The sequence below is a fragment of the Actinoplanes lutulentus genome (assembly GCF_003259845.1).
In the GTDB taxonomy this organism is placed as follows: Bacteria; Actinomycetota; Actinomycetes; order Mycobacteriales; family Micromonosporaceae; genus Actinoplanes; species Actinoplanes lutulentus.
This window is the reverse complement of sequence record NZ_QLMJ01000029.1, coordinates 1-55,147: the sequence shown is the minus strand read 5'-3', so window position 1 is coordinate 55,147 and position 55,147 is coordinate 1. Positions and strand designations below refer to the sequence as shown.

The 55,147-nt window shown below is 68.0% G+C and carries 58 protein-coding genes and 2 tRNA genes; 31 read left to right on the top strand and 29 right to left on the bottom strand.

Annotated features, from left to right (window positions below; all coding sequences use genetic code 11):
- Positions 1–39: 39 nt before the first annotated feature.
- Positions 40–2,466, bottom strand: coding sequence for a transglycosylase domain-containing protein (locus B0I29_RS42555; protein ID WP_111654866.1), 2,427 nt, complete (start codon positions 2,464–2,466; stop codon positions 40–42).
- 199 nt (positions 2,467–2,665) lie between these two features.
- Here B0I29_RS42555 and B0I29_RS42550 point away from each other — a divergent pair, with 199 nt between their 5' ends.
- Genes B0I29_RS42550 through B0I29_RS42540 form a run of 3 tightly spaced genes read left to right on the top strand, consistent with a single transcriptional unit; the run spans position 2,666 to position 5,664 of the window.
- The gene (locus tag B0I29_RS42550; RefSeq protein WP_111654865.1) at positions 2,666–3,385 is read left to right on the top strand and encodes a vWA domain-containing protein; all 720 of its coding nucleotides are present in this window, start codon (positions 2,666–2,668) and stop codon (positions 3,383–3,385) included.
- 27 nt (positions 3,386–3,412) lie between these two features.
- Entirely contained in the window at positions 3,413–4,540 is a 1,128-nt protein-coding gene (locus tag B0I29_RS42545) for a protein phosphatase 2C domain-containing protein (protein WP_111654864.1), read from the top strand.
- A complete protein-coding gene (locus B0I29_RS42540; protein ID WP_146617081.1) occupies positions 4,537–5,664 on the top strand; it encodes a protein kinase family protein in 1,128 nt (375 codons plus the stop codon). The genes B0I29_RS42545 and B0I29_RS42540 overlap by 4 nt, the downstream gene beginning before the upstream one ends.
- On the opposite strand, the gene B0I29_RS42535 is transcribed toward B0I29_RS42540, so the two are convergent.
- From B0I29_RS42535 to B0I29_RS42525, 3 genes are all read right to left on the bottom strand, one after another.
- Positions 5,645–7,153: a DUF4407 domain-containing protein gene (locus B0I29_RS42535; protein ID WP_111654862.1), complete on the bottom strand. Its 1,509-nt coding sequence runs from the start codon at positions 7,151–7,153 to the stop codon at positions 5,645–5,647. The genes B0I29_RS42540 and B0I29_RS42535 overlap by 20 nt on opposite strands.
- Positions 7,144–9,150 carry a hypothetical protein gene (locus B0I29_RS42530; RefSeq protein ID WP_146617080.1) on the bottom strand — a complete coding sequence of 669 codons (2,007 nt, stop codon included), beginning with the start codon at positions 9,148–9,150 and terminating at the stop codon, positions 7,144–7,146. The genes B0I29_RS42535 and B0I29_RS42530 overlap by 10 nt, the downstream gene beginning before the upstream one ends.
- A 335-nt stretch (positions 9,151–9,485) precedes the next feature.
- The gene (locus tag B0I29_RS42525) at positions 9,486–10,451 is read right to left on the bottom strand and encodes an NAD(P)-dependent alcohol dehydrogenase (protein ID WP_111654860.1); all 966 of its coding nucleotides are present in this window, start codon (positions 10,449–10,451) and stop codon (positions 9,486–9,488) included.
- Between the two features lie 79 nt (positions 10,452–10,530).
- On the opposite strand from B0I29_RS42525, the gene B0I29_RS42520 reads away from it, so the two are divergent.
- Both B0I29_RS42520 and B0I29_RS42515 read left to right on the top strand, forming a co-directional pair.
- Positions 10,531–11,166: a TetR/AcrR family transcriptional regulator gene (locus B0I29_RS42520; protein ID WP_111654859.1), complete on the top strand. Its 636-nt coding sequence runs from the start codon at positions 10,531–10,533 to the stop codon at positions 11,164–11,166.
- Positions 11,167–11,248: 82 nt separating this feature from the next.
- Positions 11,249–12,826 (top strand): methyl-accepting chemotaxis protein, encoded by a 1,578-nt coding sequence (locus tag B0I29_RS42515; RefSeq protein ID WP_245973182.1) that lies wholly within the window; start codon positions 11,249–11,251, stop codon positions 12,824–12,826.
- Positions 12,827–12,932: 106 nt separating this feature from the next.
- On the opposite strand, the gene B0I29_RS42510 is transcribed toward B0I29_RS42515, so the two are convergent.
- Positions 12,933–14,078, bottom strand: a complete 1,146-nt coding sequence (locus B0I29_RS42510) for an ROK family transcriptional regulator (protein ID WP_111654857.1) — start codon at positions 14,076–14,078, stop codon at positions 12,933–12,935.
- A gap of 56 nt (positions 14,079–14,134) precedes the next feature.
- Here B0I29_RS42510 and B0I29_RS42505 point away from each other — a divergent pair, with 56 nt between their 5' ends.
- The 6 genes from B0I29_RS42505 to B0I29_RS42480 all read left to right on the top strand — a co-directional run bounded on the left by B0I29_RS42505 (position 14,135) and on the right by B0I29_RS42480 (position 21,485).
- Positions 14,135–14,971: a LacI family DNA-binding transcriptional regulator gene (locus tag B0I29_RS42505; RefSeq protein ID WP_111654856.1), complete on the top strand. Its 837-nt coding sequence runs from the start codon at positions 14,135–14,137 to the stop codon at positions 14,969–14,971.
- Positions 14,972–15,105: 134 nt separating this feature from the next.
- On the top strand, positions 15,106–16,413 hold the full coding sequence (locus tag B0I29_RS42500) for an ABC transporter substrate-binding protein (protein WP_111654855.1): 1,308 nt from the start codon (positions 15,106–15,108) through the stop codon (positions 16,411–16,413).
- Positions 16,410–17,273, top strand: a complete 864-nt coding sequence (locus B0I29_RS42495) for a carbohydrate ABC transporter permease (protein ID WP_220091580.1) — start codon at positions 16,410–16,412, stop codon at positions 17,271–17,273. Before B0I29_RS42500 ends, B0I29_RS42495 begins: the two co-directional genes overlap by 4 nt.
- Positions 17,270–18,082 (top strand): carbohydrate ABC transporter permease, encoded by an 813-nt coding sequence (locus B0I29_RS42490; protein ID WP_111654854.1) that lies wholly within the window; start codon positions 17,270–17,272, stop codon positions 18,080–18,082. Before B0I29_RS42495 ends, B0I29_RS42490 begins: the two co-directional genes overlap by 4 nt.
- Positions 18,079–20,511, top strand: coding sequence for a glycoside hydrolase family 2 protein (locus B0I29_RS42485; protein WP_111654853.1), 2,433 nt, complete (start codon positions 18,079–18,081; stop codon positions 20,509–20,511). Before B0I29_RS42490 ends, B0I29_RS42485 begins: the two co-directional genes overlap by 4 nt.
- A complete protein-coding gene (locus B0I29_RS42480; RefSeq protein ID WP_245973181.1) occupies positions 20,508–21,485 on the top strand; it encodes a glycoside hydrolase family 26 protein in 978 nt (325 codons plus the stop codon). The genes B0I29_RS42485 and B0I29_RS42480 overlap by 4 nt, the downstream gene beginning before the upstream one ends.
- A gap of 49 nt (positions 21,486–21,534) precedes the next feature.
- On the opposite strand, the gene B0I29_RS42475 is transcribed toward B0I29_RS42480, so the two are convergent.
- Complete coding sequence (locus B0I29_RS42475) at positions 21,535–21,750, bottom strand: DUF397 domain-containing protein (protein ID WP_111654852.1); 216 nt, start codon at positions 21,748–21,750, stop codon at positions 21,535–21,537.
- Between the two features lie 13 nt (positions 21,751–21,763).
- Positions 21,764–22,627, bottom strand: coding sequence for a helix-turn-helix domain-containing protein (locus B0I29_RS42470; protein ID WP_111654851.1), 864 nt, complete (start codon positions 22,625–22,627; stop codon positions 21,764–21,766).
- A gap of 254 nt (positions 22,628–22,881) precedes the next feature.
- Between B0I29_RS42470 and B0I29_RS45475 the strand changes: the two genes are divergently transcribed.
- Positions 22,882–23,106, top strand: coding sequence for a hypothetical protein (locus B0I29_RS45475; protein ID WP_146617079.1), 225 nt, complete (start codon positions 22,882–22,884; stop codon positions 23,104–23,106).
- A gap of 48 nt (positions 23,107–23,154) precedes the next feature.
- Here B0I29_RS45475 and B0I29_RS42465 read toward each other — a convergent pair whose 3' ends face one another.
- From B0I29_RS42465 to map, 4 genes are all read right to left on the bottom strand, one after another.
- The gene (locus B0I29_RS42465; protein WP_111654850.1) at positions 23,155–23,997 is read right to left on the bottom strand and encodes a DUF5753 domain-containing protein; all 843 of its coding nucleotides are present in this window, start codon (positions 23,995–23,997) and stop codon (positions 23,155–23,157) included.
- Between the two features lie 282 nt (positions 23,998–24,279).
- The gene (locus tag B0I29_RS42460) at positions 24,280–24,699 is read right to left on the bottom strand and encodes a macro domain-containing protein (RefSeq protein WP_111654849.1); all 420 of its coding nucleotides are present in this window, start codon (positions 24,697–24,699) and stop codon (positions 24,280–24,282) included.
- Positions 24,700–24,768: 69 nt separating this feature from the next.
- On the bottom strand, positions 24,769–25,125 hold the full coding sequence (locus B0I29_RS42455) for a BON domain-containing protein (RefSeq protein ID WP_111654848.1): 357 nt from the start codon (positions 25,123–25,125) through the stop codon (positions 24,769–24,771).
- Between the two features lie 201 nt (positions 25,126–25,326).
- Complete coding sequence (map, locus tag B0I29_RS42450) at positions 25,327–26,139, bottom strand: type I methionyl aminopeptidase (protein ID WP_111654847.1); 813 nt, start codon at positions 26,137–26,139, stop codon at positions 25,327–25,329.
- Between the two features lie 64 nt (positions 26,140–26,203).
- On the opposite strand from map, the gene B0I29_RS42445 reads away from it, so the two are divergent.
- Genes B0I29_RS42445 through B0I29_RS42430 form a run of 4 tightly spaced genes read left to right on the top strand, consistent with a single transcriptional unit; the run spans position 26,204 to position 28,378 of the window.
- Positions 26,204–26,470 (top strand): helix-turn-helix domain-containing protein, encoded by a 267-nt coding sequence (locus B0I29_RS42445; protein ID WP_111654918.1) that lies wholly within the window; start codon positions 26,204–26,206, stop codon positions 26,468–26,470.
- Between the two features lies 1 nt (position 26,471).
- A complete protein-coding gene (locus B0I29_RS42440) occupies positions 26,472–27,074 on the top strand; it encodes a class I SAM-dependent methyltransferase (protein ID WP_111654846.1) in 603 nt (200 codons plus the stop codon).
- A gap of 54 nt (positions 27,075–27,128) precedes the next feature.
- Positions 27,129–27,641: an RNA polymerase sigma factor gene (locus B0I29_RS42435; RefSeq protein ID WP_111654845.1), complete on the top strand. Its 513-nt coding sequence runs from the start codon at positions 27,129–27,131 to the stop codon at positions 27,639–27,641.
- Entirely contained in the window at positions 27,638–28,378 is a 741-nt protein-coding gene (locus B0I29_RS42430) for a hypothetical protein (protein ID WP_111654844.1), read from the top strand. The genes B0I29_RS42435 and B0I29_RS42430 overlap by 4 nt, the downstream gene beginning before the upstream one ends.
- Here the strand turns inward: B0I29_RS42430 and B0I29_RS42425 are convergent.
- Positions 28,354–29,214 (bottom strand): alpha/beta fold hydrolase, encoded by an 861-nt coding sequence (locus tag B0I29_RS42425; RefSeq protein WP_111654843.1) that lies wholly within the window; start codon positions 29,212–29,214, stop codon positions 28,354–28,356. The genes B0I29_RS42430 and B0I29_RS42425 overlap by 25 nt on opposite strands.
- 97 nt (positions 29,215–29,311) lie before the next feature.
- Between B0I29_RS42425 and B0I29_RS42420 the strand changes: the two genes are divergently transcribed.
- Positions 29,312–29,788: a DUF1203 domain-containing protein gene (locus B0I29_RS42420; protein ID WP_111654842.1), complete on the top strand. Its 477-nt coding sequence runs from the start codon at positions 29,312–29,314 to the stop codon at positions 29,786–29,788.
- A gap of 71 nt (positions 29,789–29,859) precedes the next feature.
- The gene (locus B0I29_RS42415; RefSeq protein WP_111654841.1) at positions 29,860–30,876 is read left to right on the top strand and encodes a serine hydrolase domain-containing protein; all 1,017 of its coding nucleotides are present in this window, start codon (positions 29,860–29,862) and stop codon (positions 30,874–30,876) included.
- A 15-nt stretch (positions 30,877–30,891) separates the two neighbouring features.
- Here the strand turns inward: B0I29_RS42415 and B0I29_RS46200 are convergent, their stop codons facing one another.
- The 6 genes from B0I29_RS46200 to B0I29_RS42385 form a co-directional block, all read right to left on the bottom strand.
- Complete coding sequence (locus B0I29_RS46200) at positions 30,892–31,629, bottom strand: hypothetical protein (protein ID WP_181558260.1); 738 nt, start codon at positions 31,627–31,629, stop codon at positions 30,892–30,894.
- A gap of 22 nt (positions 31,630–31,651) precedes the next feature.
- Entirely contained in the window at positions 31,652–32,317 is a 666-nt protein-coding gene (locus tag B0I29_RS42405; RefSeq protein ID WP_146617078.1) for an NPCBM/NEW2 domain-containing protein, read from the bottom strand.
- 12 nt (positions 32,318–32,329) lie between these two features.
- The gene (locus B0I29_RS42400; RefSeq protein ID WP_111654839.1) at positions 32,330–32,728 is read right to left on the bottom strand and encodes an RDD family protein; all 399 of its coding nucleotides are present in this window, start codon (positions 32,726–32,728) and stop codon (positions 32,330–32,332) included.
- A gap of 474 nt (positions 32,729–33,202) precedes the next feature.
- Positions 33,203–34,549, bottom strand: a complete 1,347-nt coding sequence (locus B0I29_RS42395; RefSeq protein WP_111654917.1) for an SDR family NAD(P)-dependent oxidoreductase — start codon at positions 34,547–34,549, stop codon at positions 33,203–33,205.
- A gap of 27 nt (positions 34,550–34,576) precedes the next feature.
- A tRNA-Arg gene (locus B0I29_RS42390) sits at positions 34,577–34,649 on the bottom strand.
- Between the two features lie 13 nt (positions 34,650–34,662).
- A tRNA-Cys gene (locus B0I29_RS42385) sits at positions 34,663–34,735 on the bottom strand.
- 203 nt (positions 34,736–34,938) lie between these two features.
- Here B0I29_RS42385 and B0I29_RS42380 point away from each other — a divergent pair.
- Positions 34,939–35,847, top strand: a complete 909-nt coding sequence (locus tag B0I29_RS42380; RefSeq protein ID WP_245973180.1) for a DUF5995 family protein — start codon at positions 34,939–34,941, stop codon at positions 35,845–35,847.
- Here the strand turns inward: B0I29_RS42380 and B0I29_RS47645 are convergent.
- On the bottom strand, positions 35,844–37,406 hold the full coding sequence (locus B0I29_RS47645) for a methyl-accepting chemotaxis protein (protein ID WP_111654837.1): 1,563 nt from the start codon (positions 37,404–37,406) through the stop codon (positions 35,844–35,846). The two genes, B0I29_RS42380 and B0I29_RS47645, sit on opposite strands and share 4 nt — an antisense overlap.
- 2 nt (positions 37,407–37,408) lie before the next feature.
- A complete protein-coding gene (gene chvE, locus B0I29_RS42370; protein ID WP_220091579.1) occupies positions 37,409–38,464 on the bottom strand; it encodes a multiple monosaccharide ABC transporter substrate-binding protein in 1,056 nt (351 codons plus the stop codon).
- Positions 38,465–38,604: 140 nt separating this feature from the next.
- On the opposite strand from chvE, the gene B0I29_RS42365 reads away from it, so the two are divergent.
- Positions 38,605–39,858 (top strand): alkaline phosphatase, encoded by a 1,254-nt coding sequence (locus B0I29_RS42365; protein WP_111654836.1) that lies wholly within the window; start codon positions 38,605–38,607, stop codon positions 39,856–39,858.
- 68 nt (positions 39,859–39,926) lie between these two features.
- Positions 39,927–40,079, top strand: a complete 153-nt coding sequence (locus B0I29_RS46195; RefSeq protein WP_181558259.1) for a hypothetical protein — start codon at positions 39,927–39,929, stop codon at positions 40,077–40,079.
- On the opposite strand, the gene B0I29_RS42360 is transcribed toward B0I29_RS46195, so the two are convergent.
- Both B0I29_RS42360 and B0I29_RS42355 read right to left on the bottom strand, forming a co-directional pair.
- Complete coding sequence (locus B0I29_RS42360; RefSeq protein WP_111654835.1) at positions 40,066–40,812, bottom strand: AraC family transcriptional regulator; 747 nt, start codon at positions 40,810–40,812, stop codon at positions 40,066–40,068. The genes B0I29_RS46195 and B0I29_RS42360 overlap by 14 nt on opposite strands.
- Positions 40,809–41,105, bottom strand: coding sequence for a putative quinol monooxygenase (locus B0I29_RS42355; protein WP_111654834.1), 297 nt, complete (start codon positions 41,103–41,105; stop codon positions 40,809–40,811). The genes B0I29_RS42360 and B0I29_RS42355 overlap by 4 nt, the downstream gene beginning before the upstream one ends.
- A 151-nt stretch (positions 41,106–41,256) precedes the next feature.
- Between B0I29_RS42355 and B0I29_RS42350 the strand changes: the two genes are divergently transcribed.
- Positions 41,257–42,372, top strand: coding sequence for an erythromycin esterase family protein (locus tag B0I29_RS42350; RefSeq protein ID WP_111654833.1), 1,116 nt, complete (start codon positions 41,257–41,259; stop codon positions 42,370–42,372).
- On the opposite strand, the gene B0I29_RS42345 is transcribed toward B0I29_RS42350, so the two are convergent.
- Both B0I29_RS42345 and B0I29_RS42340 read right to left on the bottom strand, forming a co-directional pair.
- Positions 42,350–42,913 carry a VanZ family protein gene (locus B0I29_RS42345; RefSeq protein ID WP_111654915.1) on the bottom strand — a complete coding sequence of 188 codons (564 nt, stop codon included), beginning with the start codon at positions 42,911–42,913 and terminating at the stop codon, positions 42,350–42,352. The two genes, B0I29_RS42350 and B0I29_RS42345, sit on opposite strands and share 23 nt — an antisense overlap.
- Before the next feature lie 43 nt (positions 42,914–42,956).
- Positions 42,957–43,772: a hypothetical protein gene (locus tag B0I29_RS42340; protein WP_245973179.1), complete on the bottom strand. Its 816-nt coding sequence runs from the start codon at positions 43,770–43,772 to the stop codon at positions 42,957–42,959.
- A 19-nt stretch (positions 43,773–43,791) separates the two neighbouring features.
- On the opposite strand from B0I29_RS42340, the gene B0I29_RS42335 reads away from it, so the two are divergent.
- A complete protein-coding gene (locus B0I29_RS42335) occupies positions 43,792–44,148 on the top strand; it encodes a hypothetical protein (RefSeq protein ID WP_146617077.1) in 357 nt (118 codons plus the stop codon).
- Between the two features lie 6 nt (positions 44,149–44,154).
- On the opposite strand, the gene B0I29_RS42330 is transcribed toward B0I29_RS42335, so the two are convergent.
- Entirely contained in the window at positions 44,155–44,574 is a 420-nt protein-coding gene (locus B0I29_RS42330; RefSeq protein ID WP_111654830.1) for an SRPBCC family protein, read from the bottom strand.
- 10 nt (positions 44,575–44,584) lie between these two features.
- Complete coding sequence (locus B0I29_RS42325; RefSeq protein ID WP_111654829.1) at positions 44,585–45,397, bottom strand: SDR family NAD(P)-dependent oxidoreductase; 813 nt, start codon at positions 45,395–45,397, stop codon at positions 44,585–44,587.
- A gap of 102 nt (positions 45,398–45,499) precedes the next feature.
- Here B0I29_RS42325 and B0I29_RS42320 point away from each other — a divergent pair, with 102 nt between their 5' ends.
- Positions 45,500–46,327 (top strand): helix-turn-helix transcriptional regulator, encoded by an 828-nt coding sequence (locus tag B0I29_RS42320; protein WP_111654828.1) that lies wholly within the window; start codon positions 45,500–45,502, stop codon positions 46,325–46,327.
- On the opposite strand, the gene B0I29_RS42315 is transcribed toward B0I29_RS42320, so the two are convergent.
- Positions 46,295–47,056, bottom strand: coding sequence for a class I SAM-dependent methyltransferase (locus B0I29_RS42315; protein ID WP_111654827.1), 762 nt, complete (start codon positions 47,054–47,056; stop codon positions 46,295–46,297). The two genes, B0I29_RS42320 and B0I29_RS42315, sit on opposite strands and share 33 nt — an antisense overlap.
- Before the next feature lie 123 nt (positions 47,057–47,179).
- Between B0I29_RS42315 and sigK the strand changes: the two genes are divergently transcribed.
- The 5 genes from sigK to B0I29_RS42290 all read left to right on the top strand — a co-directional run bounded on the left by sigK (position 47,180) and on the right by B0I29_RS42290 (position 51,525).
- Positions 47,180–47,782 (top strand): ECF RNA polymerase sigma factor SigK, encoded by a 603-nt coding sequence (sigK, locus tag B0I29_RS42310; RefSeq protein WP_111654826.1) that lies wholly within the window; start codon positions 47,180–47,182, stop codon positions 47,780–47,782.
- Entirely contained in the window at positions 47,779–48,495 is a 717-nt protein-coding gene (locus tag B0I29_RS42305; protein WP_111654825.1) for an anti-sigma factor, read from the top strand. Before sigK ends, B0I29_RS42305 begins: the two co-directional genes overlap by 4 nt.
- A gap of 65 nt (positions 48,496–48,560) precedes the next feature.
- The gene (locus B0I29_RS42300) at positions 48,561–50,027 is read left to right on the top strand and encodes a serine/threonine-protein kinase (RefSeq protein ID WP_111654824.1); all 1,467 of its coding nucleotides are present in this window, start codon (positions 48,561–48,563) and stop codon (positions 50,025–50,027) included.
- An 11-nt stretch (positions 50,028–50,038) separates the two neighbouring features.
- Positions 50,039–50,833 carry a hypothetical protein gene (locus tag B0I29_RS42295; protein ID WP_111654823.1) on the top strand — a complete coding sequence of 265 codons (795 nt, stop codon included), beginning with the start codon at positions 50,039–50,041 and terminating at the stop codon, positions 50,831–50,833.
- Positions 50,830–51,525: a class F sortase gene (locus B0I29_RS42290; protein ID WP_111654822.1), complete on the top strand. Its 696-nt coding sequence runs from the start codon at positions 50,830–50,832 to the stop codon at positions 51,523–51,525. The genes B0I29_RS42295 and B0I29_RS42290 overlap by 4 nt, the downstream gene beginning before the upstream one ends.
- A gap of 4 nt (positions 51,526–51,529) precedes the next feature.
- Here the strand turns inward: B0I29_RS42290 and B0I29_RS42285 are convergent, their stop codons facing one another.
- Positions 51,530–52,054, bottom strand: coding sequence for a pyridoxamine 5'-phosphate oxidase family protein (locus B0I29_RS42285; protein WP_111654914.1), 525 nt, complete (start codon positions 52,052–52,054; stop codon positions 51,530–51,532).
- Between the two features lie 640 nt (positions 52,055–52,694).
- Here B0I29_RS42285 and B0I29_RS42280 point away from each other — a divergent pair.
- Positions 52,695–53,177 carry a hypothetical protein gene (locus tag B0I29_RS42280; RefSeq protein ID WP_111654821.1) on the top strand — a complete coding sequence of 161 codons (483 nt, stop codon included), beginning with the start codon at positions 52,695–52,697 and terminating at the stop codon, positions 53,175–53,177.
- Between the two features lie 138 nt (positions 53,178–53,315).
- Positions 53,316–53,963, top strand: a complete 648-nt coding sequence (locus B0I29_RS45470; RefSeq protein ID WP_146617076.1) for a hypothetical protein — start codon at positions 53,316–53,318, stop codon at positions 53,961–53,963.
- Between the two features lie 262 nt (positions 53,964–54,225).
- Here the strand turns inward: B0I29_RS45470 and B0I29_RS42270 are convergent, their stop codons facing one another.
- Positions 54,226–54,582, bottom strand: coding sequence for a hypothetical protein (locus tag B0I29_RS42270; RefSeq protein ID WP_111654819.1), 357 nt, complete (start codon positions 54,580–54,582; stop codon positions 54,226–54,228).
- Between the last annotated feature and the right edge of the window lie 565 nt (positions 54,583–55,147).

Here is a 55,147-nt window from a genome sequence, read left to right as displayed (position 1 = left end):
GAGGTCTGGAGCGACAAATGCCAGAGTACGCCTGGACGGTTACCGCGGCGGGTTCGGTGGTGCGCTCGACGGCGGTGTGCCGGGCGGGACCGGCACCTCCGGCTCGTCGCTCTTGCCGTTGCTGACCTCGATGGTCACCGCACCGTTCTTGACCGTACGCCCGCTCGGATCGGTGCCGGCGGCGGTTCCCTCCGGGCACTTCGAGTCGACCTCACGGCCGATGTCGACGCTGAATCCCGCCCGTTCCAGCCGGTTGCGGGCCCGGCTCAGCGGGTCGCACTCGACGTCGGGGATGTACCGCCGTTCGCCGTACGCGATCTTGCGGTTTTCCGGTCTTTTGAATTGGACCCTGGGTTTGCCGTCCATGTAGTCGCCGAGTGTCCGGTAGACGGCCGGGTTGACCTGGGCGTGCTGGAGCCGGTCCTTGTGGTTCTGATAGTCCGGATTGACCAGGTATCCGGCGACCACCAGCGAGGTCGTCCCGGCGACCAGGGACGCCGTCTTGTCCTTGTCGGTCGTGCCGGTCTTGCCGAACACCGGGTGGCCGACCACCCAGCGGGTATCCGGGGCGGTGCTGCCGCCGCAGTTGCCGAGCAGCGCCGAGTCACCCACCGGGCATCGGGCCGCGTCGACCGCGGCACGGGCGACGTCCGGGCTGGTCGCCTGGGTGCACAGCGATCGGCCCACGTCGAGTTTGTCGCCGTCACGGGTGACGATCTGTTCGATCGGGGTCGGCGGGCAGTACTTGCCGTCGGCCGCGAGGGTCGCGTACGCGTTCGCCATGTCGAGCGGGGTGGTCGCCGAGACACCCAGGGTGAAGGCCCCCCACTGATGGGAATAGCCCGGCGACGCGAACTCGGCGTCCTTGGCCGCCCGGAATTGAATGCCGAACCGTTTGGCGACGCCGACCACGTTCTCCGCGCCGACACGTTCCTCCAACGGTACGAAGTACGTGTTGATGGATCTGCCGAAGCCCGTCCACATGTTGTAGATGCCTTCGCCGCCACCGCCGGAGTTGCTCGGACACCAGAAATGGGTTCCGGGGCACGCCGACGGGTTGCTGCGGTTGATGATGTATTTCGACTCGTATCTCTTCTCCGCCTTGATTGTGTAGGCGAGAGGCAGTTTCTTCTCCAGCGCCGCGACCAGGGTGAAGATCTTCATGACCGAGCCGGCCTGATAACCGGTGATGTCCCCACCGCCGCTGAGCAGCGGGTTCGTGGTGTTCGGGTACGAACCGCGGATGCCCTTGCGCGCCTTCGCCGGATCGGAGGAGATCTTGTTCTTCGGGTCGGCCGGATCGTCCAGCTTGAACTTGCGGTTCGCGGCGAGCAGCCGGACCTTGCCGGTGCCGGGCTGGACCGCGGCCAGCAGCAGCGCGTTCTTGTTGCCCTCGGAGATCAGGTCGGCGATCCGGTCACGGGCGTTCTTCTGCGCCTTGACGTCCAGGGTCGTGGTGATCCGGTAACCGCCGCTCTTGAGCCGGCGCGCACGATCGTACGGAGTGGCTCCGAATTCTTCCCGGTCCATCCACCACCGGTAGAAATAGTCGCAGAAGAAGCCCCAGTTGTTCTTCGCCACCGAGACGCAGCCGTTGCTGACCGGGCGGACCTTGCGCGGGATCGGTTCCTTGATCGCCTTGTCGGCCTGGGCCTGGGTGATGAAACCCAGCTCCACCATGCCGGGGATGACGTAGTTGTCGCGGCGCTGCTTGATCTCCGCGTAACCGTCCGAGGTGGTCGGGTCGTAACCGGAGGGCGCCCGCACGATGCCGGCGAGCATGGCAGCCTCGCCGAGTGTCAGATCCTTGGGCGCCTTGTTGAAGTAGACGCGGCTCGCGGCGAAGATGCCGTAGGTCTGCTTGCCGAACGGCACGATGTTGAGGTAGCGCTCGAGGATCTGGTCCTTGGTGAGCTGTTTCTCCAGCTCCATCGCGTACCTGATCTCGGTGACCTTGCGTTTCGGGGTGTCCTTCGTGGCGTCGAGGACATCGTTCGGGCTGGTCGCCGAGTACGCCAGCGACATGCGCACCCACTGCATGGTGATCGTCGAAGCGCCCTGTTTCGCGCCGCCCTGGTTGTTGTTGACCAGGGCCCGCGCCACACCCTTGAGGTCGACGCCGTTGTGTTTGAAGAACTCACGGTCCTCGGCGGCGACCATGGCGTCGCGCATGAACTTCGACATGCCCTTGAGCGGGACGTCGCTGCGGAACTCGTCGTAGAACTGGGTGAGCTGGGTCTTGTTGTCGGCCGCGTAGACCCGGGAGATCTGCGGCGACTTGAACGCCTTGAGCTCGGAGGGAAGGCTCGCGAACGCTTCCTCGCCGGCCCGCAGAGTGAGGCCGGACATCGCGGCGAACGGGAATACGGCCGCTGCCACGACAAGCCCGGTGATCAGGCCACAGAGCAGGAAGACGAACGCGTTGACGAAGATGTTGTGATCTCGTCGGCGTATCCAGGAGCCCACCGCTGCACCACCCGTGTTCGGCGAAACGATCCGCGTCTATCACACCGCATCGTGTCAAGAGGGTGGGACGGTGTCAGCCGTCCGTGCGTAGGCCGGACGGCTGAGATCGACTCTGCGAACGGGCGGTGGTCAAGATCGAATTCATAGTGGAGGATTTCGTGGTGCCGCTTCGGGGGGAGGCGGCAGCTATGGAGGATTTGTGCCCGAGCCGACCCGCCAAGCCGATGACAAGGTTCTCGCGCTGGCGTTCTACCTGCTGGTTGACGTGTCGTACTCGATGGAGGGTGCTCCGCTGCGGGCGGTGAACCAGATCCTGCCCGAGGTCATCGACGCGATCGAGGAGAGTCCGACGCTGGGTGACGTGGTCCGGCTGGGCGCGCTCGACTTCGCCAACGACGCGCAGACCGTGCTGCAGCTCGGGGATCTGCGCAACGTGAAGAACATCCCGGTCTTTACGTGCCGCGGTGCCACGTCGTACGCGGCGGCGTTCCACAAGCTGCGCAAGGACATTGAGCGGGACATGGCGGAGATGAAGGCGGACGGTTTCAAGGTCTATCGGCCGGCCGTCTTCTTCATCACCGACGGCGCGCCGACCGACCAGCAGGCCGAGCTGGACACGGCGTTCGCCGAGCTCACCGACCCCGGTTTCAAGGCCCGGCCGAACATCATCCCGTTCGGCGTCACCCCGTCGCTGGAGAAGGCGGTGCTGGACCCCTGGGTCTATCCGAAGCCGTCGGACAGCGGCAAGTCGATGCGTAGCTACGTGTACAACGGCACCGGTGACGCGGCGACCGCGATCAAGCAGATCGCCGAGGTACTGATCACCAGCATCGTGGCGTCGGCCAATTCGGTGAGTGACGCCGGCACGGCCGGCGGTTTTGTGCCCCCGGCCGACGAAGACCTCGACGACTGGATTTGAGGGTCGCGGCGAGGACGAGGGGGCCACATGCGGTACGACGGCCGGAAACCGCCGGCGGAGCCGGTGGACGACGACGCGGACTGGCCGGCGCCGCTGGACGGAGATCCCGGCGAGCCGGACGCGGGGCGGGCGCCGGTCGTCGAACCCCGGCAACCGGATTCGCTGAACGAGCCACGCTGGCACCGCCACCTCGATGAACGGTGGGTGGTGGAGGACGAGGGGCGCCAGCCGCTGGTCCGCCCGATCGTCGCGGCGCGGGTGAAGTCGCCGCCGCCGGACGTCGTGGTCGACGGGGCGGATGCCGGCGCGATCACTTTCCGGGCGGCGAGTGTCCGTGGACTCAGTCATCAGGAGCGCGGTGAGCCGCGCCAGGACGCGTACGCGATCCGGTTCACCAGGGATCAGCGATGGCTGGTCGGTTGCATCGCGGATGGGGTGTCCGACGGGGCACGCTCGCACGAGGCGGCGGCCGAGATCGTGGACAGGCTGACCGGCACGCTGATCGACTTCCTGACCGGTCTCCCGAGGGAAGACCCGTGGACCGACTGGCAGAGCGTCGCGGACGCGATGCCGTGGGCGGAGGCGGTGGACGCGGCGAACCACGCCGTGACGAAGCGCGCCCGGGAACATCTGCGGCGGGCGTACGCGCGGCAGGGCGCTGAGGAGAAGCTGCGCGAGCTCGAGGAGTCGCTGCCCTTCGCGCACGTCCGGACGATCATGTCAGCCACGGCACTGGTCTTCGTGGTGGAGACCGTTGCGTCCGCTGACGGCACGCACCGCGCCCTGCTGGCGAACCTGGCCGGCGACTCCAGCGCCTTCCTGCTGCGCGACGACGAGTGGGTCCCGATGGTCGCGATCAAGAACGAGGGTGCCGAGATCATCTCCAGCACGGTGCGGCCGATGCCCGACCGGATCGAGCCCCACGTGGCCGCGTTCCTGCTGCGGGCCGGGGACTCCTTCGTGGTGATGACCGACGGCCTCGGTGATCCGCTCGGCAGCGCCCGCGGCACCGTCGGCGCGTTCCTGCGGGAGAAGTGGCGTACGCCGCCGGACGTGCTGGCGTTCGCCCAGCATCTCGCGTTCTACAAGAAGACCTTCACCGATGACCGGACCGCCGTGATGGTGTGGGCGAGCCCGCCGAGGCGACGACGATGAGCGCGAGTCCCGAGTTCGTGGTCGATCAGCTCGGCCGGATCACGCCGCTGGCCCGTGGTGGCACGGCGACCGTCCACCTGGTGCCGGACCTGACGAGCGTGGGCAATCAGCCCGGCCCGTACGTCTACAAGAAGTACAACGACAAGACGAAGCAGTCGGCCGGCCCGGCGCTGGGCCGGGGCCTGTCCAACTTCGTGCAGTTCCGGGACCGCCTTCCGGCCAATCAGCTCAAGGCCTGGGATGAGCGGATCATCTGGCCGGTCGCACTGGTCAGGGACGACACCGGTGCGGCCGACGGCATCCTGATGCGGATCATCCCGGACCGGTTCTTCCACCACTTCACGAAGCGCAACGGCGGATCGAACCACAAACCGCGCGAGATCGAGACGCTGTTCGGCGACACCGAGACCGCGATGCGCAAAGGGTTGCCCGACGTCTCGATCGTCACCCGGCTGCAGCTGATCGGGGCGATCGCCGCGGCGTACGGGATGATGCACAAGGAGGGAGTCGTGCTGGGCGACATCTCCGGCCGCAACATCATCTACGACCCGGATCCGCAGCGACCCGCCATCATGGTGGTCGACGTGGACAGCGCCCGGATCCGCGGCAACCGCGCCACGTTCGGCACCCAGCCGCACACGCCGAACTGGCAGCCGCCCGAGGCGTTGGCCGCGAGTCATGCTCTGGAGCGGGCGAAACGAAGTGTTCCCCCGGCACCCCGGGACGTTCAGGACCGGCTGCACAATACCTGGTCCATCCAGAGCGTGAAAACCGATGTGTACAAGTTCGGGTTGATGGTGGTGCGCATCCTCGACTTCGGCCGGGGCTGCGCGGTGAGCCGGGACCCGGGTAAGGCCCGTGCGATTCTCCGCGATCGGCTCGGTCCGGAGGCGCAGGCCTTACTCGACGCGAGCATGGCCGACGATCCGCGCGCCCGGCCCGTGATGCGCGACTGGTACCTGGCGTTGCAGGGCGGTTCCGCCGCCGCCCCGAAGCCGCGATCGAGGTCCGCGCCCACCCCAGCGCCGGAGGCGTCGTCGAGCCTGGCGAACGGTGCCCGGCGCGGCAACTGGGAGTGGGTCGAGGGGCGGGGCTGGAACCGGGTCACTCCGGGTCGTCGGTGACCTGAGGCCGGCCGTACAACGAGCGCCGTGGTGGAGGCATCGAGTCACCGGCAGCGGCCGTTCCGCGAATCACCCGCGGGGCGTCCGGGCCGTTGATCGGCCGGGTCGTCTCGTGGCCGTCCGGCGCCCAGTAGACGCTGTCGTGGCCGGGCGACGGATAGGCCCGCAGCTGGACGGTCCTCGTCTCGTTGTCACCGAGCCGTTCCGCCGACGCGAGCTGGTCCTGCCAGCGCTGCACGTCCCGGTCGGTCGCGGCGTGCGCGTAGTCCTCCCAGGCGTCCAGCACCCGCTGCATCACCTGGCTCTGTGCCTCGACGACCTTCTGGTTGCCGATCTTCGAGGCGTCCTTGATCAGTTGCAGGCGGTCCTGCTCGATCTCGCGCTCGACGTCCCAGCGTTCGGCCGCGGTGCGGGCGTGCTTGTCGTCGACTTCCTTGGCCTTGCGGTCGTACTGGGTCTCGGGCCCGAGGACCTGCAGCAGTTTCATCATGACCGGCAGCAGTTCCAGGCACAGGAAGAGGAGGAAGAGCATGACGTGTGCGAGCTGCAGGGTGGGCCGGTCCGCGGAGAGCCGGTCCAGCGCTTCGAGGCGGGCCAGCAGGCCGTCGTCCTGTTCGCTCTGGGCCGCGTGCGCTCGCTTGGCCGCCTCGAGCCGTTCGGTCAACGTGGTCAGGGTTGCCTGGTTGGCGTCCAGCCTGCTGCGGGCCGCGGTGATCGCGGTGTCCTGAGCGGTGCTGAGGTTGCTCCGGGCGGCTTCCCGTGCGTCCTTGAGCTGCTGCGCGGCGTCGTCGCGTTCGGTCTTGCGATCGTCGCGGATCTGCACTTTCTCGTCGAAGGCGATGCCCGGCCCCGCCTTGCCCGAGCCGCAGGTGCCTTCCTTCTCGCAGACCACGTTCTTCTCCGCGGCCAGGTAAGCCGTCTGCGCCTTGTCGTAGAGCTCCCGGACGGCGGTGACCGCGGGGTCGCTCTCCACGTTCACCGACACGCCCTTGGCGAGGACCGCCTCATCGCCGGCGATCTGCTCGGTCAGCTCGGGGATTCTGGCGTAGTCCGGGTTCGCCGCGATCTGGCGGTTGTACGCCTCGGCCTGCTCGGCCTGCATCACGATCAGTTCGGTCTCGATCTCCGGCGCGAAGATCTGGAGCACCACCGGGGTGGAGATGACAGTGCCGAGGACGAGAGCGAGCAGCAACCGGGGCAGCGCGGCCGCGACCGAGAGTGCCTTGCGCTCCTGCCGCATCATCTGCACGACCAGCAGCCGGTCCAGGTTGAGGATGATGATGCCCCAGGCCAGACCGATCAGGAGTTCGACGACGACCGGCAGGTCCATCGTCATGTGGACGGCCATGATCGCCGAGGCGGCGGCGACCGCGGAGGTCGACACGATGACCCCGCCCATCGCGGCGTACCGGATCCGGTCGCCGGGCGCGGCGTCGAAGACCTCGGGCCGCCCTCCCGCGATCTGCGCCAACCGGTGCGTCAGGCCCACGGAAACCTCCACCAACTCTTGCGGGAACGGGACTTCTCCGGACGCTGGAGGAACCAGCCGCCCATGTCGTGCGGGAAGATCTGAGGCATTTCCGAGCGGCGGCCACCGAGCATCTCGCGCAGGGATCGGCGCTGCGGACGGATCAGGTCGGTCATCGGGTCGGTGACCGAGGAGGCCGTCAAGGCGCTGTGGACGGTGTCGTCGTCCAGCGCCCAGATACCGTTGATCAGGTCACCGACCTGGTGCAGGGTGCGGTTGGACGTCAGCGGCGGTGCGATCGGCATCGGCACCTCGCGAAGGCGCGGCAGCTCGAACACGTTCACCCACGCCGTCTCGTGCCGGCGCTCGCCGACCTTGTTGCGCAGCAGCACGGTGATCGTGCCGGACCTGGTGACGGTGAGCTGGTCGGAGCCCTCGTCGGCGTAGCGGGCGGGCACCTGCGTCAGCTTGCCGTCCGGGGCGATCAAGGAGATCTCGTCCGCGTGGCTGGTGCGCCACCGCACCGTCACGGTAGCTCCAACCGGGGCGAAGGCCGGCTTCACCGAGACCGCGTTGACGATCGGTGGCCCCTGCAGTTGTACGGCCCGGCGGTCCAGGTAGGACCGCCATTGAGCGGCGGCCGGTATCACTGACGGCGCGTTCGACTTGGCCCGGGCGAGCAGGTCCAGCCCGTCGGGGTCGAAGACCGGCATGGGCTGTACGTGATCGACCCGGCCGGTCTTGTCGATCAGGCAGAGCTCGACGAAACGAGCCAGCCAGGTCAGATCGCCGATCGCCGCGTGGCCGTCGGCAGGATCACCCAGACGGGCGTCGCCGCAGTCCGTCAACTGAACCTCGGCGCCGCGGCGCAGGACACGGAAGACGCCGGACTCCAGTGTCCGTGTACCGAGGACGATGCCGTAGCGGTGCGCGAGATCGAGGGTGTCGGCGAGGTCCGCGCACAGGCGCATCCGGGCGACGGTGTCGATCGTCGCCGGTACGGCTCCGGGCGTGACCGGGACCGGGGCGGTGCCGTCCAACCGGAGCAGCGCTATCGATCGGGGAACGAGACGGCCGTGCTCGTCGGCGTCACTGAACGGGACCGGCACTGCCGGCGTCAGCAGGCCGGTGACGACCCGCGGATCGTCGCCGACCACCACCCGCAGCGGCCAGCACACCCGATCGACGATGCGATCGGCATGGCCGTCCGGTGGTGGCAGGCGCCGGATCGCGGTCAGGTCGATCAGCACGTCGAGTGGATGCGCCTCGGCGTCGTCGCCGATGTCGAGGAACCGGCGGTAGGCGAGTGCCCCGGTGACGTCCGGGAACGGGTGTGCGGTCACCTCCATGACCTCGGTGTCCGTGGTCCGTTCCAGGACGGTGCCGGTGACGAGGTCCTTCTCCGCCATCACCCAGCGGGCGTATCGCAGACGCAGGGTGCCGGTCGCCACCGAGTTCCGGATGGCCGCGACGACGTCGTGTGCGACCACGGCGGCGTCGGTCTCGTTCCTGACGGCGTAGTGGTCGGCGGTTTCGTACGCCTGAGCCAGACGTTCCAGCGGTGTGCTGTCCTCGGCCAGCAGGCAGACGAAGAGGACCGTCGGCTGCCACCCCCGGTCCTGCTCGATGCGTGGATTCCGGGTCATCAGGTCGCCGAGGGCGGCGTCCCACTCGCTCGCCGGCTCGGTGAACGTCCCGGAGGTGAGCACCACGATGACGGGCGGCCGCACTTCCGGGAAGTCGGCGTCCAGCTGCGAGATGTCGATGCTCATGCGCCGGAGCATGGCGTCCGCCGCGGCGCGCAGGGCCGGTTCCTCCACGGTGGCGCGCATGGCGGGCAGTTCGTCGGTGAAGTCCACCTGCTGCAACGGCAGTACCTCGCCGGATCCGGCGCTGGTGCCGTAGTGCTCGATTCCCCAGCGGACCGCGAATGTGAGCAGCCCGTCGCTGGAGATCGCGGCAGCGAGGTGGCCGACCATCGATTCAGCGAGGATCAGCCGGTCTTCGCCCATACGCACGGATACGTCGCATAGGAAGTAGACCGGCTGCGGTACTTCCTCGGTGCTTTCGGACAAGTTCTGTTTTCCCCGCCTGGATCGCCACTGTGGAGCCCCGTGCACCGTGTGACCAGAGGTGAGGGTAAACGGGTGGATGTGCGCCGGACAGTGATCGTCATGACAAATTGCCGGACCCGTTGACCGTTCATGATCACGTGGACATCGGGCACTCATTCGTTCGGACACTTGTGCCGCGGCGGGTCCGCGGTCACGGACCGGTTACCGGGATCCGTCGATGGTCTGGGCGGCCGAGAGCGACTGCTGCGGTCCTGCGGACCTAGGAGATCCCGTCGTGATCAGACGGTGATGACGACCTTGGCCCGGGCGTGTTCGGTCTCCAGATAGCTGATCGCCTCGGCTGCCGCCGCCAACGGGAATGTACGGTCGATGACCGGCTTCAGCCGTCCGTCGGCCGCCATCCCGGCCAGCGTGGACAGGTCCTTCTGGCTGGTCGTCGCCGTCAGGATCGAGATTCGCTGTCGGGTGAGGCGGGACGTCAGGCCCGCCCGCAGGATCAGGCGCATCGGTCCGAGGAGGCTGCCGCCCTGGTAGGTGCCGCCGCCGGAGAGGATCAGGGTTCCGCCGGGGGAGAGCGCGCCACGCAGTGTGGACAGTGAGCGGTTGCCGACCAGGTCCAGGACGGCGTCGTACCTCGCCCCATCGGCCGCGAAGTCCGTGTGCCGGTAGTCGATCACCGAGGATGCGCCGAGCGACTTCACCAGCTCCACGTTGCGGGTGCTGCAGACCGCTGTCACCGCCGCCCCGGCTGCCGTCGCCAGCTGGACGGCGAAGGTGCCGACGCCGCCCGATGCGCCGTTGATCAGCACGGTGTGTCCAGGAAGAACAGCACTCAGCCCCTGCAGTGCCGTCACCCCGGCCAGGGGGATCGCCGCCGCCTCGGACGGCGTCAACGCCGAAGGGCGGTGCACCACCAGGTCCTGAGAAATCGCAATATATTCGGCGAAGGCGCCGTCTGCCTGCCCGGCATCGCCGAACACCTCGTCGCCGGGCTCGAAGGACGAAACCCCGGGCCCTGCGGCGACGACCTGCCCGGCGAAGTCCCGCCCGCGCACCCGTGTCTTCGGCCGCCGCAGGCCGATGCTCAGGCGGGCGAACCGCGGGTCGCCGCGCATGACGTGCCAGTCGTACGCGTTCACCGAGGCGGCGGCGACCCGCACCAGCACCTGCCCGTCGCCGGCGACCGGCGCCGGGATCGAGCGGATCGAGCATGAGCCGTAGCGATCCTGCACGAGCGCTCTCATCGAAAACCTCCTAGGTGTACGTCGTACACCCAGTACGACGTGTACGACGTACACCTGTCAAGGGAGCTATCGTGCCCACGTGGTGACAAGGCTGAACCGGGACCGGGTGCTGCGTGCCGCCGTGGCTCTGGCCGACCGGACCGGCCTGGAGCAATTGAGCATGCGCCGGCTCGCTCAGGAGCTCGGCGTCGTGCCGATGGCGCTCTACAAACACGTCGCCAACAAGGACGAGCTGATCGACGGCATGCTCGACGTGGTCATCAGCGAGATCGAGGAGGCGGCGGACTCCGGGGACTGGAAACCGGCCATGCGCCAACAGATCCTGGCCGCACGGCAGGCGATGCTGCTCCACCCGTGGGCGTCGCGCGCCATCGAGATGCGGCAGACGCCGACGCCGGCAGTTCTCGCGTACATGAATGGGGTTATCAAAATCTTTAGAGCCGGCGGCATGTCCGCCGGCTTGACCCACCACGTCATGCACGCCCTGGGAAGCCGGGTTCTGGGTTTCACGCAGGAGTTGTATTCCGCCGCTCCGGGTGGCGAGCCGCCGGACATGACCGCGTTTCCCTACGTCGTGGAGATGGCGATGACGGCCGCGCACGAGAACGACACGATCGTCGGCGGTGGATGCGATGACCAGTTCGAGTTCGAATTCGCCCTGGACGTGCTGCTGGACGGCTTCGAGCGACTCCACGCGAACGGCTGGCACCCCTAGGCCATGATTTCCGGAAGAACTCCGAAACTCAGGTAAACGTCCGAACTTTCGCATGTTGAAACGACATGACGGAGGAACGCACGTGCGCTGGTTCTCGGACCGCAGGATGAACACCAAGATCTTGGTGTTGGTGGGCTTCATGGCGGCCGTCTCGGTGATCGTAGGCGTGTCCTCGTTCAACTCGATGACCCAGATGCGCGCTGCGGCCACCATCATCTACGAACGCAACCTGACCCAGACCGCCCAGCTCGGCAACATCCGTGAGGCGTTCATGCAGACCCGCGTCGACGTCTCCCAGGCGCTCGGCGGCGGCACCCTGATCGCGACGGTGAAGAAGGCTCTGCCGGTCGACGACGCGGACCTCGACGCGCAGATCGCCACCTACAAGGCCGGTCCGATGACCGGTCGCGAGGAGGCCGTGGCGCAGCTCGAGACCGACATCGCCCAGTACCGCGAGATCCGCGACGAGCAGTACCTGCCGGCGCTGGAAGAGATGGACGTCGCGGCCATCACGACGATGTCGCCGACGTTCGCCGCGATCAACAAGGCGGTGAAGGCCGACCTCGACGCGCTGGTCGCGATCGAGCAGTCCCGCGCCGCGATCCGCAACGCCGAGGGCGAGCAGACCTACACCACCGCTCGCATCACGCTGCTCGTCACGCTGATCGCCGGTCTGCTGATCGGCCTGGCGCTCGCCGTCTACGTGGCTCGCCTGGTGGTCGCCGCGGTGCGCCGGGTCTCGTACGTCACCGAAGGCCTGGCCACCGGGGACCTGACCCGCACGGCCGGGGTGACCTCGCGCGACGAGATCGGCATGATGGCGCAGTCGCTGGACACCGCGACGGCGCGGCTGCGGGAGGCGATCGGTGAGGTCGCGGGCAGTTCACAGCGGCTGGCGGAGTCGAGCGAGCAGATGAACACCGTCTCGTCCGGGATGGCCGCCTCCGCGCAGGAGAGCAGCGACCAGGCCGACGTCGTCTCGAACGCCGCCGACCAGGTCTCGGCGAACGTGCAGACAGTCGCCGCGAGCGCCGAACAGATGGGTGCGTCGATCCGCGAGATCGCGCAGAACGCCACCGAGGCCGCCCGGGTCGCCACCACCGCGGTGTCGGCCGCCGACGCCGCGAACCAGACCGTCGCCCGGCTGGGCGCCTCCAGCGTGGAGATCGGCAACGTCGTCAAGCTGATCACCAGCATCGCCGAGCAGACGAATCTGCTGGCTCTCAACGCGACGATCGAGGCAGCCCGCGCCGGCGAGGCGGGCAAGGGCTTCGCGGTGGTCGCGACCGAGGTCAAGGACCTCGCTCAGGAGACGGCGAAGGCCACCGAGGACATCTCCCGGCGCATCGAGGCCATCCAGTCCGACACGCACGCGGCCGTCGCCGCGATCGCCCAGATCAGCAGCGTGGTCGGCGAGATCAACGGTTTCCAGGCCGTGATCGCCTCCGCGGTGGAGGAGCAGTCCGTCACGACCAGCGAGATGAGCCGCAACGTGGCCGAGGCCGCGACCGGCACCACCCAGATCGCCCAGAACATCACCGGCGTCGCCGCCGCCGCCCAGAGCACCTCCAGCGGCGTCAGCGACTCCCGCGCCACCGCCACCGAACTCACCCGCATGAGCGGCGAGCTGCAACAACTGGTCGGTCGCTTCACTTACTGATTTTTTTCGTACGGGGTCAGCGTGGCCGGAGTCCTCAGGCCACGCAGAACTCGTTACCGGCCGGTTCCAGTGGGTGTAGGCCGGAAAAGGGTTATCTCGCCGGTGGTCAGCTGGCGGGGCCGGGGGTGTGGCCGGGCGCCACCGCGGCCTGGACCACCAGGGCGGCCGCGCCGATGCTGGCCGCGTCCCTGGGCTGGGCGGACAGCTCGACCAGCACCGGATGCCGGCGGCGGGAGTGGGCGGTTCGCTCCAGGTGGGTGCGCAGCCGGCGGGCGTAGATCGAGCCGGCCAGCGCCGCGCCCGGGCCGGTCAGCACGACCCGGCCCAGGTCCAGCAGGTTGACCATCGAGGTGGCGGCTACCGCCAGGTGGCCCGCCGCACGGTCGAGGATCTGGAAGGCGGTGGCGTCGCCGGTCACCGCTGCTCGCGCGACCGTGTCGTATGCGCTGGAGAGCGACGTGCCGTTCACCGGGACGCTGGCGTCGGCGACCACCGCGGCCATCGAGGCGTAGCGCTCCACGCAGCCCTGGTTGCCGCACGGGCACTCGCGGCCGTCGTACGCGATGGACATGTGGCCCAGTTCGCCGGCGTCGAAGCTGGCGCCGCGGAAGAGGGCGCCGCCGAAGACGAAGCCGGCGCCGATGCCGGTGCCCAGGTAGATGCAGCCGAACGCCTGCTCACGGGAGACCCGGCGGCTCCAGAACTCGCCGAGGGCCGCGGCCGCCGCGTCGTTCTCCACCATCACCGGCAGCCCCAGGCGCTCGGTCAGCGTCGCCCGCAGGGTGTGGAGATCTTCGGACGGAGCACCACTCGGGTACGGGGTCGGCGCCACGATCGCCAGGCCTTCGATGCGGCCGCGGGGCAGGTCGAGCCCGGCGGTGAAGTCGTCGAACTGGCCGGCCAGCTGGTCGGCGGGTGGGCGGGGCACCACTTCGCGGCCGACGACACCGCCGGTCAGGTCGACCGCCACGCAGGTCAGCGTGTCCGGGCCGAGGTGGAAGCCGATGCCGAAGCGGTTCGCCGGTTTGATGGCGATCAGCTTGCGGGGCTTTCCGCGTACCGAATCGGCGGAGCCGACCTCGTGAATGATCCCGTCCGCGATGAGGTCTCGCACGATGTTGGAGATCGACGGCTGGGTGAGGCCGGTGAGGCCGGCGAGTTCGACGCGGCTGATCGAGGCCGCGGAGCGGATCACGTCGACGATGAGTGCCCGGCTGCCGGGACCCGCGGCTGGCGCTTCACGACGTGCCATCAGAGGTACGGTCTCCGGGTCTCGAACGAACAGGGCAACCCTACCGGGAGGAACCGTTGACTCAGGCGCCACGGCGGGTCGGGCTGGTGCTGGAGCGGGCTTCGCAGGTGCTCGGAGAGGAACCGTACTACCACGAGTTCCTCGAAGGTCTGGAGCGTGTGCTGACGCCGGCGGGGGTGTCGGTGCTGGTGCAGGTGGTGACCGACCGGGACGCGGAGATCGCGACCTACGAGCGGTGGGCCGCCCAGCGGCGTGTCGACGGGGTGATCCTGGTCGACCTGGGGCCGGACGACGAGCGGGTCGCCCTGGTCGCGGGTCTGGAGCTGCCGGCCGTGGTGATCGGGGATCCGTCCACGGCGCAGGGGCTGCCGACCGTGTGGACCGACGACGCCGGGTTCGCCCAGGAGGCGGTCGGGTTCCTGGCAGGGCTGGGGCACCACAGGATCGGGCACGTCACGGGCCCGCCGAGGTTCGCGCACACGCAGCTGCGGCAGAGCGGGCTGGCCGCGGAGGCGGCGGCGCGGGGGATGACGCTGCTGGTGGCCGAGGGCGACTACTCGTTCGACGGCGGCCGGGTGGCCAGCACAAAGATTCTCGCGCAGAAACCGACCGCGATCGTCTTCGACAACGACGTGATGGCGTTGAGTGGGCTGGCCGCGGCGGCGGACGCCGGTCTCACCGTGCCGGCTGATCTGTCGATCGTGGCCTGGGACGACTCGGCGCAGTGCCAGCTGGCCGTGCCCGCCCTGTCGGCGATGAGCCACGACGTCGAGCGGATCGGTGAGCTGGCGGCGACAGCCGTGCTCGCGGCGCTGGCGGGGGAGCCGGCGGAGGTCTATCAGGCGCCGTCGGCGCACATCGTCGTTCGGAACAGCACCCACCCCCTGAGTTGATCATCGCACGGTCGCAGCAGAGCACATCCGTGTCTGCAGACTACATAAATTATTAATTTAACCTTGACGACACACGAGCGAGCCGACCATGCTGGGCGCCCTACGGATCGATTACGAACGAGACGGACAGCGACATGGCGGATAGAAGAACCTTCATCGGCATCGGCGCGGCCGCCGTGCTGGCCCTGGTCACCGGGTGCACCGGCGGCGCGACCGAGGAGGGCCCGGCCGACTTCTCCGGCGAGGTCACCGGCGCCATCACGGTGCTGACCAACCGCACCGACCTCGCCACCACGGCCCTGCCGGAGTACGCGAAGAAGTTCGCGGCCAAGTACCCCGGCACCACTGTCACCTTCGAGCCGGTCACCAACTACGAGGGTGACGTCACCACCCAGCTCAGCTCCGGCGAGTACGGCGACGTCCTGCTGATCCCGAACACCGTCGCCGTCGACCAGCTCGGCCAGTTCTTCGAGCCGCTCGGCACCACGGCCGACCTCAAGGCCAAATACCGGTTCGTCGACGAGAAGGCGTACGACGGGCAGGTCTACGGGCTGTCGATCGGCGGTGTCGCCAACGGTTTCGTGGTCAACACGAAGGTCTGGGCGCAGGCCGGGATCACCGCGCCGCCGAAGACGCCGGAGGAGTTCGTCGCAGGCCTCTCCTTGATTGACACCAAAACACCAGCGATCCCGTTCTACACCAACTACAAGGACGGCTGGCCGCTGAGCTTCTGGAACAGCCAGCGCGCCATCTTCGCCAAGGCCGACGCCAACGAGACGTTCCCGGCCGACGCCAGCCCGTGGCAGCCCGGCAAGGTCCAGTACGTCACCGACGGTCTGCTCTTCGACATCGTGAAGAACAAGCTCACCGAGCCGGACCCGCTCACCACCAACTGGGAGGGCAGCAAGCCGATGCTCGGCACCGGCAAGGTCGCCAGCATGCTGCTCGGATCCTGGGCGATCCCGCAGATGAAGGACGCCGCGACCGCCGCCGGCGCAAACCCGGACGACATCGCGTTCTGGCCCTTCCCGTGGCAGACCGGCGGGAAGTTCCACACCCGCATCGAGGGTGACTACAAGGCCGCGGTCAGCAAGACCAGCGAGAACAAGGCCACCGCGAAGGCCTGGCTGGAGTGGTTCGTCAACGAGTCCGGTTTCTCCGCTGACCAGCAGGCCATCCCGCCGGCGATCGGCCAGGAGTTGCCGGCCGCGCTCGAGGACTTCCAGGCCACCGGCGTCGAGCTGATGGAGCTGCCGGCCGCCGCCGCCAACAGCGGCAAGGAGGACCAGATCATCAAGAGCTCCGAGATCGACCTGGCCGGCAACATCTACCGGCAGAAGCTGGTCGACATCGCCCGTGGCGCGGCCAAGGGTGACAAGGAGAGCTACTTCGCCGAGCTGAACAAGCGGTGGGGCGAGGCGCAGTCCCAGGTCATGAAGTGACGAGGAGGTACGCGGCCTGGCTCTACCTGGCCCCGGCGCTCGCCCTGCTGATCACCTTCACGTACGTGCCGGTCGCCAACATGGTCGTCTACAGCTTCACCTCGTGGGACGGCCTCGACGTCACGATGGACCCGGTCGGCCTGGACAACTACGTGCGGGTGTTCACCGACGAACGCTACTGGCGGGTCTTCCTGATCAGCGGGTACTACTTCGTGGCGTCGTTCGCGCAGATCGCCATCGCGCTGTACTTCGCGGTGATCCTGTCGTTCAACACCCGGTTCCGGAACCTGTTCAAGGGCATCCTGTTCTTTCCGTACCTGCTCAACGGTGTCGCCGTCGGGTTCGTGTTCCTCTACCTGTTCCAGCCGGACGGCACTCTCGACACGGTGTTGCGCTGGGCCGGGCTCGGTGATCAGACGCATTACTGGCTGGGTGACCCGGACATCGCGAACATCAGCCTGGCCGGCACGTCGGTGTGGCGGTTCACCGGGCTGAGCTTCGTACTGTTCCTCGGGGCGATCCAGTCGATCCCGGGGGAGATCTACGAGGCCGCGGAGATCGACGGCGCCGGTGATTGGCACAAGTTCCGGCACATCATCGTGCCGGGCATCCGGCGCATCATCAGCCTGTCGTTCATCCTGGCGATCTCCGGCAGCCTGTCGGTCTTCGAGATCCCGTTCATCATGACCGGCGGCGCGAACGGGACCCGGACGTTCGTGGTGCAGGCGTACGAGACCGCGTTCCAGTTCCGCCAGATCGGGCTGGCGTCCGCGATGGCCGTGGTGCTGCTGCTCATCGTCCTGCTGATCACCTGGATCCAGCGCCGGCTCGTGCCCGACGAGGAGGTGACCCTGTCATGAAAAAAGCCGCTAAATACGTGTCGCTGATCGTCGCCTCGGCGGTCGTGCTGCTGCCCCTCATCGTCGTCCTGTTCGCCGCGTTCAAAACCCACGCCGAATACAGCAGCAGCGGCCCGCTCACCCCGCCGGAGAGCTGGCTCAACGTCGACAACTTCGCCACCGCCTGGACACAGGGCCGGATGCTGCTCGGCTTCTGGAACACCACCGTCATCCTGGCGATCTCGCTGACCGGCACGATCCTGATCGGCACCTTGGCCGCGTACGCGATGAGCCGTTTTGATTTTGCCTTCAAGCGTCTCGTGCTGGGCCTGTTCCTGGTCGCGGCGCTCGTGCCCGGCGTCACCACCCAGGTCGCGACCTATCAGATCGTCAAGTCGATGGGCCTGGTCAACACCCCGGGCTCGGCGATCGTGCTGTTCCTCGGCACCGACATCATCTCGATCTACATCTTCATCCAGTTCATGCAGTCGATCCCGCCGAGCCTGGACCAGGCCGCCATGATGGACGGCGCCTCCCGGTTCACCATCTACCGGCGGATCATCCTGCCGCTGATGAAACCGGCCATCGCGACCGTGGCGATCATCAAGGGCATCGCGATCTACAACGAGTTCTACATCCCCTTCCTCTATCTGCGCTCACCCGATCTGAGCGTCATCTCCACAGCGCTGTTCCGCTTCAAGGGCCCCTATGGCGCGCAGTGGGAGACCATCGCCGCCTGCACCATGATCGTCATTCTTCCGACGGTCGTGCTGTTCCTGCTGCTGCAGCGCTTCATCTACAACGGCGTCACCGCGGGAGCAACAAAATGACGGTCATTCAGGATTTGTCCGGCGTCTGGCAGCTGCGTGGCGACGATGTGGATCTTCCGGCGACGGTTCCCGGCTGCGTGCACACCGACCTGCTCGCGGCCGGCCGGATCCCGGACCCGTTCCTCGACGGCAACGAGCACGAGGTCGCCTGGGTGGGTCGCGCCGACTGGACATACCACCGTGAGATCGCCTGGGACGGCCCGCGGCACGACCGCGTCGACCTGGTCTTCGAGGGCCTCGACACCGTCGCCCGCATCGAGCTCGGCGGCGAACTTCTCGGCGAGACCCGCAACATGCACCGCACCTACCGCTTCGACGTCACGTCCAAGATCAAGATCAACACCCTTCTTTCGGTACGCCTCAACTCCGCCTACGCCGAGGCCGACGCTGTTCGCGATGTGGTGGGGCCGAGGCCGAACGCCTATCCCGAGCCGTTCCCGTTCATCCGGAAGATGGCGTGCAGTTTCGGCTGGGACTGGGGTCCGACGCTGGTCACGGCGGGGATCTGGCGGCCCGTCCGGCTGGAGGGCTGGAGCACGGCGCGGATCGCCACGGTGCGTCCGCTGTGCACGTACCGCAGCGATGTCGGCCCGGAGGGTCTCGGGAAGCTGGACCTGACCGCGGAGATCGAGCGCGTCCGGGATCGCGCGCTGCGCGCGCAGGTCCTGCTCGACGGCCTTCCGATCGCCCTGCTCGACCTCGCTGCGGGGGAGACGGTCATCCACGCGGAGCTGGACGTCGCGGGGGTGACACCGTGGAACCCGCGCGGTCACGGCGAGGCCGCGTTGCACGACCTGACCGTGGTGCTGCTCGATGGCTTCGATGGCGAGACCGAAATCGATCGGTGGGAACGGCGGGTCGGATTCCGCACCGTCGCCCTCGATCGCTCGCCCGACGAGGCCGGCACCCGATTCGTCTTCCACATCAACGACCAGCCCGTTCTCATCAAGGGCGTCAATTGGATCCCGGACGACATCTTCCCGTCCTCGATGACCCGCGAACGGTACGCATTACGGCTGCGGCAGGCGGCCGACGCCGGCGTCAATCTGATCCGGGTCTGGGGTGGCGGCATCTATGAGGACCGCGCCTTCTACGAGGTGTGCGACGAACTCGGATTGATGGTGTGGCAGGACTTCCTGTTCGCGTGCGCCTGCTATCCGGAAGAGGAGCCGATCCGTTCCGAGGTGATCGCCGAAGCGCGCGACAACGTGACCCGGCTGTCGCCGCATCCGAGCCTGATCACCTGGAACGGCAACAACGAGAATCTGTGGCTGCGCGACGCCTCCGGCTGGGCGTCGATGCCGGGCGGGGATCTGAGCTGGGGTCCGGCCTATTACCTGGACATCCTGCCCGCCATCGTGGCCGAATTGGACCCGTCGCGGCCCTATCAGGCAGGAAGCCCCTGGTCAGGGTCGTGGGACCACGAACCGAACGACCCCGATCACCAGACCTTCCATTCCTGGGAGGTGTGGAACCGGCAGGACTATGCGCACTATCGCGATTCGGCGCCGCGATTCGTGGCCGAATTCGGGTGGCAGGCGCCGCCGGCCTGGCGCACGCTGCGCGACGCGGTCTCCGACGAGCCGCTGCTGCCGGATTCACCGGGAGTGCTGCACCACCAGAAAGCCGAGGACGGCAACGGGAAACTCGCCCGCGGGCTGGCAGCGCATTTCCCCGCTGCCGGAAGCACGGAGGCTTGGCACTATCTGACGCAGCTCAACCAGGTGCGGGCCGTGCGTACCGGCATCGAACATTGGCGTTCGCACTGGCCGCACACCGGCGGCACGATCGTGTGGCAGCTCAACGATCTGTGGCCGGTCACGTCATGGGCGGCGATCGACGGGGCGGGGCGGTTCAAGCCGCTCTATCACGCGCTGCGGGAGATGCATGCCGACCGGGCGCTGACCATTCAGCCGCGCGGCGTGGCCGTTCTCAACGACACCGCCGAGGTGTGGGACGGCCTGGTGCTGGTGGAGTCGCGGTCGGACGACGGAGTGGTGCTCTCGTCCGTTTCTCATCAGGTGTCCGTGCCGGCTCGCGGCGTCACCGTGGTCCCTGGTCTTTCCCCGGAGGCCGGCGCGGCCATCGTCGTCGCCACGCTCGGTGAGGCGCGGGCGCTCTGGTTCGCCTCCGATGCCACGTCCGCCGATGCGGGGCTCACGGTCACCGCGGAGTCCGTTCCCGGTGGGCTCGACGTGCGGGTGCACGCCACCGGTGTCGCCCGCGACGTGCTGCTGCAGGCCGACCGCATCCACAGCTCCGCCACCGTCGACCAGGGCTTCGTCACCCTGCTGCCCGGCGAGTCGACGGTGTTGCACGTCCGGGCGCCGGTCCCGCTGGACCCGGGTTCGGTCAAGGCGCTGTGGGTGCTGACCGACCTCGCTACTGCTTGCGCCCCTGTCCCCGTACCCAAGGAGGTTGTGAAGTGAAAATCCCCCTCTCGATCGGCGCAGCTCTGATCCTGGGCGCCGCGCTGCTCCCCGTCCCCGCACAGGCATTCCCCGCGACCGGCAAGGCGACAGTGCTGAACTACCTGCGGTCGATCACCGGGACCAGCATCGTCTCCGGCCAGCACAACAAGGAGCCGGCGAGCTCGCCCGGCCAGTACACCGCGCAGGTCAACGCCGTCACCGGCCAGTGGCCCGGCCTGTGGGGCGGCGACATGATGTTCCGCGCCGACGACATCGGCAACCGCCAGCGCGTCGTCGACCAGGCCAAACGCGAATGGGCGAACGGCTCCCTGGTGGCACTGACCTGGCACGCCTGCTCACCGACAGTGGGCCGCACGTGCGAATTCGACGGCGGCGTGAAGACGCAGATCTCCAACACCCAGTTCCAGCAGATCGTCACCGGCGGGACCGCGCTGAACCAGACGTGGCGTTCCCGGATGGCCGAGGTCGTGCCCTACCTGCGGCAATTGCGGGACGCCGGGGTGCCGGTGCTGTGGCGCCCGTTCCACGAGATGAACGAGACGTGGAACTGGTGGGGCGGCCGGTCCGGTTCCAACGGTGGCGCGAAGATCTTCCAGCAGATGAAGGACTACTTCGACAGTGAGGGCCTGACGAACCTGATCTGGGTCTGGAACGTCCAGGACAACCCGGCCGGCGGCTGGTCGTCGTACTACCCGGGCTCGAATTACGCCGACGTCGTGTCGCTGGACGTCTGGTACAAGGGCCACCCGTCGTCGGGCGACTATCAGCAGATGCAGACGATCGCGGCGGGCAAGCCGATCGCCATCGCCGAGATGGGCAAGGTGCCGAACGCGGCGCTGCTGACGTCGCAGACGCGGTGGGCGTACTTCATGGTGTGGTCCGAGCAGTTGCGCGGCAGCAACACGAACGCGGAGATCCAGGCGGCGTACTTCCACCCGAGGGTGCTGAACCAGGGCGAAGTCCGCTTCTGACAGCAGCAACGGGCGGCAACCGATCGGTTGCCGCCCGTTGTTTCAGTTTTCAATCCAGCAAGTCGTCGAACTCGCCCTTTTTGGCACCGTCCAAGAAGGCTTCAAATTCTGGCTTCGTGTAAAGGATGATCTCGCCGTCGGGGTGGCGTGAATTGCGCACGGCGATGAGGTTGTCCGTCTTGGCGACCTGGACGCAATTGCCGCCGGAACTGCGAGCGGCGACGCGCCACGCGAGGGCGTTACGGTCGATTTCGTAGTTGCTCATGATTTTCCCTGGTCTACGTCAATGTGCGGACTAGTTTGTCGATCATGCCCAGTGACTGGTCGCCGTCGAGGGCGAGGCCGGCCAGCCCGGCGAAGATTTCCTTCACCCGGTTGACCTCGTCGGGATCGTCCTCGAAGATCTGCCCGAGCTGACCTTCGGCGTAGATGACCGGTGGCAGCATCTTCTCGGCGAAGTTGAGTACCGAAAATCCGCCGTCATTACCCGGATTAGCACCCACGGAAAAAGGCAGGATCTGAACCGTTACGTTGGGTAGCTCGGTGGCGAGGCGTCGGATGTTGCTCAATTGCTCGCGCATGATGCTGTTGTTGCCGACAGTTCGGTGCAGAGCCGCCTCATCTATCACCGCGTGAAAAAGCAAAGGGTTCTCGCCTGTCAGGATCCGCTGGCGTTGGATTCTGGACTCTACCGTCCGATCCAACTGATCGGCGGAGAAGTGCAGCCGGACCGGCGAGATTACCTCTCTCGCGTACTCGCTCGTCTGCAGCAGCCCGGGAATGAGCGTCGCCTCGAAGTTGTCGATCGCGACGGCGGCGCTTTCCAGATCCACATAGGTCGCCAGGGGTGACTCGAGGTTGTAACGCTGCCACCACCCCGGCTGCGACCCCTCTTTGGCCATCTGGACCAGTCGCTCCGTGGTGTGAGCGTCCAGGCCGTAGTAACTGCAGAGCGCGCGAACGTGTGGTGGTCCGGAGCGCGGGGAGGTGCGGGACGCGTTCTCCAGCCGGCTGATCGTGGCAGCGGGTAGGCCCACGTCTTTCGCCACCTGGGCAGCGGTCAGGTCTCTGGCCTCGCGGTATCCCTTCAGGAGCGCACCGAGCTCTCGGTTGCGCAACGTCGGGCTGCTCCGCCGGACCACAAGACACCTCCTGTTACCCCAGGCTCGATTCTATGTCAACAAGTTCGTTGGCAAGCCGGACCGTGGCAAAACATAGTGTGTCAACATGCGGTTTGGCAATTGCCAACTAGCCGTGTCGCCGCGCAGACTGTCCGTAGGGTCAAGGCCATCAATGGCTGAGGCCTCAAACAGGACGAGCACCCCTGGTTGCAGCCAGGAGTGCCCGTTATCCAACTGTCCGCCCAAACCGGTCACACGGAAAGAAAGGACGAGTCGTGGAAAGTGTAGTCCTTGTGCTGTCCATGCAACAGCCGCCTGGTCACGATGCCTCAAACGTTATGATCATCGGCGCGGCAATTCTGATCCTTCTCGCACTCCGGTTCATCGCGCGTTCTCTGCAGCCGGTCGTCGAAGTGATCAAATCCGCCGCCGCGATGGGGTTGGCCGTTCTCCTCACGGTCGCCGCTCTGGTGCTGGTGGTCATGTCGCTGTTCCTCTGAGGCTTATGGCGGCAATCGTCAAAGGCGACGGTGCCGCCATAGGTCCGCTCAGCCGGTCAATCCCTCCAGCGCCCGATCCACGGCGGCGGCCAGATCCTCGGGCAGCGCGGCGACGGCCGACAGGGCGTCGAACCGGTCCAGGTAGGACGCGGCGTGCTCCGGATCGGCGCGGATCACATCACCTTTCGCGTCCTCCAGGTACAGCAACTCGCCGTGGCCGGCAGTGGTGAAGCCGAGGATGACGAACGGGCCTTTCACTCCCTCGTGCAGCCCGGCTGAGTACGGCACCACCTGGACGCGTACCCGCGGGTTGGCCGCCAATCCGCGCAGGTGCTCCAGTTGGTCGCGCATGATCTCCGGTCCGGTGCCGGACGCGCCCGCCCACCGGTGCAGCGCGGACTCGTCGATCAGGAAGTGCATCCGTGGCGCGTCGTCGCGATTGAGGATCTCCTGCCGGGCCATCCTGGCCTCCACCAGCGGCCCGAGCTCCGCCGGTGTCGCGAAGAAGCTGAGCACCGCTTCTGCGTACGCCCGGGTCTGCAGCAGGCCGGGGATGACGAACGGCTCGAACGCGCGGATGCTGGAGGCCACTTTCTCGTACTCGACGAGAAGCCTGACCTCCCGGCTCAGCGGGGTGTCGCGGACCGTCAGCGGCTGGACCGCCTGGTACAGATCCTGGACCTGGTCGGTGAGTCCGTAGTGGTCGAGCAAGGTCAGCAGCCGGCCGTCCGTGATCCCGTCGGCGACGGCCTCGACGAGCAGCAGGTCCGCGAGGGGCCAGCCGAGGGCGTCGGCGACCTGTTTCGGGTCCCAGCCCGACTGGATCCGGGTGACCGTGAGTTGTCGCCACAGGGTGAGGCGGTGAGCAGGCGGATCCGTGCCGGCGGTCATGGAATCACCTCCTCCAGGATCTCCTGCGTGGCCTGTTCCCGGCCTTTCAAGATCGGCATCTGCTGGCAGCACCATGCTACCTATGGGTAAGGCGTATCCAGCAGCCATTCCCAGGGCGGGGAAAGCGGAGCCTAAATCTGGGGAGTGCCGCTTTTTCCGGAGGTCGCGTACAATCCTCCGGGTTGGCAAAAATGCTGTGTGAATGCGAATAGCGCGGCCGGTCGGCGCCCAGCTTGCCGTGATTGCTGCATTGGCGCCATCCGACTGTTTTCGCGGAAGAGATCAACCGGCGGGTTGCACCACGACGATCTGGATCGCGCTGGTGGCCGCGACCTCCGTCACCACCGGGCCGGTCTGGTCCCAGTCGGGCAGCCGGGGCAGGCCCAGCTGGCGGATCCCGCGGCGCTCGGCGTCGGCCAGGGCGGCGGTCAGGGCGGTGCGCAGCGCCTGCGGGTCCGGTGGGGTGCCGGCGCGCTGGTGGATGACCAGGTTGTAGACGAGCAGGCCGTCCGGGGCCTTCCAGGACATCAGGCCGCCGAGGCGGAGCATGCCGGCCCGGCAGCGTTCGCGGTATCGGTCGTACATCGCCGGCCAGCGGACGCGGAAGTCGTGGTCCATGACGCCGACGCAGGTCACCGCCTGGGCGAGGGCGGGGAACCCCTGCTCGAAGAGGTCACCGGCACGGGTGTCGACGAGGTCCACGGGCACTCCTCGGGGTGGGCGACGTTGCCGCCTTCCATGATGGAGTGTCCGATCATGTTCCGCATAGGGTCACTCGCCCGATAAGGCGAGAATGATGGTCACGAATGCGAAGAAAAGGGCGACAGTGAGGGCCAGCCCGTTCGCCGGCCGCGGGCTCGGCGGTTGGTACGGGGCGGTCAGCTCGTCGAACTCGTCCGGCCTGTCGCGTCCGCCGGCTCGTAGCCGGTTGCAGATGTCGCGTACGCCGGGGGTGTGCCGGGCCAGCTCCGCCGCGGTGAGCCGGGCCTGTGGTGACGGCACCCGGCCGAGCAGCGTCACGACCTGGTCGTGCACCTCGACGGTGATCCGCTGGCGGTGCAGAACGGGGTCGCCGACGATCCGGGCGATCACCCGGTAGGTGAGCAAGGTGTCGATCTCGGTCTTCACAGCGCGCTCCGTGCCTGGTGACGGCGCCCGAACCGGTACGCCGCCACCGGGCGCGGAGACAAGACCCCAGTCTTGGCCGCCGGCTTGGCGGTCCCGACCCGGTCATGTGACAACCAGATGACGATTGCTGCGGGCGTACCCAATTAGGGCGTACCCAAGAAGGAAGCCGGCGGCGGTCCCGGCTGCCTGGCGTGCGGGTTTTTACGAGGTTGCGGGCTGCTTGGTGCGGGTTGTCGTGGGTTTTTCGGCGGGGCGGCGGGTCAGGACCTGCGGGCCGGTTTCGGTGACGGCGACCGTGTGCTCGGAGTGGGCGGTGCGGGAGCCGTCGGCGGAGCGGATGGTCCAGCCGTCCTTGTCGAACTTGATCTTGTCGGTGGACTTGCAGAACCACGGCTCGATGGCGATCGTGAGGCCGGGTTCGAGCTTCATGCCGCGGCCGGAGCGGCCGTTGTTGGGGATGTGCGGCGCCTCGTGCATGGTGCGGCCGAGGCCGTGGCCGCCGAATTCGAGGTTCACACTGTAGCCGGCGTCGTTGGCGACCTTGCCGATCGCCGCGGAGATGTCGCCCAGCTTGCCGCCCGGCTTGGCTGCCGCGATGCCGGCCTCCAGGGCGATCTCGGTGGTCTCGATCAGCGTGAGGTCGGCGGGGTCGGGGGTGCCGACCACGACCGAGACGGCGGAGTCGGTCACCCAGCCGTCGATGCCGACCGCCATGTCGAGGCTGAGCAGGTCGCCGTCGCGCAGGACGTACTTGTGCGGCAGGCCGTGCAGGACGGCGTCGTTGACCGACAGGCACAGCACGTTGCGGAACGGGCCCCGGCCGAACGACGGCGCGTAGTCCCAGTAGCAGGACTCGGCGCCGCGCTCCTTGATGCGGCGGCGCGCCTGGTGTTCGAGGTCCATCAGGTTCACGCCGACGGCGGCGGCGTCGCGCAGCTCGGCGAGCAATTCGCCGACGAATTGGCCGGTCACGGCCATCTTCGCGATCTCTGCGGCGGACTTCAACTCGATCATGGTGCTCCCTCTCCCGTTGCGGTATTTTTATACCACGTCGGCGTCCGGGAGGTATCCTGCTGGCATGGTTCGCCAACCGCTCACCCCCCAGCAGATCGCCGCGGGCCAGCGTCTCGGGGTCGCGCTCCGGGCCGCGCGAGGCGGACGCAGCCTCGTCGAGGTTGCAGTGGCCGCCGGGATGTCACCGGAGACCCTTCGCAAGATCGAGGCGGGGCGGCTGCCGGCGCCGGCGTTCGGGACCGTCGTGTGTCTGAGCCAGGCGCTCGACGTGCCGCTCAGTGAGCTGGCCGAGGTGTGGCTGGCGGGAATGCCCGTGCGTCAGGCGTCCTGAGGTGGACGAGACCGCGAAAGCTCGCCGGGTGTGGGACAAGGCCGCGCCCGGTTACGACCGGCAGATCGAGTTCCTGGAACGGCACTGGTTCACCGGCGGCCGGGAGTGGATCGGCGCCCGCGCGACCGGCCGGATCCTCGACGTCGGGGTGGGCACCGGGCGCAACCTGCCGTTCTACCCGGCCGGCACCACCGTCACCGGCATCGACCTGAGCCCGGAGATGCTCGCGGTCGCCCGGCGGCAGGCGCGGCGCCCGGTCGAGCTGCACGAGGGTGACGCCGAGAACCTGCCGTTCGCGGACGCGTCGTTCGACACGGTGGTGTGTGCGCTGTCGCTGTGCACGATTCCGCGCCCGCGGGCGGCGCTTGCGGAGGCGAGACGAGTGCTCGCCGGAGGTGGGCGGCTCCTGCTCGTCGACCACATCGCCAGCAGTTGGCCGCCTGTTCGTGCTGGTCAGTGGCTTCTTGAGCGGATCACCGTGCCGACCGCGGGGGAGCACTTCACCCGCCGCCAGCTGCCCCTGGTGGAGCAGGCCGGCTTCACGATCGTCGAGGTTCAGCGTCTCAAAGCCGGCACGATCGAAAGGGTGCATGCTCGGGTGTGACAGTCTCCGCCGTCCCGGACAGGTGGGGGGCATGGAGCACCAAGGATCACCCCGATGAGCGCGGAGGAACGGTTCCGGGCACTGCACCGGGACACCTACGCCGACCTGCTGCGGTTCGTCGAGCGGCGAGTACCGCCCGACGAGGCCGAGGACATCGTCTCGACGGTGTTCATGACCGCGTGGCGGCGGCTCGCCGAACTGCCCGAGGACGCCCGGCCGTGGCTGTTCGCCGTGGCCCGCAGGACGATGGCGAACCAGACCCGCGGCTGGCTGCGACGGAAGGCCCTCGACGTACGCCTCGGCGGCCGGGACAGCCATGTTCCCGACGGCTCGGCCTTCTCCGCGGCCCGCATCGACCTGGAACGGGCCTGGCGTTCGCTGAGCGCCGCCGACCGTGAGGTCCTCGCGCTGGTCGCCTTCGACGGACTCACCTCGGAGCAGGCCGCGACCGTGCTGAACTGCCGCCGGTCGGCGTTCGCGATGCGGCTCGCCCGCGCCCGCAAGCGGCTTCAGGCCGCCCTCGATCCCGCCGCACCCTCCCTCCAGCTCAAGGAGATGAACGCATGAACGACCTCGACCAGCTCAAGGACCTCGACCCGGCGCGTGGCCGTGAGCCCAGCGCGATGGAGTGGACCCGATCGGAGGCGTTCATCGAGCGGGTGATGGCCGGTCCCGCTCCGCGATCGCACGCCCGTCGCTGGCTGACCGCCGGCGCGGTCGCGGTGGCCGCGGGTGCGGTCGCCGCGGTCGCTGTCCCGGCTCTGGTGCCGGGGGTCGCCGAGAAGGCGGTGGCGTCGTGGACCGCGGCGCCGACCGCGCGTACCGGGGACCAGGTGCTGCCCCAGGCACGCGCCTGCGCGGCCGGTGACGTCGGCGGCGTGACCAGCGCGAACGCGGCGGACGTGCTGCTCGCCGAACAGCGCGGCGACGCCACCCTGCTGATCATGAAGAAGGCCGGCGTGATCGTGGAGTGCCTGCTCGTCGACGAGGATCAGGCCGCGTCGATGGGACTGATCGACGCCGACGCGGTGATCGCACCACCGGCCGGCACGGTCAACCTGGAGACGATGAGCTCGCTCGGCGACGGCGACGGCCAGTGGTCGAACATCGTCGGCCTGGTCGGACCGCAGGTCACGGCCGTCGAGGTCAAGCTCGGCAACGGTACGGTCGTGCAGGCCAGCGTGAAGGCCGGCTGGTGGGCGGCGTGGTGGCCGGGCCCCGAGGGCGGCGAGGTCGACACCCTGACCGTGACCGTGCACGCCGGTGACAGGACGACGAGTCACCTGCCGTCGGAACTGCCCTGACAGTTCGCGGTGATGTGCTCCACGATCGCCGCGCGGCCGGCTTTCGCCTCCGGGACCGGCAGCAGCGGGTAGACGTGGATCGCGCCCTCCTGCTCGTGGTACGTCACCTTCGTGGCGGCGGGCAGCCGGTCACGCAGCAGCCGGCAGTCCGGCAGCGTGATGTCGCGGGTGCCGACCAGGACCTGCAGGGGCGGCAGGCCGTCGAGGTCGCCGTGGATCGGGCTCAGCCTGGGGTCGTCGAGCTCCAGGCCCCCGGTCCACGCGTCGGCGATCGGACGCAGGCCGGCGCGGTACAGCCACGGGTCGGTCGGTTCGATCTCGTCGATGCCGGGATTGGACATGGTCAGGTCCAGCCACGGCGCGATCAGGGTGAGGCCGGAGACGGTGCCTGTTCTCTGCTGCGCCGCCAGTAGTGCGAGGCCACCGCCCGCCGAGTCACCGGCCAGGTAAACGGGCTTGCCGATCTTCTTGATGAGCTCGGTGACCAGGGCGAGTGCTTCCAGGCCATGGTGCTTCGGCGACAGGCCGTAGATGGGTACGTGTACCTCGCAGCCCGTCTGCTCGGCGATGTGCCGGATGAGCGACCAGTGCTGGCCGACGATCTCGCTGGTGTAGGCGCCGCCGTGCAGATAGATAACGGCTTTATCTGGATTTTCGCCGATTTTATAAACGGTGAAGCCGTTGATGGTCGAGCTGGTCGCGGCCAGACGCTTCGGCGGCGTCGACGGGCCCTTCGGCTTGTCCAGCGTCCGGCGTCCGGCGGCCTCGGTGACGAACTTCCGCCGGTACACCAGGCGCATCACGTGCGCGACACCGTTCATCTGCCAGCTGACCATGGCGGCAGGTTACGGGGTGTCCCGGCACCCTGACCAGAGCGAACGCGACGACCGAATACCGCCAGACCATTCACGGCCCGCGACAGACGATGGTGGCATGACCACGTTTCAGATCCATGCCCTGCCGCAACAGTCGCTCGACGGCACCCGCCGCAGCGGGCTCGACGTGTCCGGCACCAAGGTCGAGCACCTCGTCGCCACCGGAGGCGAGTCACTGCGGTGCTGTCTGCGCGATGCGACCGCCGGAGAGGAGATCATGCTGTTCGGGTACGAGCCGCCACTTCCCGCCGGCCCGTACCGGGAGATCGGCGCGGTCTTCGCCCATGCCTCGGCCTGCGCCGGGCCGGCAGCGGAGTCCGATTACCCCGCCGGGTGGCACGGGCGCCCCCAGGTCCTGCGTGCTTACGACAAGTACGGCCGGATCCACCCGGCCACCCGGCTGCACGACGGCAGTGATCCGGAAGCCGCGATCAGCGCGGTCCTGGATGATCCGGAGGTGGTGCTGGTGCACAGCCGCAACGTCGCGTACGGATGCTTCATGTTCTCCGCGACCCGCGCCGGCGCGAGGCCTTGAGGTGAGGCGGAGATGACCCTTGGGTGGCATCCCGGATAGGCCTTTCGCCCGGCGCGTTCCAGGCTGGTCTGATGAGCCTCATTGGACAGTTGATGGCCGTGACACTGCTGGTGACACCGGCCGCGCCGGTGCAGAGCCGGCTGGACGCGGTGGTGAGCGAGGGCGCCGTGGGCGCCCTCGCCGAGGTACGCGACGAGCACGGCGTCTGGCGTGGCAGCAGTGGAGTCGCCGAGCTGGGCACCACCCGGAAGGTCCCGGTCGACGGACGTTTCCGGGTCGGCAGCGTCACGAAGGCGTTCGTCGCCACCGTCGTTCTCCAGCTCGTGGCCGAGGGCCGGCTGCGCCTGGACGACCCCGTCGACACGGTGCCCAACGGTGCCACGATCCGGGATCTGCTCGGGCACACCAGCGGCCTGTACGACTACTTCCACACCCTGCCGATGCCGCCGGAACAGGAATTCCTCGACAACCGGTGGCGCACCTGGACCGCCGGCGAACTCATCGCCCGCGCGATGACCCACCCCGCCGGGGAACCGGGCGGTGCCTTCTCCTACTCCAACACCAACTACCTGCTGCTCGGCCAGATCATCGAGAAGGTCACCGGCCGGTCGTATGGCGCGGAGATCGAGCGCCGGATCATCAGTCCGTTGCGACTGCGAGGCACATCGGTGCCGGGGACGTCGCCACGGATTCCAGGACCGCATCCGCACGGTTACGTGCCGACCCTGGACGGCCTGCTCGACTACACCCGGATGAACCCGTCGATCATGGGCGCCAGCGGCGAGATCATCTCCACGACGGCGGACCTCAATCGCTTCTTCCGCGCGCTTCTCGGCGGCGGCCTTCTGCCGCGCCACCTGCTGAGCGAGATGAAGAACCCCCGAGGGTACGGGCTGGGCCTCGCCCGGCACGCCACGTCCTGTGGTGTCCCGGTGTACGGCAGCGACGGCGACGCGCTGACGTACCAGACCTGGTCCTTCACCCAGGAGGACGGAAAGCGGCAGGTGACGGTAGCGCTGACACCGAACTTCCAGGGCGACCCCGACGACGCTGTCGACGCGCTGCTGGACGAGGTCTTCTGCGGCTGAACCACTGCGGCTGAACTACTGCGGGATGTTCCAGGCCTTCAGGGTGAGGTTGAGGACGACGTTCTCGTTCTCGGTCGACATGGAGTCGACGGTGACGAAGACGAGTTTCTGCGGGCGGCCGGACGCCGTCGCCCTCTGATAGTCGGTGATCGCGCACACGGTCATGCCACGCGTCGGCACGATCGGGGAACGGCCCGGGTTGGTGCGGATCGTCTCCTGGCAGTCGTTCGGGGTGGCGGCCGGGCCGGACACCTGCGCCACCGCGAGGGAGGTGTCGATCTGGCCCGGCACTGCACACCCGAAAACGCCGAACTCTGGGTTGTACCCGGTGTTGAGCACCCGGGGCTCGGCGAGGTCGATGTGCATGGCGTCGCCGGCGCCGCACCCGCCCGAGCGGACCCGCAGGTGCTCGCCCTCGTACGCGATCGTGTACTCCGCGGTGGGGCTGACCTCCGACGGCGTCTCGGTGGTGCCGGGATCGACCGCGCCGTCGGCCGGCTCCTCGGCGGGCGTGGCCGCGGTGGTCGGTGCCGGGGTCTCCGGCGCGGGCGCGGCCTCGGTCGCCGCCGGTGCGGCGATCGGCCGTTCGTTGGCCTGTTTCGCCAGGTCGGTGGCCTGGCTGCTGCGGCTCAGCGCGAACGCCGCCAGCCCGACGCCGGCCAGCCCGACGACGAGGGAAAGAGCCGAGACCACCAGGGTGATCACCAGAAGGTAGCTGCGCTGGCGGGTCGCCGGATTCTGGGGACTGGTCACCTGTTCGGCTCCTTCGCGAAAATCATGTGTGGGTGAGACCGGGATCTGTGAAGGTCATTTCGCCGGCCCGCGATTGACAGACCAGTTCGATACGCAATTTCTGTACGCCGGCGACCGGCACGTCGAGATCGGCGGTCTTTCCCCGGGACAATGTGTGCACAGCGGCTTGCCGATCGTCGGCGAAGACCTTCAGCTGCAATTGCGAGTCGTTGTCCGGCGCTTTCGAGACGGCGAGATTCGCGGTAAGGGTCAGATAACGACCGGCGAGGTCATATTGGATCTTGCGTTGCCGGTCGGTGGACAGGCCGGTCGGGCATGCCATGGTGAGGTCCTGCCCGCTTCGCTGGACGGTGCTGCCGCCGATCTCCGCGTCCAGGCCGGCGAGCGCGACGACCTCGTTCGCGGTGGTTGCCGGCTCCGGAGCGGTTGCTGGGCTCGTGGCGGCAACCGGGCTGGTCGCCGCCGGCGGGGTCACCGGCCGGGCGCCGGGATCGGCCGTGTCGGCCGGTGAGTTCGGCTGTACCCAGGCGAAATAGGCGATGACCAGCCCGGCGATCGCCACGCTCAGGCTGATCCCGCCGAAGACGACCTGCATCCAGGTGGACGCGGTGTCCGCCACGGATCTGCCGTCCGGTTGCTCCGGTGGCCGACGCGCCGGCCGGGCCTCGTCGAGTCGGTGTTCACGCATCGGCGGTGGCGCCTAGACGTACCGCACGACGGAACCCGCCATCCGGTCGTGCAGAGTGCGCTGACCCTCGCCGAAGATCATGAAAGCGTCGACCCACGTGTAGACGGAGAACGTGCAGGTGGAGAGCGCGCCGCCGAGCATGCCCTTGATGCAGAACTCGCGCAGCGCCATCCGGCTCCAGTCGAACGGCTCGCCGCTGTGCGGGTCGACGACCACGTGACCCATCAGCCGCTTCCCCGGCGACTGCCCCTGCGACCAGGTGATCAGCGACCAGATGAACCAGCCGATCCCGAACGTCACCAGCATCAACAGGACGTCGAGCAGCGCCGCACCGAACCGCCCGCCCACCGAGACGAGGGGCTGACCAGCCCCGGCCTTCCGGTAACCGGCGGTGTGCTGAGCCCGATGCACCGGTGCCGTCGACGGCGCGTAGGGCTGAACGGCCGCACTGTGCTGCGGCGCCGGGCTGTACTGCGGCTCAGGACTGTACTGGGGCGCTGGACTCGCCGGCTGCCCATATGCCGGCCACTGCTCCGAGGCGTAACCGGGCGAGACGGGGCTATAGCCCGACGATGCAGGGCCATAGCCGGGCGAGGAAGGGCCATAACCGGGAGCGGCCGGCGGATAACCGGACGGAGCCGGTGGATGGACAGGAGGAACGGGAGGGTAAACCGGATCATTTCCGGGCACGGGCGGTTCACTCATCGATCCTCATTCCACGCCACAAATGAGCTGCCAAGATCACAGTGGACAATCCGTTGAGAAGGCCCAGGCTCGCGGAATATTTGCGGGTCGGCAATCAGTCGCACGGGTGGCCGAACCGTACAGTCGGCTGAGATCAGCGGTACCTTTTCTCCGAATCGATCTCACCTATTCGGCAAACGATCACCAGGGGACGGCGGCGTAGTTCTTGAGGAGTACGCCGTGCAGCGGTGATCCGGACTCGCCGCTGATGATGGGGTGGTAGATCCGGGCCGCCGCGTCGATGACGTCCAGGGGTGGCCGCCAGCCGGCGGCGGCGCGGCGTGACTTGCGGGCTGCCGGGTTCTCGTCGGTGATCCAGCCGGTGTCCACGCCGCACATGTGGACCTGGTGGCGGGCCAGGTCGGGTGCGCCGACGCGGGTCAGCATGTTGAGTGCCGCCTTGCTGACCGAGGTGTGCGGATGCCGTTCGGGGCCGGGGCCGTCCTCGCCGAACCAGCCTTCGCGGCCGGTCACGTTCACCACGTAGCGGTGGTGTGTTCCGGGTGCGGTCAGCGATCGGCGCAGGCGGTCGACGAGCAGGAACGGCGCCACGACGTTGACCAGCTGCACTTCGAGCAACTCGACGGGGTCGATCTCGCCGAGCCGGGCGGTCCAGGAGTTCGCGGAGCCGCCGACGATCAGCGCGCCGGTGGCATCGGTCAGCTCGGAGCCGGTCGTGATCGCCACCGTCTCGAGGGCCGCGCTCCACTCCGGAGGTGCGGCGCCGGGCCGATAGCCGGTGACCGTCTCGACGGCTCGGCCGTCGCTCGCGGCCAGCAGTTCCGCCGCCACGAGAGGCTGGTACGCCCAGCTCGGCCGCCGTACCGTCTGGGCCGCGTTGTTGATCAGGATGTCCAGCGGGCGCCCGTTCTCGGCGAGGCGGTCGGCCAGGTCCAGGACCTGGCGGGGGTCCCGCAGGTCGGCGCCGATGACGCGCAGTGACGTCAGCCAGTCGGCGGCGTCCGGTTCCTGGGCGTAACGCCGGGCGGCGTCCGCGGGGAAACGGGTCACCGCGGTGACCTCGGCGCCGCTGCGGAGCAGTTTCAGCGCCACCTGGAAGCCGATCTTGACGCGGCCTCCGGTCACCACCGCACGCCGCCCGTTCAGGTCGGTGACGGCATTGCGGTGCCGGTGGTGCGTGACGGCACAAGCGGGGCAGAGCGCGTGGTAGAACGCGTCGACAGTGCGGTATCGGCCGCGGCACGCGTAGCAGCGCCGATCCCGGCGGGTCAGGCCGCCGTCGCTCGGCTCGGCCGCGGCGACCGGCAGTCCCTCGACGCGGTCCGGTGCGGCGGTGGCGGCCGTGGCGACGGTCGCCCGGTCGTCGGCGGCGGTCTGCCGGCGCCGGTTGGCGCGTCGCTGCTTCTGAGCGTCCTTGAGCAGCCCGTCGACCGCGCGTTGCACCCGTTGGCGGGTGGGGTCGTCGACGGGCAGTTCGCGAACCTCGCCGAGCACCCGCAGGGCTGCCTCGACCTCGTCGGCGTTCATCGTGTTCTCCACCTCGGCTGCTGCGGGGTGACCGGGCCGGATTCGAACCGGCGTCCTCCGAATGAGACGTTCGGCGCGTCGACCTCTGCGCTACCGGCCACCTGGCAAGGGGTGGGACCCGACCGGATTCGAACCGGCGTCCTCCGCCTTTGCAGGGCGGCGCGACTGCCGCTGCGCTACGGGTCCCACCTTGTCCGGCATCGTACCGAAGTTGATCAAAACCAGGCGACCGATTTCCGGCGACCGGCGCGGTTGCGCGTACGGAAAAAGGGGTTTGATCTTGGGGTTGGTGTTGAAAGTCGTGAATCCGACTTCGCTGATGACGAAAATCGAATGTGGACAGGGGGTGCTGGGGTCGACCATGAGGCGTGGATTTCGATCGTGATCAGGTGGGGGCCAGCGCTGCGCGGCTGCGGGAGTGCCGGCAGGAGCTGACGGGATACACGGGTGGCGGGGCGGTCAACGGGTGGACGCCGGTCGCGCAGGAGATGGCGGACGCGTGCCGGGTGCCGCCGGAGGACATCGCCGGGGTGGTGGCGCGGCTCAAGGAGTTGCAGCTGCTGCTGAACCAGTTGCCACCGAGTCCGGAGAAGAGCCGGATCGGGCAGTTCAACACGCTCTATCTGACGATCACCGAGCAGGTCGAGGCGCATCTCGGCGGCAAGGAGGTCACCGACAGGCGGTGGCTCGAGGTGCTGGACGTCGAGTTCGCGCGGCTGTACTTCAAGGCGCTCGCGTCGTGGGGCACGCCGGACATCGACACGCCGGACGCCTGGGAGGTGCTGTTCCGGCGTTCGCACCAGGAGGAGATCAGCACGCTCGAGGCCGCGGTGCTCGGCGTGAACGCGCACATCAACCATGATCTGGCGCTGGCGTTGATCGCGACGTGGGAGCGGCTGGGTTACATCGGGGACGGGCCGCAGCATCCGGATTATCTGCTGGTAAACCGGATCTTCTACAAGGAGATTCCGCCGTTGCGGCGCCGGTTCGCGAACGCCTGGCAGATGGAGATCGACCGGTGTGTGGGTGAGGTGGACGACTGGAGTCAGCGGGTTCTGGTGCGGACCACGCGGGCGTGGGCCTGGGAGCAGGCCGAGCGGTTGTGGGAGCTCAAGGACAACGAGAAGGACTTCCTGCAGGCGTGCACGCTGATGGACCGGGCGGCGACGATCGCGGGGGAGACGTTGCTGCGGGGCGCCGGGATCGTCCGGGTGCTGTGGCTGACGGTGACGGCCCCGGTCAGGAACGTGTGGCGCAAGGTCCGCCGCCGTCAGCCGAAAGCACCGGTGAAGGTCTAGACCCGGAAGCGGGCGACCAGCGTCTGCAGTTCGTTGGCCATCGAGCTCAGCTCGCCGATCGCCTGCCGGGACTGTGCCGCGCCGGCGGTGGTCCGCTCCGACGCGGAGGCCAGGCCTTCGACACCGCCGGCGATGTCTCCGGCGCCGTCGGCCACTGCGGTGATGCTGCGGTTCATCTCGGCGGTCGTCGCCGTCTGCTCCTCCACCGCGGCCGCGATCGTGGCCTGGTGGTCGTTGATCTGCTCGATGACCGCGGTGATCTGGCTGATCGCCTCGACCGCGCCGGCCGTGTCGGCCTGGATGGCGGCGACCCGGCGGGTGATGTCCTCGGTGGCCTTCGCCGTCTCCTGGGCGAGGTCCTTCACCTCGCCGGCGACGACCGCGAAACCCTTGCCCGCGTCGCCGGCGCGAGCGGCTTCGATGGTGGCGTTCAGAGCCAGGAGGTTGGTCTGCTCGGCGATCGCGGTGATCGCCTTGACGACGCTGGCGATCTCGGCGGACGACGCGCCCAGCTTGTCGATGTGTGAGCTGGTGGAGCGGGCGACCGCGACGGCCTGACCGGCGACCTCGGCGGCCAGGGCGGTGCTCTGCGAGATCTCCCGGATGGATTCGGACATCTCCTGCGCGCCGGCGGCAACCGCGCCGACGTTCGACGAGACCTCGGCGGCGGTGTCGGACACGCCGCGGGCCTGTTCGGACGAGCCCCGGGCGGTGTCGGCGATGGCTCCGGCCGCGGAGGTCATCTCCTCGGCGGCGGTCGCCAGGGTGCTCGCCGACGTGGCGGCCTGGGCGACGACCGTACGCATGTTGCCCTGTGCCTCGTCCAGAGCTCGCGCCATCTGACCGACCTCGTCGCCGGAGGTGACGTCGGCGGTGACCGTGAGGTCGCCGCCGGCCATCGCGCGCAGCGCGGTGCGCACCTTCAGCAGCGGCCGGGTGATCGAGGTGACGATGATGCGGGCCAGTACGCAGAGCAGCAATGCGGCGGCGAGGGCGGTACCGAGCAGGATCATCTGGGCGCGGTCGCGGCTGGAGGCGGCGTCACCTTCGGCGGCGGCTACGGTGGCGGCGAACAGGGCGCGTTCGTTGGCCAGCACCGCGCTGGTGAGGTAATTGTCGACGTCGATCTGTTCCCAGGCGAGGCGGGCACCGTCCTGGTCGGCCTCGGCGCCGGCGACGAAGCGTTCGATGACGTCGCTGTAATCGGTGTACGCGGTCTGGATCCGGCCGACCGCGTCGTCGAGTTCGCTGGGCAGCGCGACAGCGGCGAGTTCGGTGAGCAGCGTGTTCGCCTCGGTGAGGTCGGCTTCGAGCAGGGTGGTCTGCGCGGACGGATCATCGCGGGTGATCGACTGCAGGCCGTTGACCTTGAGGTCGCCGGCGATGCGGTCCAGGCGCAGCACGAGGGTGCTGGCGTTGTTGAGGTTGGCGAGCTTGTCGGCGGTGTCCGCGGCGACGTGATTGGTGTACAGGGTGACGCCGACGCAGGTGCCGACGGCGAGCAGACCGGCCGTGACCAGGCCGGTGAGCTTCGCCCAGACCGGGGTGTCGCTGAACATCGTCACGCTCCGATCTGAGCGGCGGTGTAGTAGCCGCCGTCGATGAGAACCCGCTTGTAGTTGGACTTGTCGACGTTGACCGGCTGGAGCAGGAACGTGGGCACGGTCTTGACGCCGTTGTTGTACTGCTCGGTGTCGTTGATCATGGGTTCTTCGTCGCTGAGCACGGCGTCGGTCATCTGGACGGCGACTTTGGCGAGTTCCCGGGTGTCCTTGTAGACGGTCTCGGTCTGCTTGCCGGAGGCGATGAGTTTGACGGAGTCGAGTTCGGCGTCCTGGCCGGTGATGACCGGCAGTTTCTTCGTCCCGAACGCGGTCAGGATGCCGCGGGTGATGCCGTCGTAGGGGGAGAGGACGGCGTCGACCTGGTGACCCTGTTTCAGGATGCGGGCCATGCGTTTCTGGGCCACGGCGCCGTCCCAGCGCATGGTGGCGACCTCGGCGAATTTCGTCTCGCCGCTGCGCACGTCGAGGCGACCCTTTTTTATGTACGGGGTGAGAACGCTCATCGCGCCGTTGAAGAAGAACGTGGCGTTGTTGTCGTCTGGGGAGCCGGCAAAAAGCTCAAGATTGTACGACTTATCGTTGTTCTTCAGCTTGAGCGCGTCAACAATCGACGTGGCCTGCTCGACGCCGACTTTGTAATTGTCGAACGTGGCGTAGTAATCGACATCGCCGCTGTCCCGGATCAACCGGTCATAGGCGATAACGGGAATATCGGCACCTGCTGCTTTTGCCAGCACACTCTTCAGCGCCGTCCCGTCGATCGCCCCGACGACCAGAGCGCTCACCTTCGCCGTGATCATGTCGTCGATCTGCGACACCTGAACGTCGACGTCGTCATCGGCGTACTGCATGTCCGTGCGATACCCGAGCAACTCGAACTGCTTGACCATGTTCTCGCCGTCGGCGATCCACCGTTCGGACGCCTTGGTCGGCATGGCGAGCCCGACGATGCCGCGCTCCGGGGCGGAGACCGCGGTCTCCTCGCTGCCGCACCCGGCCGTCGCCGTCATCAGGGCCGCCGTCGTGACCAGAACCGCCCACCGTGTGAACACCCGTGCCTCCGGGATTCGTACCGCTTCCGCTGGGTTGCTGATCGGCAGCGAATCGCCCGGATTTAGTGTCAGCTGTCGTTCTTGTGGCACCGGGCGTTTACTCGCATAGATGCCAGAGAAGGCCCTGAAGGGGGAAAGACATGCTGGTTCGCTCCGCACGCTGGCTGGCCGCACCCGTGGTAGCAGGCCTGATAGCCGCCGCCGGTCTGATCCTGATCAACCCGGTCACCGACGCCACTGCCGAACAGCAGGGCCGCAGCCGGCCCGCCGCACGCAACGTCATCTTCATCAACGGCGACGGCATGGCCGCCGCCCACCGCGAGGCCGCCCGCCTGTTCTACGCGGGTCTGAACGGCCGGCTGGTGATGGATCAGCTGCCGTACTCGGGTCAGCTCACCACCAGCCCCGATGATCCCGAGACGGCGATCACCGACTCGGCGGCCGGGGCGAGCGCCTGGGCGACCGGCGTGGCCACCTACAACGGCGCGATCAGCGTCGACACCGACGGCAACCCGCTGCCCACCCTCGGCGCGCAGGCGAAAGCCGCCGGCAAGGCGACCGGCCTGGTGACGACCGCCCAGGTGACCGACGCCAGCCCCGCGGCATTCTTCTCGAACGCGGTCGACCGGGCCGCACAGGACGATATCGCCCGTCAATACCTGGAGAGATCAAAACCGGACGTCATCCTCGGCGGCGGTGAGGACTGGTGGCTGCCGGCGGGCACCCCCGGCGCGTACCCGGACCAGCCCGCCGAAGACCCTGCGGAGGGCAGCCGCAGCACCAAGGGCAACCTGATCAATCAGGCGAAGGCGGCCGGCTACCAGTACGTCTCCACGCCGCGGCAGCTCGCCGCCGCACGCCCGGGCAAACTGCTCGGCCTTTTCGCCAACCAGGAGATGTTCCAGCAGCGTGTCGAGGGTGCGGGCGACATCTACAGCCCCGTCGTCAGCCTGTCGGCCATGACGAAGAAGGCCTTGGAGAACCTGTCCGCCGACCGCGACGGCTTCTTCCTGCTCATCGAGGAGGAGGCGGTCGACGAGTTCGCCCACAACAACAACGCCCGCCGCACCTTGCAGGCCATGGGTGAACTGGACAAAGCGGTCGCGGTCGCCCGGGCATATGCCGCGAACCACCGCGACACCCTGGTTGTGGTGACCGGCGATCACGAGACCGGTGGCCTGGCGATCGAGGATGTTGACGCCGCCGACGAGTCCGTCGACGAAGACGGCCCGTTCCCCGTGCACGGCACCGACTTCCAGTTCTTCGTCGACTGGACCACCAAGAGCCACACCGGCCAATCAGTTCCGGTCACGGCTTTCGGCCCGGGCGCGGAGCGCTTCACCGGCCAGCACCCGAACACCTACGTCCACGAGATACTTCAACCCCTTTTTTAGTACGCGTTTCGCCGTGCGGATATCGTGACTCGCCAATAGGCAGAATCGACGGGGGAGATTCAGTGGGGATGCGAATCATCATTGCCATCGCCGTGGCCGGCGTGACGACGCTGGCCCTGGCCGGCTGCCCGTCGTCCAGTTCGTCGGAACCGGTCTGCGATCAGTCCGTCGCAGGCCGGACCGCATGCGACGACGTCGACAACGAGGTCAGCCGTTCGTGAAACTCGCTCGGTAATCGGTCGGCGTCCGGCCCGTCAGCTGCCGGAACGCCGCATTGAACGCCGACAATGAGGTGTAACCCACCCCGAAAGCGACAGTGGTGATCGGGGTGTCCCCGGCGGCCAGCTCCTCGATGGCCCGCAACACCCGCATCCGCCGCAGAACGGCCCGCCACGTCATCCCGGTCTCGTCCTCGAACCGCCGGGCGAGCGACCGTGGCGCCAGCCCGACGGCGTACGCGATCTGCTCGAAGCTGATGTGCTCGCCGAGCCGCTGTTCGGTCAGCGTGATGGCGTCGCGGAGTTCCGGCGATCGCCCCGCCGGGACGACGACCGGGCTGGGCGACTCGGCGAGCCGCCAGGTGACGGCGGCGAGCGCGCCGAACAGCGTCTCCGCGTACGGCTCCTCGGTGGTGCCGTGGCTCCCGCATTCGTGCAGAAGCGCCCGGGCGAGCGGGCTGAGGTCGAAGACGGTCAGGGCGCTCGGCGGCGCGGGCACGAACGCCGGGTCGAACAGCACCGACGCGGTCGTCACCGGCTGCGGGATGCTGACCCGGATGGCCCGGCCCGCCTCGATGAGCGCGGCCCGGGCCGGCGGCAGGAGCCAGGCCTGTCCGTCGGCTTCGAGCCGCAGCGCACCGTCCGAGGCGCAGAGCAGATAGTGCTGATCGACCCGCAGGTCCCGGGGCGGCTCCCGCGGGAACGTGCGGACGAAGCTGTACGCCTTCGGGCTCATACCTCCAGGATCTCTGCCCGGAATCGCCGGCTGGTCGGCGCCCCGGTCATCAGCGGCCGCAGAACAGCGCCCGATCGTACGAACGACTCAGAAGCCTGATAGCCGGCGAAGGATGCCTCGTCCGTCCACTCGTGGACCAGAGTGACGTGGTGCTGGTCCTCCCGGGATTCGTAGATCCGGAAGGCGAGGTTGCCCGGCATGGCCCGGACCTCGTCGCGTTCCTTGTCGAGCTGTGCGAGCGCGGCGGGCCGGTCGGCGGCCGAGGTCTGAAAATCAACGATGGCGATGAACATGCGTCGATCCTCACGCGGCGAGGGCCCGATCGTCTCCCGTCAGCCGGACAGGTTTGCGCTCGCATCTGACGTGGTTTGAGGGTTCATCCGAACTTCTTCGGGAGAGTCATGCCAAGTGTCAACCGAACGTTCAGCGATACCGTTCAGGGGTATGAACTTGAGTCTGCTTCCTAAGCGTCCGCGTCTGCTCGGTTTGGGTGAGCCCACCCATGGCGAGAACGATCTGCTCGACCTGCGCAACGAGATCTTCCGGGAACTCGTCGAGCACGAGGGCTATCGCATCATCGCGATCGAGAGCGACTGCCTGATGGGCCTGGTGGTCGACGACTACGTCACCTCGGGGATCGGGGTGCTCGACGAGGTGATGGCGCGCGGGTTCAGCCACGAGTGGGGTGCCTTCGCCGGGAACCGGGACCTGGTGCGCTGGATGCGCGAGCACAACGACGGCCGGCCGGCGGCGGAGCAGGTGCGGTTCGCCGGCTTCGACGGGCCGCTGGAGATCACCGGCGCGGCGAGCCCGCGGCAGGCGCTCACCGCCCTGCACGGCTATCTGCCGTTCTCGTGCACGCTGGAGACACTTGATCGTCTGCTCGGCGCCGACGAGCGGTGGCTCAACCCCGCAGCGATGATGGATCCGGCTCAGTCGGTGGGGCAGACGGCCGAGGCCACCGAGTTGCGGGTGCTCGCCGACGAAATGCTGTCCCTGGTCGAGGCGCAGACGCCGCAGCTGATGGCGGAGGGGCGGTGGCATCGGGCGACCCTGTACGGGCGGACCGCCATCGGGCTGCTGCGCTACCACTACGGCATGGCCGACACGTCACCGAGCCGGATCGCGAAGCTGCTCGGCGTACGCGACTCGATGATGGCGGCGAATCTCCTGGCCCTCGCCGCGCAGGGTCCGACCCTGGTGTACGCCCACAACAGCCACCTGCAACGCCCGATGAGCTCGATGCGGATGGGCGGCGATCCGGTGCGCTGGTGGAGCGCCGGTGCGATCGTCGAGGCGCAGCTGGCCGACGACTACGCCTTCATCACCACCGCCCTGGGAACGATCCACCACAGGGGAGTGGGCGTCCCACCCGAGGGCACGATCGAGGCCCTTCTGTACGCCCGCCCGGAGGACCACTGCCTCGTGGACCCGAAGTCCTTGGCCGGGAGCGACTTCACGGCCCGGGTGTCCCCGTGGTTCGGTTACGCGGCGCTGGACCCGGCCCAGCTGAACGCGGTCGACGGCATTCTCTTCCTCAAGGACGCGCGCGAACGCTAGCCGGGGTGCGCCACCAGCGGCGTGAGGCGAGCGCGGCCAGCCCGGCGCCGGCGGTGTTGAGCAGCACGTCGTCCACCGACGACACCCGGTCCAGCCGCAGGGCGTACTGCGCGACCTCGACCAGTACCGAACACCCCGCCGCGAGGGCGAGCACCCGCGGCACCGACGCCAGCGCCGCGAACCGCATCGGCCCGAAGAACCCCAGCGCCGCGAAGACCAGCAGATTCCCGACCACCTGCACCGTCACGGTCAGCGGATCGGCGCCGAGGACCGTGACCAGATCCCGCAGCGGCACCAGACTCACCCGACCGGAGACGACACCGGCCTGATCACCCGGCAGCATGATCATCCACACCCACGGCACGGTCCCGTAGACGATGCCGACCTCGGCCACCGACGTCCGCCACGCGTGTGGATCGCCGGCGGCAGTCCGGCGACGAGCCAGAACCCACACCGTCAGTACGGCCAGCGGCAGAGCGATCATCGTGAGGAGCACGACGCCGTTGAACGTCCCGAACCAGCCGTGCCACCCATTGATCACGCCGCAATCTAACCGTTCCCGTGCGAGCCCGGCGGCGGCCCCGTCACGGCCGGTCGAAGGCATCCATGAGGGTGTTGATTCGCAGGCGCAGATCTGCTGATCGCGCGTTGGCGACGAGGACGAAGACCAGGGCGCTGTCCCTGTCCAGAGTCATGCGGATGTCGAGTGATTCGAAGACTCCCGCCATGGCGTATGCGTGCTCGTCGCCACCAGCTTCCACCGCCTTTGTCACCGCGTCCCATCCTTCGTCGACCGGCTCATGGTGCGTGTAACCGGCCAGCAGTGCGAGGAACGTTCCCAGGTGGTGGAGCTGGACCCGGCCGTCGATCTCATCCCACACGGGTTCGGGCTGAGGCTCTTCGTCGCCGGTCGGATCCAGACCGCCGCTGACGGCGTGCTTGTCGCTGAGGAGTAGATGTACCTGTGCCCAGAGGTCGAGATCCCGGCTGACGCGCCGTGGATCGTACGCAGCGGTAGGCAGCTGAGGAACACGCTTGCGGCCTGTCTCGTCGAGCCGGTACGGAACGTCGAATGCGGTTCGCCACTCCTCGACTGCCACCGCGAAGCGTTCTTCCGCCGCCGGGCCGGTGACGTCGAGGTACCGCCCGATGTCTTCCCAGGAGCTGCCACGTTCGCGCTCGTAGATCACCGCACTGATGAGGATTCGCTCCGAAAGTGTGATCAGCGACGTGGCCTCACTGACCCGGCTGCCGGCTCCGTTGTACGCGTCGTAGCGGGTGACAGTGAGGCTTCCAGCGGTCTCGGAGAGTCCGCGGGCACGGTGGGCGAGCACGAGGCGGGCGAGTGCCGCGCGCGAGTACTCATGCCGATCGTCGTCGTAGGGGGTCGAAGTGCTCACGAAAGCTATTGTCGCGGCCATGGCGCGCAGTGCAGCAAGAGGTGGCGGGATCCTTCTCTCGGCTCTACTCGTGCCGGTGGTGGTGTGCGGCTTCCCGTCCGTAGCCGGCCTGCTCTACACCGCCGCGGTGAACCCCCAGCTGGGCACATTCATCCACTACCTGCTGCCCGCACTGCTGGGCTGGCCCACCGCCTGGATCCTGTGGCGGGCCGCCCGCCAAGCCGCCACCCCACGAGCCGCCTGGTTGCTGGTCGGTGCCGCGGCCCTGCTGCTGATCGCGGTCACCTACGAACCGGTCCGGGTCTGCTTCCAGCTGCTCCAGGAGGAATGGATGGAGACCCAGCCCGGCGGCCGCGGGTACCAGCCGAACCCCTGAGAAACGTCAGCGACTCTCGGCGAGCTTCACCAGGCCGGCCAGGTCGGTCGCCAGCGAATTCTGTACGTCGTCGCCCATGCGCCGCGCCCATAACCGTGCCCGGCGGCCCCGGAGATAGGCGTGGACTTCCAGTTTGCTGCCCGAACCCGCCGGCCGCGCCTCATGGTGAACAGTGAGCTGGGCACCGCGCAGGAACGTCGTGTCCGCGTACACAATGCCGGGTTTCAATGCGGTGACCATGAATGCGGCCTGGCGGCCGCCGTTCGGTTTTGAGACGCCGCGGGCGCCGACCGCGAGGGGTTCGTCCAGTCGCAGGAATTCCATGCTGGCGCTCCACTCGGGATGTGTCGCGAGGTCGCACCAGCGGGCGTGGAAAAACGCGGGTTCGATGTGCGATTCGGCGGAAACCCGGGCGACCTCGATCATGGGGGTGAAGCTACACGTCGGTGGAGCGGGTCAGGTCCTGCCACTGGTCGAGCTCGGCGCCGACCGCGGCGAGTTTGGTACGGATGTCGCTCAGCGTCGACGTGCCCAGCGGAATGCGGGCGGGCATCTCGGCGAGATCGGCAACGGTCAGGATCGCCGCCGCGGCCTTGACCGGGTCACCTTCCTGGAGCTGGTGGTTGTCGGCGGCCCAGGCACGCGACGCCCCGCCGGTCTCGGCATAGGCGTCGATGATGCGCTCGGCGTGCGCCAGCGACGACGAGCCGAGGAAGTCGGTACGCAGCGGGCCGGGCTGCACCGATGTCACCTGAATGCCGAGCGGCGCCAATTCCAGCCGCATCGCCTCGGTGAGCCCTTCGACGGCGAATTTCGTGGCGCTGTAGACACCCCAGCCGGCCCAGGCGACCACGCCGCCGGTTGAGCTGATGTTGAGGATGCGGCCGTGACCCGCGGCGCGCATCACCGGGACCACCGCGCGGACGACGGTGAGCAGGCCGAAGACGTTGATGTCGAAGACCGCCCTGGCCTCGGCGTCGCTGGTTTCCTCGACGGCGCCGACCAGGCCACGGCCGGCGTTGTTGACCAGGATGTCGATGCCGCCGAAACGTTCGACGGCTGCGGCGACCGCCTTCTCGGCCTGTGTTTCGTCGGTGACGTCCAGTGGGAGGACCAGCAGGTCCTCGGTTTCTTCCAGCGCGCGCGGGTCACGGGCTGTCGCCACCACCTTGTCGCCGCGTTCGAGTGCTGCGTTGACGATGTCGAGGCCGAGTCCCCGCGATGCTCCGGTGACGAACCAGACGGACATGTTTTCTCCCCTTGTTGCGGTGTCGTCTCCCATTAGGGCTCGCCCGAGAACCGAAACGAAGGGGTTGACTGGCCCTGCCAGTACCACCCAGATACTGAGGGCATGGAACTACGCGACTTCCTCACCTCGCGGCGGGCGGCGCTCTCCCCGTACGAGGTCGGTCTGCCGAATCCGGCGGCACCGCGCCGGGTCAAGGGGCTGCGCCGCGAAGAGGTGGCGATCCTCGCCGGGGTGAGCGTCGACTACTACGTGAAGCTGGAACAGGGCCGCGTCGGCAACGTCTCCGAGCAGGTGCTCGACGCGGTGGCGCGGGCACTACGCCTCGACGAGGTGGAGAGCCGCTATCTGAGGTCGCTGCTGCACCCGGCCCCGGCCGCGGCGACCGTCAAGGCCCGGCCCGCCCTGCTGTCGATGATCCACGCCATGGACGTGCCGGCCGTCATCCACGGGCCGTACCTGGAGATCCTCGGCGTCAACCATGCCGGAAAGGCCTTGCTCGACGATTACGACGCGATGCCGGCCGGTGACCGCAACACGGCCCGCTGGATGTTCCTGAACCCGCGCGCCCGCATCGTGTACCGCGACTGGGCGGAGATCGCCGCCGACGTGGTCGCCGTCCTGCGGGCGGCGCCGGTCAGCGAGGCGTTGTCGGGCATCGTCGGTGATCTGAGCACCCGATCCGACGAATTCGCGCGGATGTGGGCGGACTATCGGGTCTCCGAGCATCGGTACGGGGTGAAACGGTTCTTCCACGAGGCCGTTGGTGAGATGCGGCTGAACTGGCAGACGTTGCAGGTCGCCGACGGGCACGGGCAGAACATCGTGGTCTACAGCGCGGACACCGGTTCACCGTCGCAGGAGAAGCTGCGGCTGCTGACCAGCTGGGCAGCGCCTGCCTTACGCGGTACGCCGAGCCAGGTGGACGAATAGATCCGCGGTCAGCTCGACCGTCGGCGGCAGCACCTGCTCGATGCGGCGGTAGACCTCTTCCTGCTGGTCGACCGGCAGTCCCAGGTACGCCGAGACCGTGGAGAGATGACTGACGTAATCCCGCGCCGTCATCGTCAACCGGCGTTCGATCACGTGCTGCTGCACGTCGGTGAACAGCTCGGACGCCAGCAACTCGGTGCCGGGCCACTGCATCTCCGCCTCCGGTGGGGTGCCGTCCGGCGACGGGAACCCGGCGGACTCCAGGAACGGCGCCTGGGCCTGTTGCATGTCCTCGGCCACCGCCTCGTCGCTGAGATCCATCGGGCCGCCGAACGACGCGAACACCCCACCGGGCTTCAGCAGCGACGCGACCCGGGTCCAGCGGCCCTCGGCAGAGGTCCAGTGCAGGGCCGCCGCTGCGAAGACGAGGTCGAACGTCGAACCCGGATCGAGTTCCTCGAAAGAGGCCTGGATGGTGGTGACCGACGCGGGCACGTGGTTGCGCAGCTCGGCGAGCATGGCGTCGTCGGGTTCGGTCGCGGTGACCGTGACGCCGTGACCGGCGAACAGCCGGGTCGCCTTGCCGGTCCCGGCGCCGATCTCCAGCGCCGTCGCCAGCGGCCCGCTCGCATAATCGGCCACGAGCGAGAACAGCTCATCCGGATATCCCGGGCGGAACTTCTCGTACGCTTGCGCCACGGCACCGAAGCTCAACGCGCGAACTGACATGCCGCGCATCGTGGCACGACACCACGATCGCGCGCTCCGCAATTAGCGAACCGCGTACCGAATAATGTTGACCAATCCGCGAGCGCTGCGGCTCCGAACAACCTTCCGGACGGAAGGAGTGCCATGGCAGAGCACGGCCGGCGAGACCACCTGAGACCGGTGCCCGCGAGCCCGGAGAACCCCGAACCGGATGCCGGTTCGCTGCTCAAAGCTGTCGCGCGCGGCGACGAGAAGGCTTTCGGGCGGCTCTATGACCTGGTCACGCCGCGGGTCTACGGCCTGATCCGGCGGGTGCTGCGTGATCCGGCGCAGGCCGAGGAGGTCGCTCAGGAGGTCCTCGTGGAGGTGTGGCGGACGGCTGCCCGCTTCGATCCGGAGCGTGGCTCGCCGACGGCGTGGGTCTTCACGATCGCGCATCGCCGTGCCGTCGACCGGGTGCGTTCCGAGCAGGCCGCCGCGGACCGGACCGTGCGCGCCGGTGCCGCGTCGGTCGACACGCCCTACGACGAGGTCGCCGACGAGGTCGCGGTCCGGCTGGAACGCCAGCAGGTGCGCAGCTGCCTCGACGATCTGACCGAGTTGCAGCGCCAGGCGGTCACCCTGGCCTACTACCAGGGTCACACCTATCCGCAGGTTTCGCGGCTGCTGGACGTACCCCTGGCGACGGTGAAGACACGGATGCGCGACGGTCTGATCCGTCTGCGGGATTGCCTGGTGCCGGCATGAGCGTCGAGATCCACGCCCTGGTCGGGCCCTATGCCCTCGACGCGCTCGACGACGTGGAACGCGCCGCGTTCGAACGTCACCTGCGCGAATGCGAACCCTGCCGTCTCGAAGCCGACGACCTTCGCGAGACCGCGGCCCGGCTCGCCGACGGCGCCTGGTCGGTGCCGCCGCCCGGTCTGCGTGACAACGTCCTGGCCGCGATCGGCAACACCCGCCAGGTCTCGGCCCCTGCCACCCGCTCCGCCCGGCCGGTTCGCCGGATGTGGGTGGCGGCCGCGGCCGCCGTCGTGGTCGCCGCAGGTGCGGCGGGTGCGGGCGCGTGGACGATTCAAGACCAGAGGGTACGCACAGCGCAGGCGACCGCTGCTCAGGAAGCCCGTGTCCGAACCATCCTGACCGCGCCCGACGTCGTGCTGAGGGAGGAGACCCTCGACAGCGGCGGCCGGGTCACCGTGGCCAGCTCCCGGCTGCAGGACGCCGGGGTGATCATGCTGAGCGCCGACGGCGCGCCGGCAGCCGGACGGGTCTACCAGACCTGGACGATCCGGGCCGGGACACCGTCGTCCGCCGGTGCGCTCGGTGAAGGCCAGTCGGCGGCCGTGCAGGTCATCGACGGGTTGCCCGAGGCCAACCAGGTCGGGGTCACCGTGGAGGCGGCACCCGGCGCGACCACGCCGTCCGCACCGTTGGACGCGCTCGTGGAACTTACTTGAGATAACCACCCATCCGGCGGCACGCCGGCTCCGAATCCCGGTCAGTCGATGGCTCGGGAGGAGCTATGACCGGCGTGGACATGGTGGACGAGCGGTACCGGCTGCTCGAATTGATCGGCTCAGGAGGCATGAGCCGGGTGTGGCGTGCCCACGATGAGCTGCTGCAACGCACGGTCGCCGTCAAGGAGATCACCGTGCCGGCCGGCACGATCCGGGAGGCTCGGGCCGCGGCGCGGCTCGACCATCCCGGCGTCGTGAAGGTCTTCGACGTGATCCAGCGCGGCGAGCAGTCGTGGATCGTCATGGAGTTCATCGACGGCCGGTCGTTGCAGCAGGCCGCACCGCTGCCGATCCGGGAAGTGGCCCGGATCGGTCTGCAGGTGATGGCCGCGCTGCGGGCCGCGCACAGCGCCGGGGTGCTGCACCGCGACGTCAAACCGGACAACGTGCTGCTCGCCGACGACGGCCGGGTGGTGCTCGGCGACTTCGGGCTGGCGACGATCGGCCGCGAAGGCGGGCCGGATCCGCGGCTGGGCTCGCCGAACTTCATCGCCCCGGAACGGCTCTCGGACCAGGAGGTGGGTGTTCCGGCGGACCTGTGGTCGTTCGGCGCCACCCTGTACGCGGCGGTCGAGGGGCGTACGCCTTTCGCCCGTGGTGACACCGAGGCGCAGTTGTGGGCGGTGTTGTCGGCGCCGCCGCATCCGCCGAGGCTGGCGGGGGAGTTGTCCGGGCTGCTGCTGGAGCTGCTGGACAAGGACCCGGGTCGTAGGCCCGCGGCGGTGGAGGTCGAGCAGCGTCTGCGGGCCGTGGTCAGCAGCGGGTCGTACCGGGGTCGTGCCCAGGTGTCGGCCCCTTCGGTGGAGATCCCGCAGCGGCGCAGGCCGCGCCTCTCGATGATCATCACGGGGGTGCTGCTCGCTCTGGCGATCGGCGGGGCGGCTGCCGCGAGCGCGGTGAACCGTGCCGACCCGCCGGCGACTGTTGGTGACAGTCCTCCGGCGACCCGGCTGTCCGCCGTACCCATGCCTTCTCCGCCCGGGCTCTGCGGCCCCGACCCGGAGAAGGTCACCGCCGCCACCGCGCGGATCCCGGCCGGGCTTCCCGACGGCTGGATCTGGTTCCGCGACCCGGCCGGTTTCGCCCTGGCGCTGCCCGCCGGCTGGACGCGGGTCGCCGCCGGCAACAACGTCTGTTTCACCGACCCGGAAGGCCGGCGCGCCTTCACCGTGAACGTCGCCGCCGTCGTCACCCGCGAACCGCTCGCCTACTGGCAGAGCCGGGAGAAGGCCGAGGCGCTGCCCGGATACACCCGGATCAGCATGGGTGTCCTGCTGCTCAAGCGCGGCGGCGCCGACTGGGAGTACACCTGGCGGCCCGACTCGGACACCGTCCGCCACGAACGCCGCGTCCTCGTCGCCGTCACCGGCGACACGTCATACCTGCTGCGCTGGACCGTCACCGACAAGGACTGGCCCACTTCGGTACGCCTTCAACGGCGGCTGGTCGACCTGTTCTCGTCTTCGTTCTAAAGGAGTTCGTCATGAGAAGACTGCTGCTCGCTGTCCCGATGTTGCTGGTGCTGGCGATCCCGGCGCCCGCGATGGCCAGCGAATCCGTGCACGTCACACTGCTCGAACTCAACAAGTCGGGCGCGACCGGCACCGCCACGCTGACCGCCCTCGACAACGGCGACCTGAAGATCAGCATCCGCTCCCGTGGCCTGGTCCCGGACTCGCCGCACGCCCAGCACCTGCACGGCTCCGCCGACGGCATGGACTTCCACTGTCCCGCCATGTCCGCTGACACCGACGGCGACGGCTACGTCAGCACCGAGGAGGGCGTACCGGACTACGGCGACATCTTCGTCTCCCTCACCACCAAGGGCGACGTATCCCGAGCCAGCGGCCTGGCCGTGGACCGGATGCCGGTAGCCGATTCACGGGGTGTCCTGTCCTACGACCGCACCATCGCCAGCGCCGACCTGCCCGCGGGCACCGTCGCGCACCTCAAGGACCTGCACATCGTCCAGCACGGCATCGACACCAACGGCGACGATGCGTACGACATGAAGGCCTTGGGCGAGTCGACGCTGGCGAAGGCAGCGGGGTTGAACGGTATCCCGCAGGAGGCGACGAACCCGGCTCTGTGCGGCATGGTCTCGGGCGCGGCGGCGGGCTCCATCCCGGTAGGCGGCGTGGCGACCGGCGACGGCAGCACTCTGGACCGGGGCGTGGCGGGCTGGGTCGGGTACGCGGGGTTGGCGCTGCTGGTGGCGTTGGGCGCGCTGCTCGTGAGCCGTAGGAGTGCTTTCGTCCTGCCGAGGACTGAGCGATGATCCGTCGCCGAGGACCCTCGGTGATGCACCGGATGCGCCGCCGCTCCACGATGATCGCCGCGATGATGCTCGCGGCGGTCACCGGGCTGGCGGCCTTCGCGCTGGCCCGCCCCGATGAAGCACCCGCTCGTCCTTCGCTGAGTGCCGCCGTTCCGTCGGCGGTGACCGCCGTGCCAACCCCTCCGGCGGGCGACCCCGTGGCTCTCACCAGTGGCGAGCTACTGCCCACATCGGAGCCGACCCGTCTGGAGATCCCCCGCCTACGCGTCGACGTGCCGGTGATCGGACTGGGCCTGCAGACCGACGGAACCATGCAGGTCCCGGACGACGCCGAAACCGTCGGCTGGTACACGCGAGCACCCACACCCGGCTCCCTGGGCCCGGCCGTACTCGCCGGCCACGTCGACTACCAGGGTGCGAAAGGCACCTTCGCGGGGCTCACGCGACTGCAAGACGGCGACGAAGTACGGGTGACCCGAGCCGACGGGCTGACGGCCGTTTTCACGGTCACCGCGACGACCCGCTACCCGAAGAACAAGTTCCCGTCCGAAGCCGTCTACGGCCCGATCGACCACGCCGGCCTGCGCCTGATCACCTGCGGCGGCGATTTCGATTCCCGCACCGGCCACTACGAAGACAACATCGTCGTCTTCGCCGCCCTGAACACAGCGACCCGCCAACCCTCCTCGTAGCGTTCTAATCCTGCGCCTCGGCTCGACGCCAGAACTGCCGCGGCGCGTATCCCTCCCTGCGCAGCCAGTGTTCGGTGTAGACGATGCGATCGGCCGGAACGACACCGATAGGCCCGAGGGGAGGATCACTGAGGTCGCGGGACCGTTCCACATGATCCGACTGCCACCGGACAACCGACCAGTAGTCCTCGAAGCCGGCGTCACCCGGCTCCAGAATCCGAGCGGTACCGAACAACTGCGCACCGCGGCTGCTCGCCTGTCCGACCAGAGGCGCGAACACACCGACGGACACACGCGGGTCCTCGCGGAGGTTACGCATCTTCGGCGACGTACCCATGGCCGTGAAGATGATGGTGAAGTCGAGGTGGAAGTAACGCACCGGCGTAGCGAGCGGGCCATCAGCCCCCACCGTGGCCAGCACACACATGTTCTGCGAGGACAGCAGATTGAGTATCCGCCCCTCCAGTTGATCGCGTTCCAACCGCTTCGTCGGGCTAGGACCGGCCAACCACGGGTTCGTCACCACCATGATCACAGCCTCCCAGGAGGTCCTGCCGGCTCTGCCAGCAGGCTGTTTCCGTGGACGAGCCGTTGCACGAGCCGGTGAATCCGCGCAGGTCCCGGCAAGAGTGCACCGCTGCAAAACCCTCGCGACGTTATCGGCGCGTGGGACGACGTGGCCCGCAAACCGGCGGTGCATCCACCGGGGCAATTCCTGTCGTGCCGACGTCACTTGCAGTATGGAATGCGTAACCACGGATCTGCGAGCGGTGCAGTGGAGTCCGGCCGCTCAAGGCGCACCGCAACCGGTTCACTAACTCGCGGTCGATCGACCCGTGCAGGCGAGCCTCGTGGCCCAACGACTGCAAGGCGTTTGCCCGGGTCTGAGCGCTGCGCGATGTCAGCGCTTGCTTGATCCGCGGAAGCGCGACTCCGGCTTCTTGACAATTGAGCACAAGAGCGAGCAGAGCGATACCCGCTTATTCGTCATTTCGGGCGATGGCCTCGTCGACTGCCTCCGGCCGTTCGACCACGCTGGTCCAGCTTCCGTGAACCACGGTTGATCGATCGTCACGTCCGCGATCATGGCATGCCGCCGAAGGCATTTGATGTCTCGACAAGCGCCTCGGGCCGATGGCAGGCGGACATCCTTAAGTAGTGTTACCAGCGTGGGCATCTATCTCGTCAATATCCGCGCATCGGACTGGGCGCAGGACGAGCGCGCACTCCTTCTCAACGAGGCGCTCGCTGCGCGGGGCCTGCCGCCTTACCCTGGTCCCAAGGCGATGGCAACGGCCGAAAACTTCGAGGAGAAGCTTGTGCCGCGCATGAATGATTTCTGGGACTTGTGCGCTAGGTACAGCAACACAGAGGCCCTCGGCGCCATGCTCATCGTACCGGCGGACTTCACTGGCCTGATCGAACTTCCAGTGAAAAGCAATCTCGCCGACGTGACTTCAGTGGCCAGTGCGTGGCGCATGCGGGAGGCGATCGCTCCGATGGCGGCGGAGGTCAAGCTGCCTCTCGACCTGCCCAGCGGCCCAATGGCGCTGACCGAAGCATTCACGGATCGGTTGATCTTCTACGTTGCGCTGTTCAAGCAGGCGGCTGAATATTCGCTGAGGCATAACTGTCCGCTTGAATACGTCTAGCAACTTGCCCCATCACAGTCGACCACCTGCCGTGCCGGCGGCGGCCAGTCGACCAGAACGCGGACAGCGGCTAGATGAGTGAACCGAGTGTTGTCGGCTGCGCGGTCCATTTGCGTTGAGTGTGGCCTCGGTCTGCCGATGGTCAGCGACGTGCGGACGAGTGGAACTCACCGGGTGCTGCGGCGAGGGGTGTTGGTGTTCGGTGCCGTGCTGTTGGTGTTCGGGACGGTCAGTGCGTCTGTCTTGTCCTCGCGAGGGCCGGAAAGCGGGGCGGTTCAGGGCAACGTCCCGGCTGGAGCCGGCGGTCTGGACAGCGACGACAGTTCCATGGCCGGCATTACGGCGACGACTTGTGCCGAACTTGTTGATCAATTACTCGAACGCGATGGCATCGTTGAGTTGATGAGCTGCGAGGACGAGGGCGCCGATTCGTATCCGCCGACAACTCTCTCACCAGAGGAATGGTCGGAACGGATGGCAAACTACTGGGAACCGGTGGAGTTGGGATCGCGTCTCACCGACGGGCGCAAAGCCTGCGAGCCCGGCGCACAGCGGGTTGTCGTCTATACGACGACGCCGTCGCTGTCAGCGGAGTACCTCAACGATTTCGGATTCGGTTTCAAGTTTGAGTACCGGCCGCTCGGCGCTTCCCAGAGCACCATCGTCGTCTCGACTTCGCCGCTCCTGACCGCCGAAGTCGCAGCTGGTAAGACCTACCAGTGGCGCGTCCGCGCTGTGCAGCAGACGGGCTGGTCGACCTGGTGCGAGTTCACGGTCAGAGGCTGATCATGTCGCCCAGTCAACCATCGGCACGTTGCACCCTGCCAGGGTCGCGCCACTTGGCTAACCACAGTTCGAGCCAGCCTGGATTCTTCCACCAGGTCAACGGCGTGGGCCAGACACCGAGTGGTGTGACAGCCGGTCTGATGGCCGCGCTCCTTGCCGAGTAGCCGCCGCCACCGGCGTGCGCCGGACAATTCTGACTACGGTGTCGAGGTCTGCATCCGGACAGACATGAGGCACCCGGATCGCGGTAAATGAGTGCGTATCACGAGCGCAGCAGCGTGTCCTCGATGGAGACCGCGGGAGAAACTTGGATTCGGGCGCGCCCAGACCAGCCGTTGGAGCCAGACTCGATGATGAGTTCCGCGCCGAGCCCAGTCTTGGCCACCGTCAGCAGAGTGGCCATCTCGCGGAACAGGTCGAACACGATCCTGCCGTCTCGGTGGTGGCATACCCGAACGCTGTCCTCGGTGACATCCCAAGTGATCTGAACTTGTTCCGCGTCCGTGACAGGGATCCGCAACTCGCGTACGTACTCGTCACCCGATATGTCTTCAGCCTTGGGCGAGACACCGAGGCAATCCAGCCAAGCCTCGTCGCTGGCTATTTCGAGTTTCGGCACCCTCGCATCCTATGGGCGTTGCTGGCGAGCGCGCGCTCCGGTCCTCGCGGGCGAGCACTCACGGCACCGGGCTGACCAGCTCGCGGCTCGCGGCTCGCGGCACGAAAATGCGGCAGATCAACGTCCGAGCGGCCGATCCGTGCTCAGCCCCGAAGTACGAAACTAGGCGGATGATCAGCGTAGTCGGCGGGTGGCCGATGGGCGACGGTGTCGACGATCTTGCGGTGTACGCGAAGGCCCAGGGCGCTGAGGGCTACGACGTAGTTGTTGGATCTGGCGTAGATCCATCGGTCCACGCATCACCCCCAAGCAATATGCACCCCGATCAGCCGAGGCTCGCCGACACCGTGCGTAGCTCCTCACTCTGCGGTTGCGCACGACCTGCAGCAAATCCAGATGTTCGCGGGTAGGAGTTTGAGTCCCGTGCGGTCGCGGCGGCTTCGAGAATCGCCGGTCTTGGCCGCTGGCCTGGACCGGGAGCCGGGCGGAACCGTTGTCCTCGGCGCCGCCGACTAGGGTCGCTGCTAGTTGATCGAAAGGGAATACCGTGTTCCTGTACCGCCTC

What these genes read in the sequence shown, in the direction of transcription:
- B0I29_RS45470 (WP_146617076.1), top strand. Translation starts at nt 53,316, where the DNA reads ATGGTCAGCGACGTGCGGACGAGTGGAACTCACCGGGTGCTGCGGCGA.
- B0I29_RS42365 (WP_111654836.1), top strand. Translation starts at nt 38,605, where the DNA reads ATGCTGGTTCGCTCCGCACGCTGGCTGGCCGCACCCGTGGTAGCAGGC.
- B0I29_RS42465 (WP_111654850.1), bottom strand. Translation starts at nt 23,997, where the DNA reads ATGACCGCCGGCACGGATCCGCCTGCTCACCGCCTCACCCTGTGGCGA.
- B0I29_RS42545 (WP_111654864.1), top strand. Translation starts at nt 3,413, where the DNA reads ATGCGGTACGACGGCCGGAAACCGCCGGCGGAGCCGGTGGACGACGAC.
- B0I29_RS42490 (WP_111654854.1), top strand. Translation starts at nt 17,270, where the DNA reads ATGAAAAAAGCCGCTAAATACGTGTCGCTGATCGTCGCCTCGGCGGTC.
- sigK (WP_111654826.1), top strand. Translation starts at nt 47,180, where the DNA reads ATGGCAGAGCACGGCCGGCGAGACCACCTGAGACCGGTGCCCGCGAGC.
- B0I29_RS42305 (WP_111654825.1), top strand. Translation starts at nt 47,779, where the DNA reads ATGAGCGTCGAGATCCACGCCCTGGTCGGGCCCTATGCCCTCGACGCG.
- B0I29_RS42295 (WP_111654823.1), top strand. Translation starts at nt 50,039, where the DNA reads ATGAGAAGACTGCTGCTCGCTGTCCCGATGTTGCTGGTGCTGGCGATC.
- B0I29_RS42290 (WP_111654822.1), top strand. Translation starts at nt 50,830, where the DNA reads ATGATCCGTCGCCGAGGACCCTCGGTGATGCACCGGATGCGCCGCCGC.
- B0I29_RS42510 (WP_111654857.1), bottom strand. Translation starts at nt 14,078, where the DNA reads ATGGCACGTCGTGAAGCGCCAGCCGCGGGTCCCGGCAGCCGGGCACTC.
- B0I29_RS42315 (WP_111654827.1), bottom strand. Translation starts at nt 47,056, where the DNA reads ATGTCAGTTCGCGCGTTGAGCTTCGGTGCCGTGGCGCAAGCGTACGAG.
- B0I29_RS42430 (WP_111654844.1), top strand. Translation starts at nt 27,638, where the DNA reads ATGAACGACCTCGACCAGCTCAAGGACCTCGACCCGGCGCGTGGCCGT.
- B0I29_RS42350 (WP_111654833.1), top strand. Translation starts at nt 41,257, where the DNA reads ATGAACTTGAGTCTGCTTCCTAAGCGTCCGCGTCTGCTCGGTTTGGGT.
- B0I29_RS42435 (WP_111654845.1), top strand. Translation starts at nt 27,129, where the DNA reads ATGAGCGCGGAGGAACGGTTCCGGGCACTGCACCGGGACACCTACGCC.
- B0I29_RS42330 (WP_111654830.1), bottom strand. Translation starts at nt 44,574, where the DNA reads ATGATCGAGGTCGCCCGGGTTTCCGCCGAATCGCACATCGAACCCGCG.
- B0I29_RS42355 (WP_111654834.1), bottom strand. Translation starts at nt 41,105, where the DNA reads ATGTTCATCGCCATCGTTGATTTTCAGACCTCGGCCGCCGACCGGCCC.
- B0I29_RS42320 (WP_111654828.1), top strand. Translation starts at nt 45,500, where the DNA reads ATGGAACTACGCGACTTCCTCACCTCGCGGCGGGCGGCGCTCTCCCCG.
- B0I29_RS42300 (WP_111654824.1), top strand. Translation starts at nt 48,561, where the DNA reads ATGACCGGCGTGGACATGGTGGACGAGCGGTACCGGCTGCTCGAATTG.
- B0I29_RS42395 (WP_111654917.1), bottom strand. Translation starts at nt 34,549, where the DNA reads ATGAACGCCGACGAGGTCGAGGCAGCCCTGCGGGTGCTCGGCGAGGTT.
- B0I29_RS46195 (WP_181558259.1), top strand. Translation starts at nt 39,927, where the DNA reads ATGCGAATCATCATTGCCATCGCCGTGGCCGGCGTGACGACGCTGGCC.
- B0I29_RS42360 (WP_111654835.1), bottom strand. Translation starts at nt 40,812, where the DNA reads ATGAGCCCGAAGGCGTACAGCTTCGTCCGCACGTTCCCGCGGGAGCCG.
- B0I29_RS42485 (WP_111654853.1), top strand. Translation starts at nt 18,079, where the DNA reads ATGACGGTCATTCAGGATTTGTCCGGCGTCTGGCAGCTGCGTGGCGAC.
- B0I29_RS42335 (WP_146617077.1), top strand. Translation starts at nt 43,792, where the DNA reads ATGGCGCGCAGTGCAGCAAGAGGTGGCGGGATCCTTCTCTCGGCTCTA.
- B0I29_RS42285 (WP_111654914.1), bottom strand. Translation starts at nt 52,054, where the DNA reads ATGGTGGTGACGAACCCGTGGTTGGCCGGTCCTAGCCCGACGAAGCGG.
- B0I29_RS42500 (WP_111654855.1), top strand. Translation starts at nt 15,106, where the DNA reads ATGGCGGATAGAAGAACCTTCATCGGCATCGGCGCGGCCGCCGTGCTG.
- B0I29_RS42405 (WP_146617078.1), bottom strand. Translation starts at nt 32,317, where the DNA reads ATGCGTGAACACCGACTCGACGAGGCCCGGCCGGCGCGTCGGCCACCG.
- map (WP_111654847.1), bottom strand. Translation starts at nt 26,139, where the DNA reads ATGATCGAGTTGAAGTCCGCCGCAGAGATCGCGAAGATGGCCGTGACC.
- B0I29_RS42325 (WP_111654829.1), bottom strand. Translation starts at nt 45,397, where the DNA reads ATGTCCGTCTGGTTCGTCACCGGAGCATCGCGGGGACTCGGCCTCGAC.
- B0I29_RS42445 (WP_111654918.1), top strand. Translation starts at nt 26,204, where the DNA reads ATGGTTCGCCAACCGCTCACCCCCCAGCAGATCGCCGCGGGCCAGCGT.
- B0I29_RS42540 (WP_146617081.1), top strand. Translation starts at nt 4,537, where the DNA reads ATGAGCGCGAGTCCCGAGTTCGTGGTCGATCAGCTCGGCCGGATCACG.
- B0I29_RS42415 (WP_111654841.1), top strand. Translation starts at nt 29,860, where the DNA reads ATGAGCCTCATTGGACAGTTGATGGCCGTGACACTGCTGGTGACACCG.
- B0I29_RS42475 (WP_111654852.1), bottom strand. Translation starts at nt 21,750, where the DNA reads ATGAGCAACTACGAAATCGACCGTAACGCCCTCGCGTGGCGCGTCGCC.
- B0I29_RS42525 (WP_111654860.1), bottom strand. Translation starts at nt 10,451, where the DNA reads ATGAGAGCGCTCGTGCAGGATCGCTACGGCTCATGCTCGATCCGCTCG.
- B0I29_RS42420 (WP_111654842.1), top strand. Translation starts at nt 29,312, where the DNA reads ATGACCACGTTTCAGATCCATGCCCTGCCGCAACAGTCGCTCGACGGC.
- B0I29_RS47645 (WP_111654837.1), bottom strand. Translation starts at nt 37,406, where the DNA reads ATGTTCAGCGACACCCCGGTCTGGGCGAAGCTCACCGGCCTGGTCACG.
- B0I29_RS42425 (WP_111654843.1), bottom strand. Translation starts at nt 29,214, where the DNA reads ATGGTCAGCTGGCAGATGAACGGTGTCGCGCACGTGATGCGCCTGGTG.